Source organism: Pseudomonas sp. stari2, assembly GCF_040760005.1.
Classification (GTDB): domain Bacteria; phylum Pseudomonadota; class Gammaproteobacteria; order Pseudomonadales; family Pseudomonadaceae; genus Aquipseudomonas.
Genome location: NZ_CP099760.1, coordinates 5,301,371 through 5,342,500 on the forward strand (window position 1 = coordinate 5,301,371; position 41,130 = coordinate 5,342,500).

A 41,130-nucleotide genomic window follows, 5' to 3' on the forward strand; every position below is an offset into this window, starting at 1 on the left:
ATCGGCCCACGCCCGACGCTTGCGCCCATCGATCCCGGAGCGACCGCCGAATCGTTCATTGACCGGTCTCTGGAGGAGTTCAATGGACTGGTCATCGGTGAAAGCCATGCCGATACGGGCAGCAAACAATGGCTCATGGAGCAAATGTCGGTACTCGCCCGCAAAGGCGTGAAGACCCTGTACATGGAACATCTACTTACAGACTTCCATCAGGCAGCACTGGACAATTTTGCCAGGACCTCGGTCATGCCACGGGACCTCGAGTTGTACCTGAACACTCTCGACCGTGGACACATGACCGATCCGCTGCGGCGCTACACGTTCCTCAATTTGGTAAAGGAAGCCAACCGCCATGGCGTGCGTATTCAGGCCATCGATTGCATGGCCAGTTACCGACTGGAGGGGATGAGCGGCCTCGAACCGACAACCCGGCAGAAAATGATGAATTTCTACGCCCACACGATCATCGGGGCCGATCAGGCTGCACATGGGCCACACAAATGGGTAGCGCTCATGGGCAATTCCCATTCGAACACCTTCGAAGGCGTCGCCGGTGTCAGTGAGCTGGAAAATGCCCTCGGCCTGCGCATCGAAGATGTCGGTTATGGCGAGTCTCGCGGGTTCGAACCGGATCCCGGCAAGACCTTCCTGGACGAGAGGGGCAAGACTATCGGTCAAGTCAAAGGTGATATGCGCCTGCAAGTGCAGACACCGTGGAAAGCCAAGACCAAACTGGAAATCGAACAGTTGCTGAGTCGTCCGGGAATGTACACCTTGAAGAATGAACCCGGCGCAACCCTGCTGATTCACCGCGGCCGCGACAACCTGATAGCACGTACGTCGATCCGCTTCGAATCAGGACGCTGCTTCATCGAGCGGCCCGGCTGGCCCACCGTCCATGAGAAACGCTTTGACAGCGTCGAAGCCTTGTTCAAGGCCCTGGACGACCGAGGCATGACACTGGCCGGATGGTCCGGCCCTTTGTAAGCGACAACAAAAAAGCCGCGTGAACACTGTTCACGCGGCTTCGGATTGCCTGCACTCACGCCGTCATGGCGTGCGCGGGATCACTCCCACTCAATGGTCGCCGGCGGCTTGCTCGACACGTCGTAGGTGACGCGGGAGATGCCTTCGATTTCATTGATGATGCGGCCGGAAACGGTTTCCAGCAGTTCGTAAGGCAGGTGTGCCCAACGTGCGGTCATGAAGTCGATGGTTTCCACGGCACGCAGGGCCACGACCCAGGCGTAACGGCGGCCATCGCCGACCACGCCAACCGATTTCACTGGCTGGAACACTACGAATGCCTGGCTGACCTTGTGATACCAGTCGGCCTTGCGCAGTTCTTCGATGAAGATGTGGTCGGCGCGACGCAGCAGGTCGGCGTATTCCTTCTTCACTTCACCGAGGATCCGCACGCCCAGGCCCGGGCCCGGGAACGGGTGGCGGTAGACCATGTCGTACGGCAGGCCCAGTTCCAGACCCAGACGACGAACTTCGTCCTTGAACAGTTCGCGCAGTGGTTCGACCAGTTTCAGGTTCATCTCTTCCGGCAGGCCGCCCACGTTGTGGTGCGACTTGATCACGTGAGCCTTTCCGCTTTTCGCGCCAGCCGACTCGATCACGTCCGGGTAGATGGTGCCCTGAGCGAGGTACTTGATGTTGTCCAGCTTGCAGGATTCGGCATCGAACACGTCAATGAAGGTGCGACCGATGATCTTGCGCTTCTTCTCTGGATCGGCTTCGCCAGCCAGGTTGTTCAGGAACTGGTCTTCAGCGTTGGCGCGGATAACCTTGACGCCCATGTTCTCGGCGAACATGGCCATAACCTGCTCGCCTTCGTGCAGACGCAACAGACCGTTGTCGACGAATACGCAAGTCAGTTGATCGCCGATGGCCTTGTGCAGCAGTGCCGCAACCACCGAGGAGTCCACACCGCCGGACAGACCCAGCAGCACGTTGTCGGTACCGACCTGTGCGCGGATGTTGGCGATGGCGTCTTCGGCAATCTTCGACGGAGTCCACAGGGCTTCACAGCCGCAGATGTCGAGAACGAAACGCGACAGGATGCGACCGCCCTGTTTGGTATGGGTCACTTCCGGGTGGAACTGCACGCCGTAGTAAGCGCGCTCGTCGTTGAACATGCCGGCAATCGGGCAGCTCGGGGTGCTGGCCAGGATGTGGAAATCGCTTGGCATTTTGGTGACCTTGTCACCGTGGCTCATCCACACGTCGAGGCCGAACAGGCCGTCGGCGTCGATGTGGTCTTCGATGCCGTCGAGCAGACGGCTCTTGCCGACCACGTCAACACGGGCATAACCGAACTCACGCAGCTCGGAACCTTCCACCTTGCCGCCCAGTTGCTCGGCCATGGTCTGCATGCCGTAGCAGATACCGAAAACCGGTACGCCCAGGTCGAACACCGCTTGCGGGCAACGCGGGCTGTTGGCTTCGTGTACGGACTCGGGACCGCCGGCGAGGATCACGCCTTTTGGAGCGAATTCGCGGATCGCATCTTCGTCCATGTCGAACGGGTGCAGTTCGCAGTACACACCGATCTCGCGCACGCGGCGGGCAATCAGTTGGGTGTATTGCGAACCGAAGTCGAGGATCAGGATGCGGTGAGCGTGAATGTCGAGGGCCATGATTCAGTCTCGTCTAAGTAATTCAGAAACAGTCTTGATTCAGAAACGACTCGGGGCTGAATAAAACAGCCCCGGTCATTTGACGTTTTGCTTGAAGCCTCAACCTACGCGGTAGTTTGGCGCTTCCTTGGTGATCTGCACGTCGTGGACGTGGGATTCGGCCATGCCGGCACCGGTGATCCGCACGAACTCAGGCTTGGTGCGCATCTCTTCGATGTTGGCGCTGCCGGTGTAACCCATCGAGGAACGCAGACCGCCCATCAACTGGTGAATGATCGCGCTCAGGGTGCCCTTGTAAGGAACACGACCTTCGATGCCTTCCGGAACGAGCTTCTCGGCACCTGCCGAGGAATCCTGGAAGTAACGGTCGGAGGAACCTTGAGCCTGGGACATGGCGCCCAGCGAACCCATGCCGCGATAAGCCTTGTAGGAACGGCCCTGGAACAGTTCGATTTCGCCCGGTGCCTCTTCGGTACCGGCGAACATCGAGCCCATCATCACGCAGGAAGCACCGGCCACGATGGCCTTGGACAGGTCACCGGAGAAACGGATGCCGCCGTCGGCGATCAACGGAACGCCAGTGCCTTCGAGGGCAGCGGCGACGTTGGCGATGGCACTGATTTGCGGAACGCCGACACCGGCGACGATACGGGTGGTGCAGATCGAGCCAGGGCCGATACCGACCTTGACGGCGTCGGCGCCGGCTTCGGCCAGGGCCTTGGCGGCTGCGCCGGTGGCGATGTTGCCGCCGATCACCTGCACTTCAGGGAAGTTCTCTTTGACCCAGCGAACGCGGTCGATCACGCCTTTGGAGTGACCGTGAGCGGTGTCGACCACCACGACGTCCACACCGGCATTGACCAGCGCGGCAACACGGTCACCGGTGTCTTTACCGGTACCGACTGCAGCGCCGACACGCAGACGACCTTGGTCGTCCTTGCTGGCCAGCGGGTAAGCCTTGGCTTTTTCGATGTCTTTGACGGTCATCATGCCTTTGAGGGCAAACTTGTCATCGACGATCAGGACTTTTTCCAGGCGGTGCTTGTGCAGCAGCTCGCGGACTTCGTTCTTGTCGGCGCCTTCGCGAACAGTGACCAGACGCTCTTTGGGCGTCATCACTTCACGAACGGTGGCTTCCAGACGGGATTCGAAGCGTACGTCACGGGAAGTGACGATGCCGACCAGGTCGCCATCGTGCAGGACCGGAACGCCGGAAATGTTGTGCATGCGGGTCAGTTCAAACAGATCACGTACCGTGGCGTCAGCCTCGATGGTGATTGGGTCCTTGACCACACCGGCTTCGAACTTCTTGACCTTGCGGACTTCAGCAGCTTGCTGCTCGATGGTCATGTTCTTGTGGATAATGCCGATGCCACCTTCCTGAGCCATGGCGATTGCCAGACGGGCTTCAGTAACGGTGTCCATGGCGGCAGAAACCAGAGGAATATTCAGTTCGATGCCACGGGTGAGGCGGGTCTTGAGACTGACTTCGTTAGGAAGCACCTCGGAATAACCAGGCACTAAAAGAATGTCGTCGAAGGTCAGAGCTTCTTGGCTGATACGCAGCATCGCGGGGGCTCCCGAGCGGGAAAATGGAAGCGCGCCATTATAGTCAGACACCCCTTCGGGTTCAATGTAAAACTTGTCTTATATCAATGTTGCTGATGTACGGAAAAAGCGGCCCCTACAACTCGACCTTGACCCAGCTCACCGGTTGATCCAGCCAGTCGGCGAATTCGTCGATGAAACTCTGCTTGAACCCCGCCTCCAGCCAGTTATTGAAGATGAAGCCGAGGTTGGAAAACCCGCATTCCTGCAAATACAGAAAACCGTTGATGTCGTCTTCATGCCCGCACTCGGGGCAGGTGAAGTTGTCGGTACGGCCCGGCATCCAGTCTTCCAGACTTTCGAATAGCGCTTCGCCGATTTCCTGGCGGCACTCGGCGCAACCGGCCTCTTCGAGAAAACCCTTGGCCGGGGTGTAGATGCAGCGCTTGGTAATGACCTCAAGGCCATTGATCGGCTCACCGAACGGCAGCGCCTCGGGGTGCAGCACCACCGCGCGGGCGCCATCGGCGATGGCGTAGGCCATTCGGTTACCGGTACGCCCGCAGGTACTCAACTCTTCCTTGACGATGTTTTTGCGCACCAGCCAGCGCAGGATCGCCCGGGCCCGGGGCTCGTGCACCGGCAGGTTGGAGATTTTCGGGACGATGATGCTTTGGGAGTTCATGGTGCAAGCCTGCTGCGTCAAAGGATGTTCTGCGACGAACGCGGCCGGCAGCTTAATCCCTGAGACAATCCGGTCAAGTGCTTAAATAGCGTCCGATCAGCGCCAACCCGCTCGCCAGCACCAGCCAGGTCACCAGCCGCACAAAGGCTTCGCGGGACAAACGCATCGTCAGCCGCCGTCCAATCCACAAGCCCAGCGCCATGGCCGGCAACAGACACAGCGCCAGCATCAACAAGGGTAGCTCGGCATACACCCCGGCGATGGCGAACAGACTCAAACGCACCACCGTGCTGCAACTGATCAGCGCACTTTGCGTGGCCCGCGCCGCGTCCTTGGGCAGCCGGCTGTTGAGGTAGATTGCATAAAGAAAGCCGCCACTGCCGAACAACGCCCCGAACAGTCCGCCCACGGTGCCCATCGGCAACGCCCACATCGCGGACAACTGCGCCGGCCGGGCCTTGATCCACAAGCTGTAAACCGCATAGGCGCTGATGAACAGTCCCATCAGCAACAACAGCAGATCGGACTTGAGGTTGAGCAGAAAAATCACCCCCAGCGTGCACCCGACCGCCATGCACGGCAGCAGCCGCAGCAACTCCGGCTTCGCCACATCTCGCCGCGACGGCAGCAGATTGCCGAACGCCGCGACGAAATCCAGCAACACCAGCAACGGCACGATTTTCGACAGCGGCATGAACAGGATCAGAATCGGCCCCGCCACCAGCGCCGTGCCAAAACCGGCAATGCCGAACACAATGTAAGCCAGCGCGACACCCACTCCGAGGGCTGCCCAACCCCCGAAGCCCCACGACCATTCGCTCAACAACCCCGCCACACTCATCCGCTCGCTTCCTTTAATAAGCCTGCGATGACTTTAGCCAGCGCCGAGGGTTGCGACTAATATCATCGAAACCGCCAAGCCATCTCGAAAAGGCATGTCTCGTGCTTTCAACCCGTCAATTGCGCTACTTCGTGGAAATTTCCGAGTGTGGCAGCTTCAGCGCCGCCGCCGAGCGTCTGTTCATCGCCCAATCGGCGCTGAGCCGGCAGATCAAGGACATGGAAACCCGCCTGCAAACACCGCTGTTCGAACGCACGGCACGCCAGCCCCGGCTTACCGCCGCTGGCGAAGCATTCCTGCCCCGGGCGAGAAACCTGCTCAATGAATTGAACAAGGCCAGCACCCTGGCCACGGAAATTGGCCACGGCCGGCGCGGCACCTTGCGCCTGTGTCACTCCAGCACCGTGCCGATCAGTGGCCGATTATTGCGCGACATGAGTACTTACCTGGAGCAGCAACCCGGGGTTTCACTGGACATCGGCACGCTCTCCTCGGAAGCACAGCTCGAAGAACTGGCAGAGGGTCGGCTCGACATCGGCTTGCTGCGTCTGCCGGTGCTGCGTCAGCGCGAAGGTGTTCAGGTTGTGCCGCTCTACAGCGAGCGCTTGCTGCTTGCCGTGCCGGCGGATCATCGACTGGCTTTGACAGAGGCAGTCGATCTGGCGCAATTGAAGGATGAAGCGTTCATCTCCATCCCGCATCCGCAGCGCGGCGGGCTGAGCTATTTGTGCGCCGACCTGTGCATGCGTCACGGCTTTTTCCCTCAGGCTGCGCGGGTGATGTCGCGCAAGACCACACAACTGCAATTGATCCAGGCCGGATTCGGCATCGCCCTGCTACCGGAATCAATGCAGGACATCGCGCCCGCCGGTGTGAGATTTCTGCCGCTGACCGGCGATTGCCAGAGCACCGTCGCCCTCGCCTCTCGGCAAAATCCCACACCTCTGGTGCAACACTTCCTCCAGACATTCACCGGCGAATGCCTTTAAACTGCGCCCCATGATTAAAGATCCCTTTGCAAGACTCGGCCTTGACCGCGAAGTCCTGACCGTCAGCCAGCTCAACGGCCGCGCGCGGGTGTTGCTCGAAGACGTGTTCAGCAACATCTGGGTCGAAGGCGAAATCTCCAACCTCGCCCGCCCGGCGTCCGGCCACGTGTATTTCACCCTCAAGGACAGCGGCGCGCAGGTGCGTTGTGCGTTGTTCCGCCAGAATGCTGCGCGGGTGCGCCAGGCGCTGAAGGATGGCCTGGCGGTCAAGGTGCGCGGCAAGGTCTCGCTGTTCGAAGGGCGTGGCGACTATCAGTTGATCCTCGACACCGTGGAGCCTGCCGGTGACGGTGCGCTGCGTCTGGCCTTCGATGCCTTGAAGGAAAAGCTCAGTGCCGAAGGTTTGTTCAGTGCCGAGCGCAAAGTACCGCTGCCGACCCATCCGCAACACATCGGCATCATCAGTTCGCCGACTGGTGCGGTGATCCGCGACATCATCAGCGTGTTCCGCCGCCGTGCGCCACAGGTCAAGCTGACGCTGATCCCCACCGCCGTTCAAGGTCGCGAAGCCACCGCGCAGATCGTCCGCGCCCTCAAACTGGCGGATGCCCGTGGCTTCGACGCGCTGATACTGGCGCGCGGCGGCGGCTCGCTGGAAGATCTCTGGTGCTTCAACGAAGAGGCTGTGGCCCGGGCGGTGGATGCCTGCGTCACGCCGATTGTCAGCGCAGTCGGCCATGAAACCGACGTGTCGATCAGCGACTTCGTGGCGGACGTTCGCGCACCGACGCCGTCCGCCGCTGCTGAACTGCTTGCCCCGGATTCCAGCCACCTGATCCGTCAGGTCGAAAGCCTGCACCGCCGACTGGTGATGCGCATGCGTGACCGCCTGATGCGCGATCGCCTGCGCCTTGAGGGCATGACCCGCCGCTTGCGCCATCCCGGCGAACGTCTGCGCCAGCAGGCACAGCGTCTTGATGACCTGGACATGCGCATGCGCCGGGCCTTCGAGCGCCAGCTCAATACCCGCCGCGAACGCCTGATTCGTCTGGAAACCCGCCTCGCCGGGCAACACCCCGGACGGCAACTGGCCCTGCTGCGCCAGCGCCTCGACAGCCTCGCCGAACGCCTGCCACGCGCCATGAACGAAGGCCTGAAACGTCGGCGCCTTCAGCTGCAAAGCCAGATGCAGACCCTGCACGTGGTCAGCCCGCTGGCGACCCTCGGTCGCGGCTACAGCATTCTGCTCGACGAGCGTGGCAACGCGATTCGCAACGCTGCGCAAACCCACACTGGCCAACGCCTCAAGGCCAGACTGGGTGAAGGCGAACTGCAAGTGCGCGTCGAGGACAATCACCTGACGCCCGTCACCCTTTCTTTACTGGACTGATCCATGCCGCGTTTTCTTGCTCCGCTGCTGTTGCTGTGCCTGGCCTTCAACGCCCACGCCGACAGTTACATCACACGCTTGCTGAACAAACCGGTGCCGGGCGGCGTAGCTGTCGTCGATCTGGGGAGCTCTGCGCAAGCGCCGAAAGCCACGTATCAGGGCAAACCGGTGCTGGTGGTCAAGGAACAGAACAACTGGCTGGCGATTGTCGGCATTCCGTTGACCGTCAAGCCCGGCACCCAGCAGATCAGCAGTGGCGGCAAGAATTTGAACTTCACCGTAGGCAACAAGAAGTACCCGGAACAGCACATCACGCTGAAGAACACTCAGCAGGTCAATCCGAACCCGGCGAACCTGAAGCGCATCGAGGGTGAGCTGGCCGAGCAGATCAAGGCCTACCGCAGTTTCAGTCCGAATACCCCGAGCAACCTGCTGCTGGACAAACCGGTCAACGGACCGTTGTCGAGCAAGTTTGGCGTGCGCCGTTTCTTCAACGGTGAAGAGCGCAACCCTCACGCAGGCCTCGACTTCGCGGTGCCGGCCGGCACGCCGATCAAGACCCCGGCAGCGGGCAAGGTGATCCTGATCGGCAATTACTTCTTCAATGGCAACACCGTGTTCGTCGACCACGGCCAGGGCTTCATCAGCATGTTCTGCCACATGTCGAAAATTGATGTGCAGAACGGCCAGCAACTGGCTCGCGGCGCGCTGGTGGGCAAGGTTGGCGCCACTGGTCGGGCGACCGGGCCGCACATGCACTGGAACGTCAGCCTGAACGATGCGCGAGTCGATCCGGCGATTTTCATTGGGGCTTTCCAGCCCTGATTTCAGACTGAACACCCTCCTACGGGGATTGCGCACGACGAATGGTCCGCGCAATCTCCGCCAACAATAGCCGCCATATCAAGAATAAAATCTCGGAAAAAACTGCTTTCCGGGTATTCCTCTCAATTTTTTTCGATTGCTTGCCATCCTCATCCCTCGCGGTTAGGGTTGAAGGCATGAAAACCTCTCACACCCTTATTCAGCTTCGCCAGCACCGCAGCCTGTGCCTCGTCAGCGCACGACTGCCGGGCTGAATCGCTGCGCCTCGTCCCAAGCTTCTCCCCGAACATTCGTTCCACCGGCAGGCCGCCTCTTTTCGGCCCAGACAATAAGGAATTTCCCGATGAGCATGCTCAAAGACCCGTCTTCGAAATACCGCGCGTTTCCTGTGATCAACCTGCCGGATCGCACCTGGCCGTCGAAAACCATCGATGCCGCGCCGATCTGGTGCAGCTCCGACCTGCGCGACGGCAACCAGTCGTTGATCGAGCCGATGGACGCGGTGAAAAAGCTGCGCTTCTGGAAAACCCTGGTGCAGGTGGGCGTGAAGGAAATCGAGGCGTCGTTCCCGGCGGCTTCGCAAACCGACTTCGACTTCGTGCGTACCCTGATCGAAGACGGCCACATCCCGGACGACACCACCATTCAGGTGCTGACCCAGGGTCGTGAAGACCTGATCGAGCGTACTTTCGAATCCCTGCGCGGGGCGAAGAAGGCGATTGTTCACCTGTACAACGCCACCTCCCCTTCTTTCCGTCGCATCGTGTTCAATCAGGACAAGGACGGGATCAAGGCCATCGCCGTGAACGCCGCCAAGCTGTTCGTGAAATACGCAGCCATGCAGCCGGACACCGAGTGGACCTTCGAATACTCGCCGGAAACCTTCAGCGCCACCGAGCTGGAGTTCGCCAAGGAAGTCTGTGACGCCGTGATCGAGGTCTGGAACCCGACGCCCGAGCACAAGATCATCCTCAACCTGCCGGCCACCGTTGAATGCGCGACCCCGAACGTCTACGCCGACCAGATCGAGTGGTTCCACCGCAACATCAACCGTCGTGACAGCGTGATCATCAGTCTGCACACCCACAACGACCGTGGCACTGGCGTGGCCGCCACCGAGCTGGGCCTGATGGCAGGCGCCGACCGCGTCGAAGGTTGCCTGTTCGGCAACGGCGAGCGCACCGGCAACGTCGACCTCGTCACCGTGGCACTGAACATGTATACCCAGGGCCTCGACCCGCAGCTGGACTTCTCCGATATCGACGGCGTGCGCAAAGTCGTCGAAGAGTGCAACCAGATTCAGGTTCACCCGCGTCACCCGTACGTCGGCGACCTGGTGCACACCGCGTTCTCCGGCTCCCACCAGGACGCGATCCGCAAGGGCTTCGCCCAGCAGAAACCGGACACCCTGTGGGAAGTGCCATACCTGCCGATCGACCCGGCCGACATCGGCCGCAGCTACGAGGCGGTGATCCGCGTCAACAGCCAGTCGGGCAAGGGCGGTATCGCCTACCTGCTGGAGCAGGAATACGGCATCAGCCTGCCGCGCCGCATGCAGATCGAGTTCAGCCAGGTCGTGCAGCGTGAAACCGATCGTCTGGGCCTGGAAATGACCGCCCAGCAGATCCACTCGCTGCTGCACACCGAGTACCTGCAAGCCAACACCCCTTATGCGCTGGTCAGCCATCGCCTGCAGGAAGAGAACGGCCACAGCGCCGTCGAAGTGGAAGTGGCGAGCAAGGGCCAGGGCGAAACCAACCTGCACTGGCGCGGCAAGGGCAACGGTGCGCTGGAAGCACTGGTGGCCGGCCTGCCGATTCCGGTGGAGATCATGGACTACAACGAACACGCCATCGGCGCGGGCACCAACGCCAAGGCAGCGGCTTACATCGAGCTGCGCGTAAATGGCGAACGTGCCGTGCACGGCGTGGGTATCGATGAAAACATCACCACCGCCAGCTTCAAGGCACTGTTCAGCGCGCTCAATCGCTCGCTGAGCCAGCCGGAAGCGAAAGCGGCGTAAATTCACCGCTCAAATGCGAAAGGCCCCGGGGTTTACGCCTCGGGGCCTTTTTTGTTCTGATCATTCCCACACACTATGTGGGAATGATCAGATTCGGGTATCAGGTGAACTCGAACGTGTCCGCATCCAGATTCGCCGGGAATCGCTCGCGGTAAGCCGCCAGCGGTGCCGCTTCCAGTACGGCCTTGAACACCCCGTCCGCCTCGCCCGCCGCCAGCAAGGTCTCGCCCTGGAAGTCCAGCACCTGACTGTCGCCGGTGTAGGCAAACCCCTTGCCGTCAGTGCCGACACGATTCACGGCTGCCACATAGCACAGGTTTTCAATCGCCCGCGCCGGCAGCAAACGGTTCCAGTGCAGACGCCGCGCGCCCGGCCAGTTGGCGGTGTACAGCAGCAGGTCGGTATCTTGTGCATCACGGCTCCACACAGGGAAACGCAAGTCATAGCAAATCAGCGGCCGGATGCGCCAGCCCTTGAGTTCGAACTGCACCTGACGTTCGCCGGGCGTGTAGTGATTGTGCTCGCCGGCCATGCGGAACAGATGGCGCTTGTCGTAATGCCACACTTCGCCGTCGGGGCGCGCCCATAGCAGGCGATTGCGATGGCTGCCGTCGGCGGCCTGGATGATCACGCTGCCGGTGATCACCGCATTGAGCTTCGCCGCCTGTGCCTTCATCCATTTGCTGGTCGGGCCGTTTTCGGCTTCGGCCAGGGTTTCGGACTCCATGGAGAATCCGGTGGTGAACATTTCCGGCAGGATGATCAGATCCGCACCGCGCGCCTGCTCCAGCAGCGCGTCGAAATGCTCGAGATTGGCCTGACGATCATGCCAGGCCAGGCTGGTCTGGATCAGCGCCAGGTTGAGATCGGGTAATGCACTCAGATCACGCATAGTTTTGCCGCCGCTTCCCGCAGCGTCTCCTCGCGTTTGGCGAAGCACAGGCGCACCAGGCGCTGGCCTTCAGGTGGACTCTGGTAGAACACCGACACTGGAATACTCGCTACACCATGTTCGCGAGTCATCCACATCGCCATCTCGACGTCGTTCAGGTCGGGACGGATCTGCGAGTAATCGACCAGTTGGAAATAGGTGCCGGTGACCCGGGTGAAGCTGAATCGCGACGGCGCCAGCAGATCACAGAACAGATCGCGCTTGGCCTGATAGAAACCCGGCAGCTCTTCGACGTGTTCCGGATACTCGGCCATGTAATCGGCCAGCGCATATTGCAGCGGCGTCACGCCACAGAAGCTGACGTACTGGTGCACTTTGCGCAGCTCGGCAGTCAGCGCTGGTGGCGCCACGACGTAACCGGTTTTCCAACCCGTGACGTGATAGGTCTTGCCGAACGAACTGACCACGAAGGCACGCTGATACAGCTCTTCATGGGCCAGCACACTCACATGCGGAACGCCGTCGTATACCAGGTGTTCGTAGACTTCGTCGCTGATCACATAGATGTCGCGATCACGGATCAGCGCCGCCAACTGGTCCAGCTCTGCGCGGCTGATCAGGGCGCCGCTGGGGTTGTGCGGGGTGTTGAGGATGATCATCCGCGTGCGCGGGCTCAGCGCTGCACTGAGCTTGTCGAAGTCGATGGAGAAATCCTTCAGCCCCAACTGCACATGCACGCAGCGCCCACCGGCCAGTTCTACCGACGGCTCGTAGCTGTCATAGGCTGGGTCGAACACGATGACCTCATCGCCGCTGTGGATAACCGCCTGGATCGCACAGAAGATCGCCTGAGTCGCGCCGGGGGTGACGGTCACTTCATGATCGGCATCGACATTCACGCCATAGCTGCGGGCGATCTTCGCCGCAATCTGTTGGCGCAGGGCCGGCAGGCCGGTCATGGGCGAATACTGGTTATGGCCGCTGGCGATGTGCCTACCGACCGCATCGCGCAGCGACTGCGGGCCGTCGAAATCGGGAAAACCCTGGGACAGGTTGATGGCTCCGGTCTGTGCCGCGAGCTGAGACATCTGCGTAAAAATAGTGATGCCGACATTCGGCAGCTTGCTGTTGATCATCGGGGTTCCCTGCTCTGCCCCGGCACTGACGACGGCGCGGGAGAGCCCGAGGATAGCCCATCCGGCGTCCATAAAAAAAGGGCGCCAGACGGCGCCCTTCTCTCTTGATGACCGGGATCAGCGCTTGTCGCGGCGCTTCTTGCTGGCCTTCTTGTTATGCGACATCAAACGACGCTTCTTGTTGACCTGGCGGTCGGTCAGCGTGTTCTTGTTGCCTTCGTACGGGTTCTCGCCGCCCTTGAACTCGATACGGATCGGCGTACCGACCAGTTTGAGCACACGGCGGTAAGTGTTTTCCAGATAGCGCACGTATGAATTAGGCACTTTCTCGATCTGGTTGCCGTGGATCACGATCAGCGGCGGGTTGGCGCCACCGAGGTGGGCATAGCGCAGCTTGATCCGGCGGCCGTTGACCATCGGTGGCTGGTGCTCGCTGACCGCGTCTTCGAGGATCTGGGTCAGACGGCTGGTCGGCCAGCGGGTGACCGCCGACTTGAACGAGTTCTGCACCGAAGCGTAGAGGTTGCCCACGCCGGTGCCGTGCAGGGCCGAGATGAAGTGGATGTCGGCGAAGTCGACGAAGAACAACCGGCGTTCCAGTTCGGTCTTCACGTAGTCACGCTCGCCCGGAGTCATGCCATCCCACTTGTTCAGCGCGATGACCAGCGCACGGCCGGACTCGAGGGCAAAGCCGAGCAGGTTGAGGTCGTGGTCGACCACACCTTCGCGGGCGTCCATCACAAAGATCACCACGTTGGCGTCTTTGATCGCCTGCAGGGTTTTGACCACGGAGAACTTTTCGACTTCTTCATGGATCTTGCCGCGCTTGCGCACACCGGCAGTGTCGATCAGCGTGTACTTCTCGTCGTTACGCTCGAACGGGATGTAGATACTGTCGCGAGTGGTGCCCGGCTGGTCGTAAACGATCACTCGTTCTTCACCCAGCATGCGGTTGACCAGCGTCGACTTGCCGACGTTCGGCCGGCCGATGATGGCGATCTTGATGCCGTCCTTTTCGCTCGGGCCTGGAATGCGCTTGGCTTCCTCGCCTTCGGCGACTTCTTCCTGCTCTTCGCCTTCCTGCGGCTCGTCCTCATCTTTCGGGAATTCGCTCAGGGCGATTTCCAGCAATTGAGTGATGCCACGACCATGAGCACCGGCAATCGGGATCGCATCGCCCATGCCCATCGGCGCGAATTCGGCGCGAGCCATTTCCGGATCGATGTTGTCGACCTTGTTGGCGACCACGTAGGAACGCTTGTTACGTTTGCGCAGGTGTTCGCCGATCATCTGGTCGGCGGCGGTGAAGCCCGCCTTGGCATCTACCAGGAACAGAACGACATCCGCTTCTTCGATGGCCAGCAGCGACTGCTCGGCCATTTTTTCGTCCATACCATGCTCGTCACCGGAGATACCGCCGGTGTCGATCAGAATGTAGGAACGCCCTTGCCACTTGGCCTCACCGTACTGGCGATCACGGGTCAGACCGGACAAGTCGCCGACGATGGCGTCGCGAGTCCTGGTCAGGCGGTTGAACAAGGTGGACTTGCCGACGTTCGGTCGGCCCACCAGGGCGATTACGGGAACCATGCGGCTCTCCACTTCGTTATTTCAGAAAATACAAAAGCCGCTGCGAGGCAGCGGCTGGTGCTCGGGGCAACACCCATGGGTGTTGCAAACCCTGCCGGAGCAGGGCCGCTTGGGGATCAACCCCAAGCATAGTCAAACCATTACTTGATGGTCAGGGCTTCCAGTTTGCCGCTGTTGCCATACACGTAAATCGTGTCACCCACCACCAGCGGACGGGCACGCAGGCCGTCGCTGTCGATGCGCTCACGGCCGACGAAACGACCGTCCACCTGACTCAGCAGATGCAGGTAACCTTCCAGGTCACCGACTGCAACGTAGCTGGAGAACACTTCCGGAGCCGACAGTTGACGGCGTGCCAGCGAGTCGTTGGTCCACAGTGCAGTGGTCGAACGCTCGTCGACGCCTTCAACGGTGCCCGAAGACAGACTCACGTAGACGTTGCCGAAACCCTGAGCGATACCGGCGTAGCTCGACGCATCGCGCTGCCACAGTTGACGGCCGCTTTCCAGGTCCAGTGCCGCAACGCGACCCTGATAGCTGGCAACGTACAGTGTGCCGCCGGACAGCAGCAGACCGCCGTCGATGTCGACCACGCGCTCCAGTTCCGAACGACCTTGTGGAATCGCGATCCGTTGTTCCCAGACCGGCACGCCGTTGGAAATGTCCAGAGCGACCACTTTACCGGTCGACAGACCAGCCACCGCGAGGCGGTTGGTCGCGAGCGGCGCACTGGTGCCACGCAGGGTCAGTACGGCCGGAGTGCTGTCATACACCCAGCGCTGTTGACCGGTGGATGCATCCAGACCGATCAGACGATCGTCCTGGGTTTGCACGACCACGATGTCGCCGTTGCTGGCTGGAGGCGCCAACACTTCACTGGTCACGCGAGCGCGCCACTTTTCTTCACCGTTGATGGTGTCGAGAGCGATGACGTCGCCACGCAGCGTGCCGACCAGAACCAGACCGTAACCCACGCCGACGGCGCCGGAAACTGGCACATCCAGTTCTTTCTTCCACTTCACGTCGCCGTTGCTGCGATCCATGGCCATCACGATGCCAGTCACGTCGGCTGCATAGATGGTGTCACCATCGATCGCCGGCACCAGCATGTTGTAGGTTTCGCCCTGACCGTCACCGATCGAACGACTCCACACTTTGTGCAGAACCACTTCTTCCTTGAAGGAAGTCAGTTCGGCCGGTGGCAGTTCCTTGGTGCTGTTGCTGCTGCAACCCGTGGCCAGAATGGCCAGAGCCAGCAATGCTGCATGCTTCCAACCGATCACGTCACGCATCCCCTTTGGCCAGGTCGTCCAGCTTGATTTGAAGGCCACCGACTGCCGCTTCATCCGACAGTGCCGCCTTGGCTTTTTGATACGCCGCGTTCGCTTCGTCAGTGCGGCCCAGCTGTACCAGCAGGTCGCCCTTGAGTTCTTCGCGAGTGGCCAGGAACGACTTGTCGGCATCGCCTTCAAGCAGTTTCAGGGCTTCATCCGCCTTGTTCTGTGCGCCCAGCACCTGCGCCAGACGCTGACGGGCGATTTCGCCCAGCGCCGCGTTGGCCGGTTTGGCAACGATGGCTTTCAGTTCGGTCGCCGCGTCGTCCAGCTTGCCGCTGTCGACCGCAACCTTGGCCACGAACAGACTGCCGTACTGCGCATAGGCCGTACCGCCGAACTCGCTGTTGAGCTTGCCGGCCAGATCCGCGACGCGCGCGGCGTCAGGCTTGCCGTCCGGAGTCAGCGTGGTTTCCAGCAATTGCTGATAGAGCACCGAGGCGCCTTGCGACTGGTTGCTCTGATACTTGTGAAATGCCTGCCAGCCGAACACGATGACCAGCGCCAACAGGCCGCCAGTGACCAGAGGTTTGCCGTTGCGTGTCCACCAGTCCTTCAAATCCGCCAACTGTTCGTCTTCGGTACTCGACACCCCAATACTCCTTAATCGCTAAATCGGCTGTTTAAACAGCTTCAACCCTGCACGACGCAGGTGGCCAGGTGAGCGGCAAGCGCATCCCAGGCAATGCTTTGTTGTTCGCCCTGGCCACGCAGGGGTTTGAAACCTACCACTTGCTGGGCCATTTCGTCGTCACCGAGGATCAGTGCATACAGCGCACCGCTCTTGTCGGCTTTCTTGAACTGGCTCTTGAAGCTGCCGGCACCGGCATTGACCTGCAGGCGCAGGTTCGGCAACTGGTCGCGTACACGCTCGGCCAGGGCCAGACCGGCCAGCTCCGCCTCTTCGCCAAAGGCGCAGAGGTAGACGTCGACTTGACGGGAAAGCTCTTGCGGGATCTGCTCCAGGGTTTCCAGCATCAGCACCAGGCGCTCGATGCCCATGGCGAAACCGACGCCCGGAGTCGGCTTGCCGCCCATCTGCTCGACCAGACCGTCGTAACGGCCGCCCGCGCACACAGTGCCTTGGGCGCCGAGCTTGTCGGTGACCCATTCGAATACGGTTTTGCTGTAGTAATCGAGGCCGCGCACCAGTTTCGGGTTGAGCACGTAAGGAATGCCGACAGCATCCAGACGGGCCTTCAGACCTTCGAAGTGGGCACGGGACTCTTCATCCAGGTAATCCGCCATCTTTGGCGCATCGACCAGCACCGCCTGGGTGTCGGCGTTCTTGGTGTCGAGCACGCGCAGCGGGTTGGACTTCAGGCGACGCTGGCTGTCTTCGTCCAGTTTGTCGTGGTGCGCCGAGAGGTACTCGACCAGCGCTTCACGATAACGGCCGCGGGACTCGCTGGTGCCAAGGCTGTTGAGTTCGAGCTTGACGGCATCACGGATGCCCAGCTCGCCCCAAAGGCGCCAGGTCATGATGATCAGCTCGGCGTCGATGTCCGGACCGTCGAGGTTGAAGACTTCCAGACCGATCTGGTGGAACTGGCGATAACGGCCTTTCTGCGGACGCTCGTGACGGAACATCGGACCGATGTACCAGAGTTTCTGCACCTGGCCACCGCCGGTGATGCCATGCTCGAGCACGGCACGCACGCACGCAGCGGTGCCTTCCGGACGCAGGGTCAGGGAGTCGCCGTTGCGGTCGTCGAAGGTGTACATCTCTTTTTCGACGATATCGGTCACTTCACCGATCGAGCGCTTGAACAGCTCGGTGAACTCGACGATCGGCATGCGGATCTGCTTGTAACCGTAGTTATCCAGCAAACGCGAAACGGTGCCTTCGAAGTAGCGCCATACCGGAGTCTGTTCCGGCAGGATGTCGTTCATGCCACGAATGGCTTGCAGGGACTTGCTCACAGAAATTCCTTAATTCGTTCGATCAGCCGCGCGCGATGACCGCTGCGTCGGCTTCGACCTTCTCGGCCGCCTTCTCGCGGATCAGCTTTTCCAGCTCGTCCACCAGATTGTCATTCGTCAGTTTCTGCGACGGCTTGCCGTCGATATAAATCAGGTTCGGCGTACCGCCGGTCAACCCGATATGGGCTTCCTTGGCTTCGCCGGGACCGTTGACCACGCAACCGATCACCGCAACATCCAGCGGCACCAGCAGGTCTTCAAGGCGCCCTTCCAGCTCGTTCATGGTCTTGACCACATCGAAATTCTGCCGCGAGCAGCTCGGGCAGGCGATGAAGTTGATGCCACGGGAACGCAGATGCAAAGACTTGAGGATGTCGTAACCGACCTTCACTTCCTCGACCGGATCGGCCGCCAGCGAGATGCGGATGGTATCGCCAATTCCCTCGGCGAGCAGCATACCTAGGCCCACGGCGGATTTCACTGTACCGGAGCGCAATCCACCGGCTTCGGTGATGCCCAGGTGCAGTGGCTGGACGATTTCTTTCGCCAGCAGGCGGTAGGCCTCGACGGCCATGAACACGTCGGAGGCCTTCACGCTGACCTTGAAGTCCTGGAAATTCAGGCGTTCGAGGTGTTCGACATGACGCAGCGCGGACTCGACCAGCGCGGCCGGGGTCGGCTCACCGTATTTCTTCTGCAGGTCTTTTTCCAGGGAACCGGCGTTGACGCCGATACGGATCGGAATCCCGCGGTCACGGGCAGCATCGACCACCGCACGCACGCGGTCTTCGCGACCGATGTTGCCCGGGTTGATGCGCAGGCAGTCCACACCCAGTTCGGCCACGCGCAAAGCGATCTTGTAGTCGAAGTGGATGTCGGCAACCAATGGCACCTTGACCAGTTGCTTGATCTTGCCGAACGCCTCGGCGGCGTCCATGTCCGGCACCGATACGCGAACGATGTCGACGCCAGCGGCTTCCAGACGGTTGATCTGGGCCACGGTGGCCGCAACATCGTTGGTGTCGCTGTTGGTCATGCTTTGCACCGCGATAGGTGCATCGCCGCCCACAGGCACGTTACCGACCCAGATCTTGCGCGATTCGCGACGTTTGATTGGAGATTCGCCGTGCATGACTTATTGACCCAACTTCAGGCGAGCAGTCTCGCCACTGGTGAACGGAGCGATATCGACCGGCTGGCCGTTGTAGCTGACCTGCGCGGCCCGGGCAACACCCAGACGAACAGCCAGCGGTGGCTTGCCTGCCACGGAGACGCTGTCGCCTTTATGTTTCAGACCGCTGAACAGAACCTTGCCGCGACCATCGGTGACCTGTGCCCAGCAATCGCCGGTGAACTGCAGCTGCACCTGACCTTCGCCTGCTACCGGCGCAGCGGTTTCTGCGGTGGGTGCCGGAGTGGCCGGGACTACGGGTGCGGTGACAGTCGGTGCCGGAGTCGCCGGAACATTAGTGGCAGGTGCAACTGGAGTGGCGACAACCGGGGCCGGGGCATGAGCCGGAGCAGCCGGCGTCGCCGCCGGGGCAGCAGGTACGGCCGGTGCGGCTGCCGGAACAACTGGCTCGGCACCGGTCGACTCAGCAGCGGTTTCCGATTGGGGCAGTGCCAGCGCTGTCGCGCCCTCGGTCTGACCTTCGGTAACGGCCTGGTCTTCCGGCTCGTCGATCGGATGAATCTGCGTGGTGCCATCGGCGCCTTCGACTTCAACGTGCTCCGGGGCCAGGCTGGTCAGATCCTTGGTGCGCAGCGAGGTCTGATCCTGCCACCAGACAAAACCGCCGCCGATGACTGCGATCAGCAGCAACAGGCTGACGATCCGCAAAATGGTGTGGGAAACCCGGACCGGCTCTTCAATCCTGCCCAAGGCATGGACATTGCTGCCCTGGGAGTCGGTGCCGGTGGACTGGTCGAACTGCTGGACCAGGACCGCCTGATCCATGCCGAGCAATTTGGCATAGGCGCGGATATAGCCGCGAGCGAAGGTATGCCCGGGCAGCTTGTCGAACGCACCGGCTTCGAGGTTGGTCAGGGAAGTCACGGTGAGGTTGAGCTTGAGGGCCACTTCGGCCAGCGACCAGCCATTGCTTTCGCGGGCCTGGCGCAAGGTCTCACCGGGGTTAACGCGATTCGCTGCTACAACTTCGGGATGCGCCGCTTTCATCATTGCTCCGACAGGTATTGCTGATATTCCGGCGTACCGGGATAGAGTCGTTTTAATTGCAGGCCCGCACTGGCGGCCTTGTCGCGATCTTCAAACACTTTTGCCAACCGAACCGCGAGCAACAGACTACGTGCATTTTGCTCGGACAGCTGGCTGAAACGGTCGTAATAGTCACGCGCGGGCACATAATGCCTGTCTTCGAATGACAACTCAGCCATTTCCAGCAACGCCCGTGGTTGCTGACGGTTCAAACGCAATGCTTTTTCCAGTTGCTGCCGGGCCAAGTCACGCTGGCCAAGCTTGGACGCCGTCATGCCGAGGTTCTCGAACACACGCGAACGCTCAGGATACAGGGTATCGGCGGCGGCCTGTTCAAAACGCTCGTAGGCTTCCTTGTAACGCTGCTCTTCGTAGAGAAAACTGCCGTAATTGTTCAGGATGCGGGCATCGGCGGGACGGGAGGACAGTGCCTTGCGAAAGTGTTCGTCGGCCAGCTTAGGCTCCATCTCGGACTGAAAGACCAGCCCAAGGGCGGCGTTGGCGTCGGGATCGGAACCGTCAAGCTCAAGGGCCTTTTTCAAGGGTATCTTGGCCCGTTCGGTCATGCCTTGCTGCAAGTATCCCAGCCCCAGCTGCACGTAGGCAGCCCGCGCTTCGTCGCGGCCCTTGCTGGTCTTCATCGGGTTGTAATCACCCGACAGGACACAGCCAGCACACAGGCTGGCCAACAGCAACAGCAGCGCAAAGCGCAGGGACATAGAGATCCTCTCTTAGTTAGTGTTCGCGGCGTTTTGTGCCAGATCGCTGTCGGCGCTCAATTCGCGCACGGCGATGTAACGTTCACTGCGACGGGTGCGATCCAGCACCTGCCCTACCAATTGACCGCAAGCTGCGTCGATGTCTTCACCACGGGTGGTGCGCACAGTGACGTTGTAACCTGCCTGATGCAGCTGATCCTGGAACCGGCGAATCGCGTTGTTGCTTGGTCGCTCGTAACCGGAATGCGGGAACGGGTTGAACGGAATCAGGTTGATCTTGCAGGGAATATCCTTGAGCAGCTCGATCATTTCCACCGCGTGTTCAAGCTTGTCGTTGACGTCCTTGAGCAAGGTGTACTCGATGGTCAGCACACGTTTCTCGCCCAGGGCGGACATGTAGCGAACGCACGAATCGAGGAGCATCTTAAGCGGATATTTCTTGTTGATCGGCACCAATTGGTTACGCAATGCGTCATTCGGTGCGTGCAGGGACAACGCCAGGGACACATCGATGTGCTTAGCCAGCTCATCGATCATCGGCACCACACCCGACGTGGACAGGGTCACGCGGCGCTTGGAGATCCCGTAGCCCAGGTCATCCATCATCAGATGCATGGCGGCCACGACGTTGTCGAAGTTCAGCAGCGGTTCGCCCATGCCCATCATCACCACGTTGGTGATGGCGCGGTCGATGGTAGCCGGAACACTGCCGAAGGATTTGTTGGCAATCCACACCTGGCCGATGACTTCGGCGGCGGTGAGGTTGCTGTTGAAGCCTTGCTTGCCGGTGGAGCAGAAACTGCAGTCCAGGGCACAGCCTGCCTGGGACGAAACGCACAGAGTGCCGCGCTTGCCCTGGGGAATGTAAACGGTCTCGACACAGCTGCCGGACGCCACGCGCACCACCCACTTGCGGGTGCCGTCGCTGGAAATGTCCTCGCTGACCACTTCGGGACCACGAACTTCAGCAACAGCCTTGAGCTTTTCGCGCAAGGCCTTGCTGACGTTCGTCATGGCGTCGAAATCATCGACGCCAAAGTGGTGAATCCATTTCATTACCTGACCGGCACGGAAACGCTTCTCCCCGATTGAGTCGAAGAATTTTTCCATTTCCGGCTGGGTCAGACCCAGCAGGTTGGTTTTAACAGTCGATGTAGTCATGGATTCACCTTCACTCTTAAGCCAATGCTTAGCGAGTGGTTACTTCAGTAGCTGCGAAGAAGTACGAGATTTCGCGAGCGGCAGCGGCTTCGGAGTCCGAACCGTGAACGGCGTTGGCGTCGATCGACTCAGCGAAGTCAGCACGGATGGTGCCGGCAGCAGCTTCTTTAGGGTTGGTAGCGCCCATCAGCTCACGGTTGCGAGCGATGGCGTTTTCGCCTTCCAGAACCTGAACAACAACCGGACCGGAGATCATGAAAGCAACCAGGTCACCGAAGAAGCCGCGCTCTTTGTGCTCAGCGTAGAAGCCTTCAGCTTCGGCTTTGGACAGTTGCTTCATTTTCGAGGCAACCACTTTCAGACCAGCCTTTTCGAAACGGGTAACGATTTCGCCGGCAGCGCCTTTTGCAACAGCGTCAGGCTTGATGATGGAGAAAGTACGTTGAACAGCCATGGTGTAACTCCAGAAACGGTAATTTGCGAAAAATTAAACCCGCGAATTATACGCGGGTTCTTGGGTATTGCCTAACCTGCAAGGATGATCAGTCTACTTCTTCGATCCAGAGCGCCTGAACCGCTTCCAACACTTTCTCGCCGACCCGGCCAGAGGTGTTGTCGAAATCGGGCAGCTCCATGATCCATCGCTGCAAGTCGACGAAATTGACAGAGAGCGGATCGACGTCCGGCTTGGCTTCGGCCAGCTCTTCTGCAATACGTTGAACATCATTCCAACCGTAGCTCATGACAGTCTTACCAGTCAGTGCGGCGCCTCGGCCGCATGGTTAAGCGAATATTTCGGAATCTCGACGGTGAGGTCTTCCTCGCCGACGATGGCCTGACAGGCCAGGCGCGACTGCGCCTCCAGACCCCAGGCACGATCAAGGAAATCTTCCTCCAACTCGTCAGCTTCTTCCAGCGAGTCGAACCCCTCGCGGATGATGCAGTGACAGGTGGTGCAAGCGCAGACGCCGCCACAGGCGCTTTCCATCTCGATATGGTGTTCGTGGGCCAGCTCGAGAATCGAAGTGCCGGGCTCAGCCTCGACCACCATGCCTTCAGGGCAGAACTTCTCGTGTGGCAGAAAAATGACCTGCGGCATCAGATATCCTCGATTTCATTCAGATTGCGCCCCGACAGAGCGGCTTTCACCGTCTGATCCATACGACGGGCTGCAAAAGCATCGGTCACTTGCGACAGACGCTTCGTCTGCTGCTCGATGGCATAACCATCGGTACCTTTCATCAGTTCGGTCAGTTCCTGCACCTGCAGATCGATGACCATGCGCTCTTCGGCGTCGAGCAAACGCTCGCCATCCGCCTCCAGAGCGCCCTGCACCGCTTCGATCAGGCGCTGGGCATCGACTTGCTGCTCACGCAGAACACGAGCGACCTTGTCGTCATTGGCGTGCTGGAACGAATCCTTGAGCATTTTGGCGATTTCGCCATCGGTCAGGCCGTAGGACGGCTTGACCTGAATGCTGGCTTCAACGCCCGAACCCAGTTCACGGGCAGAAACGCTGAGCAGACCGTCGGCATCGACCTGGAAGGTCACGCGAATCTTGGCTGCACCGGCGACCATTGCCGGAATGCCGCGCAATTCGAAACGCGCCAGAGAGCGGCAGTCGCTGATCAGCTCGCGCTCGCCCTGCAACACATGGATCGCCATGGCCGACTGGCCGTCTTTATAAGTGGTGAAGTCCTGAGCGCGGGCAACCGGGATGGTGGTGTTGCGCGGAATCACCTTCTCCATCAGGCCGCCCATGGTTTCCAGCCCCAGGGACAGCGGAATCACGTCGAGCAGCAGCAGTTCGCCGCCATCGCGCTTGTTGCCGGCCAGTGTATCGGCCTGGATCGCGGCACCAATGGCCACCACCTGATCCGGGTCGATTTCGGTCAATGGTTGACGACCGAAGGCTTCGGCGACAGCTTCGCGAACACGTGGAACGCGGGTCGAACCACCCACCATGACCACGGCATGCACGTCTTCCAGCTCGATACCGGAGTCACGAACGGCACGGCGGCAGGCTTTCAGGCTGCGGGCGACCATTGGCTCGATCAATGCATCGAAGGCCTCGCGGGTCAGCTGTGCTTTCCAGTCACCATAAGCAACTTCAACACTGTCGGCATTCGTCAGGGCTTCCTTGGCCGCACAAGCGGTTTGCAGCAGATTGCGCTGCGCACCCGGATCGAGATCGGCGGACAGGCCCGCGCTCTCAATGATCCAGCCGGCAATCGCGTGATCGAAATCGTCACCGCCCAGGGCACTGTCGCCACCGGTGGCCAGAACTTCGAAGACGCCGCCGGTCAGGCGCAGAATGGAAATATCAAAAGTACCGCCGCCCAGATCATAAATGGCGACCAGGCCTTCGGCATGCTGATCCAGACCATAAGCCACCGCAGCGGCGGTCGGTTCGTTGAGCAGGCGCAGCACGTTCAGACCGGCAAGCTTCGCCGCATCCTTCGTAGCTTGCCGCTGAGCGTCGTCGAAATAGGCCGGAACGGTGATCACCGCACCCACCAGCTCACCGCCCAAGGTCGCTTCCGCGCGCTGGCGCAGCACTTTGAGGATATCAGCGGAGACTTCAACCGGGCTTTTCGGCCCCTGCACGGTGTCGATGAACGGCATGTGGGATTCGCCGCCGACAAAGCGGTACGGCAGCTGATCGCCCAATTGTTTGACGTCGGACAAGCCACGGCCCATCAGGCGCTTGACCGACAGCACGGTATTCAGGGGGTCGGAGGACGCGGCCAGCTTGGCCGACTCGCCGACTTCGACGCGATCGGCGTGATAACGCACGGCGGAAGGAAGGATGACCCGCCCTTCGGCATCGGCCAGCGACTCGGAAAGACCACTGCGCAACGCAGCGACCAGCGAATTGGTAGTGCCCAAGTCGATCCCCACAGCCAGACGACGCTGGTGCGGTTGAGGACTTTGGCCGGGTTCGGCGATCTGCAGTAGGGCCATCGTGATCAGGACTTATCTGTATATCAGGCGTGCGACCGGAGCGGCACTGGGTTAATCGTCGAGGCGCTCTTCTAACTGGCGCACTTCGTAGGTGAGTTTGTCGAGGAACTGCATGCGCCGCATCAGGCGCTCGGCCTGCTCGCGCTGCGCTACATCATCCCAACAGGCTGCGAAGCTTTCGTTCAGCGTTTCCTGGGCGGTTTTCAGGCGACGCTTGAAGGCCGCGACACCGTCCAGATCGGCACTGTCCTGCAGATCTTCGAGTTCTTCGCGCCACTGCATCTGCTGCAACAGAAACTCGGGATCGTGGACCGTGACCTCCATCGGCACTTCATGCCCGCTGATGGTCAGCAGGTAGCGCGCACGCTGGGCCGGACTCTTGAGCGTCTGATAAGCATCATTGAGCCGTGCAGACTGCTCGAGCGCCGAACGCTGCTCGCGCTCGGAAGCGTCGGCGAAGCGGTCAGGATGAACGCCGCGCGCCAACTCGCGATAGCGCGTGGCCAACTGTTCAAGATCCAGACGAAAGCCCGGTTGCAGCTCGAACAAAGCGAAATGACAAGGAATACCCACGACAAGCCTCAGATGTTGAAGCTTTCGCCGCAGCCACATTCACCGCGCACGTTGGGGTTGTTGAACTTGAAGCCTTCGTTCAACCCTTCCTTGACGAAATCGAGCTCGGTGCCGTCGAGGTAAGCCAGGCTTTTCGGGTCGATAATCACTTTTTCGCCGTGACTTTCGAACACCTGATCTTCTGCAACCACCTCATCGACAAACTCCAGCACGTAGGCAAGGCCGGAACAGCCCGTGGTGCGAACACCCAGACGAATCCCTTCACCCTTGCCGCGCCCGTCGAGGGAGCGTCGCACGTGTCGAGCAGCCGCTTCTGTCATGCTGATAGCCATCGTTGACTCCTTACTCGTCGCCCAATGCTTAGATCAAGCCTTTCTTCTGCTTGTAATCGCGAACGGCCGCCTTGATGGCGTCTTCAGCGAGAACCGAGCAGTGAATTTTCACTGGAGGCAGGGCCAGTTCTTCGGCCAGCTGGGTGTTCTTGATGGTTTCAGCTTCGTCCAGGGTCTTGCCCTTCATCCACTCGGTGGCGAGGGAACTGGAGGCGATAGCCGAGCCGCAGCCGTAGGTCTTGAACTTGGCGTCTTCGATAACGCCCTGATCGTTGACCTTGATCTGCAGACGCATCACGTCGCCGCACGCCGGAGCGCCGACCATTCCGGTGCCGACATCAGGATCTTCCGCGTTCATCTTGCCGACGTTACGCGGGTTTTCGTAGTGGTCGATGACCTTTTCGCTGTAAGCCATGATTCTCAATCCTCACTCATCAGGGCCGCTCTTGAGACCCTGCAACTGCGCTGCGCAAATCGCCGCGTCGCTACAGGATCCGTATCCGGCGGCTTCTATGTTTAGTGTGCCGCCCACTCGATCTTCGAGATATCGACGCCGTCTTTGTACATGTCCCACAGCGGCGACAGAGCGCGCAGCTTGGTAACGGCCTCGCAGACTTTCTGCGCGGCGTAATCGATTTCCTCTTCGGTGGTGAAACGACCGAAGGTGAAGCGGATCGAGCTGTGTGCCAGTTCGTCGTTGCGGCCCAGGGCGCGCAACACGTACGAAGGCTCCAGGGACGCCGAGGTGCACGCGGAACCGGAAGAAACCGCCAGATCCTTGAGCGCCATGATCAGCGACTCGCCTTCAACGTAGTTGAAGCTCAGGTTCAGGTTGTGCGGAACGCGGGCGGTCAGGCTGCCGTTGACGTACAGCTCTTCCAGATGTTCGACCTGCTTGTAGAAGCGATCGCTCAGGGCCTTGATGCGCACGTTTTCGGCAGCCATGTCTTCCTTGGCCACACGGAACGCTTCGCCCATGCCGACGATCTGGTGGGTCGCCAGGGTGCCGGAACGCATGCCACGTTCGTGACCGCCACCGTGCATGGTCGCCTCGATGCGCACACGCGGCTTGCGGCTGACGTACAGCGCGCCGATGCCCTTAGGACCGTAGGTCTTGTGGGCAGAGAACGACATCATGTCGACTTTCAGCTTTTGCAGGTCAATGTCGACCTTGCCGGTGGACTGAGCGGCGTCGACGTGGAACAAAATGCCCTTGGAACGGGTCAGTTCACCGATGGCGGCGATGTCGTTGACCGTGCCGATTTCGTTGTTCACGTGCATCACCGACACCAGGATGGTGTCTTCGCGCAGCGCCGCTTCGATCATGGCCGGTGTGATCAGACCGTCTTCGGTCGGCTCGAGGTAGGTGACTTCGAAACCTTCGCGCTCCAGTTGGCGCATGGTGTCGAGGACAGCCTTGTGCTCGATCTTGGAGGTGATCAGGTGTTTGCCCTTGGAGGCGTAGAAATGTGCCGCACCCTTGATTGCCAGATTGTCGGACTCGGTGGCACCGGAGGTCCAGACGATTTCGCGCGGGTCGGCGTTGACCAGATCGGCCACCTGACGACGGGCGTTTTCGACGGACTCTTCGGCCTTCCAGCCGAACACGTGGGAACGGGACGCCGGGTTACCGAAGTTTCCGTCGACCAGCAGGCATTCACTCATTTTTTGCGCAACGCGCGGATCGACCGGGGTGGTCGCAGAGTAATCAAGGTAAATCGGCAATTTCATGGACTATCTCCTAAATCAGGCTGGCTGGCGTGCCGCTAGCTCTCTGGCTGTCATTCGACGGCGGACGCTTCAATCTTGTCCAGGCGCGGCGCCTTGCCATTGCAACGACGCTGATCCTGACGCTGGGCCACTTCCTGCACCTCACGGCGAGTTACGAGGTCGGCCAAGCTGATACCGCTGAGAAATTCGTGAATCTGCAGGCTCAGGTCGCACCACAGGTGATGGGTCAGGCAGGTGTCGCCGGAATGGCAATCGCCCTGGCCCTGGCATTTTGTTGCATCGACCGATTCGTTCACCGCATCGATCACCTGAGCGACCTGGATGCCCTGCATGTCGCGGGACAACTGGTAGCCACCGCCCGGACCGCGAACACTGGAAACCAGGTTGCTGCGGCGCAGCTTGGCGAAAAGCTGTTCGAGATAGGACAGGGAGATGCCTTGGCGCTCGGAGATATCGGCCAGGGACACCGGCCCGTGCTGCGCGTGCAACGCCAGATCAAGCATGGCGGTCACGGCGTATCGGCCTTTTGTAGTCAGTCGCATGGACAATTACCACGGAGTTCGGAATGGACGGGAGTATGCAATTCCCGAGCATTTAAGTCAACTATAAGACCTAGTGCTTTAGTCGGGTTTACCCGCAAAAGAGCGCGCGAATGATAGCAGGGTCTGCGGCCCAATGGCACACCAGTCGACAGCAGCCCCTGCCGGGGCGTCAGTGGAGCTTGGATTCGTCCTTGCCCTTGACGCAGGCGAAGTCTTCTTCACGCAGCTCGGGCAGATCTTTCGCACAGTAATTACTGCCCAGATCCTTCAGCGCGCCGCACATCCCTTCCAGACGGCCATCGACCGCCTGCAGGTGATCGAGCAGTTGACCAATGGCACGCGCCACAGGGTCCGGCATATCTTCGCTCACGCCGTAAGCATCAAAGCCGATTTTCTCGGCCATCGCCTTGCGCTTGGCATCGGCTTCATCATCGGATTTGACGATGATCCGCCCCGGAATGCCTACCACCGTGGCGCCCGGCGGCACCGCTTTGGTCACCACGGCATTGGAGCCGACCTTGGCGCCAGCGCCGACCGTGAACGGCCCTAGCACCTTCGCGCCAGCCCCCACCACAACGCCATCACCTAGCGTCGGGTGGCGCTTGCCTTTGTTCCAGCTGGTGCCGCCAAGGGTCACGCCTTGATAGATGGTGACGTCATCGCCGATTTCTGCGGTTTCGCCAATGACGATGCCCATGCCATGGTCGATAAAGAAGCGCCGCCCGACCTTGGCGCCCGGATGAATCTCGATACCGGTCAGCCAGCGACCGAAGTTCGACACCAGCCGCGCCAGCCATTTCAGATCGTTGCGCCAGAGCATGCCGGCCAGTCGATGAATCCAGATTGCATGCATGCCGGGGTAGCAGGTCAGGACTTCAAAAGCGTTACGCGCCGCCGGGTCTCGGTGGAATACGCTCTGGATATCTTCACGCAAACGCTCGAACATCATTAATCCTTCCGCTTAAGGAGCTCGCCACGGGCCGCTTTCTGGGTTTCCGTGAGGATGCCACGCAAAATATTCATTTCCGCCCGGCTGACCGAGCTACGTCCGTACAACCGGCGCAGGCGTGCCATCAAGTGCCGAGGCTTTTCCGGATCGAGGAATTCGATGGCCACCAGGGTCTGCTCCAGGTGCTCATAGAATCGTTCCAGCTCATCCATGGTCGCCAGCTCGGCGCTTTTCACGGAGGCCACTTCTTCCTTCTCGATCTTGGTCGGCTGCCCTTGGGCAGCCAGCCAGGCCATGCGCACTTCATAGCTCAACACCTGCACCGCCGCCCCGAGATTCAGCGAACTGAATTCAGGATCGGACGGGATGTGCACGTGAAAGTGACATCGTTGCAGCTCGTCATTGGTCAGGCCGGAGTCTTCACGCCCGAACACCAGCGCGATTTCCGCGCCCTGCCCGGCCTCCTCGACCACTTTGGTCCCGCATTCGCGCGGATCCAGCAGCGGCCAGGGAATGCGCCGGTCGCGAGCACTGGTGCCAAGTACCAGATTGCAACCGACCAGGGCGTCTTCCAAGGTGGCGACGACTTGCGCATTTTCAAGGATGTCACCAGCACCCGAGGCGCGGGCATCGGCTTCGTGATGCGGAAAGACTCGCGGGTCGACCAGCACCAGCCGCGACAAACCCATGTTTTTCATGGCGCGCGCGGTCCCGCCGATATTTCCCGGGTGGCTGGTATTGACCAGGACGACACGAATGTTTTGCAGCACGGCGGGCGCTCTCGGACTGGGGAAAGGGGTGCAAATCTTACAGAACAGCCTACCGTTAAGCTATGAAAGCGAACAGCGACCTTCACCTGAAGAAAAGTTCTGATAGAATGCGCGGCTTTCTTTAACAACCTTAGGTGACACATCCATGCAGCCCATGCTGAATATCGCGCTGCGCGCCGCCCGCAGCGCCAGTGAACTGATCTTCCGCTCCATCGAGCGCCTGGATACCATCAAGGTCGACGAAAAAGACGCCAAGGATTACGTATCCGAGGTCGATCGCGCCGCCGAACAGAAAATCATCGACGCCCTGCGCAAGGCTTACCCGAATCACTCGATCATGGGTGAAGAGACCGGCATGCACGCCGGCAGCGGCATCGAAGGCGAAGAATACCTGTGGATCATCGATCCGCTGGACGGCACCACCAATTTCCTGCGCGGCATTCCTCACTTCGCTGTCAGCATTGCCTGCAAATACCGTGGTCGCCTGGAACACGCCGTTGTTCTGGATCCGGTTCGCCAGGAAGAATTCACCGCCAGCCGTGGTCGTGGCGCTCAACTGAACGGTCGTCGCCTGCGTGTCAGCGGTCGTACCAGCCTGGACGGCGCTCTGCTCGGTACCGGTTTCCCGTTCCGTGACGACCAGATGGACAACCTCGACAACTACCTGGGCATGTTCCGCGCCCTGGTTGGTCAGACTGCCGGCATCCGCCGCGCCGGTTCGGCGAGCCTGGACCTGGCCTACGTGGCCGCCGGTCGTTTTGACGCCTTCTGGGAGTCGGGTCTGTCCGAATGGGACATGGCTGCAGGCGCGCTGCTGATTCAGGAAGCAGGCGGCCTGGTGAGCGACTTCACCGGCGGTCACGACTTCCTTGAAAAAGGCCACGTCGTTGCCGGCAACACAAAATGCTTCAAGGCAGTTCTGACGGCGATCCAGCCGCACCTGCCGGCCTCGCTGAAGCGCTAAGCCTCTCGCGAAACCGGAAAAGCACCCTTCCTGGGTGCTTTTTTTTTATGCCTGTCATCACATAAATCCCGAGCACAAAAAAGCACCCCGAAGGGTGCTTCTTTTTTACTACAACCGCTTATTGCCCAGGCTGCGCCTGCGACAGGATCAGCTTGCCTTCCTTGTCGACCGGAATCTGGTTGCCCGGATCACGGTCCATCCGCACTTTGCCTTCCTTGCCGTCCAGCGAGTAGCGGACGTCATAGCCTACGACCTTGTCGCTGATGTCATTAACCGTATTACAGCGAGTCTGGGTGGTGGTGTAGGTATCGCGATTCTGCATGCCCTCCTGCACCTTGTTGCCGGCATAACCGCCACCGACCGCGCCAGCTACCGTGGCAATCTTCTTGCCAGTGCCGCCACCGATCTGGTTACCCAGCAAACCACCCGCCACGGCACCGATGGCGGTACCGAGAATCTGGTGTTGATCCTTGACCGGCGCCTGCCGGGTCACAGCGACATCCTTGCATACTTCACGTGGCGTCTTGATCTGTGTCTTGACCGGTTCAACGGCCAGAACCTGCGCATACTCAGGGCCGCTTTTAACCAGGCTGTAGGTGGCAACAGCGCCCCCGGCAGTCACACCGACAGCACCCAGTACCGCACCAACCAGCAACGACTTGTTCACATGAACCTCCTGACCATCACATGCGGGACGCGCCCGCGCTTCTCCCAGCCTTGGAGCAATAAAAAAGGCGCGAGTTCAACTCGCGCCTTTTTTGACTGACAACCGGGGAAGCGATGACCGTTATGGACGGTCGTCGACTTCCTTCTCGGTATTGGCCGGCGGAATCAGGTCTTCCGAAGACAGATTCAGCCAGATCAGCACCACGTTGGCGATGTAGATCGACGAGTAGGTACCCGCCAGAACACCCACTAGCAGCGCCAGCGAGAAACCGTACAGATTGTCACCACCGAAGAACAGCAGTGCCGCGATCGCCAGCAAGGTGGAAACCGAAGTTGCAATGGTCCGCAACAGGGTCTGGGTGGTCGAGATGTTGATGTTCTCGATCAGCGAAGCCTTGCGCAGCACACGGAAGTTCTCACGCACCCGGTCGAACACGACGATGGTGTCGTTGAGCGAGTAACCAATGATCGCCAGTACCGCCGCCAGCACCGTAAGGTCGAAGGTGATCTGGAAGAACGACAGGATACCCACGGTCACGATCACGTCGTGAATCAGCGAAACGATGGCACCGACCGCGAATTTCCACTGAAAGCGGAAAGCCAGGTAGATCAGGATGCCGCCGAGCGCCAGCAGCATGCCGAGGCCGCCCTGATCGCGCAGCTCTTCACCGACCTGCGGGCCGACGAACTCGACGCGCTTGACCGTCGCCGGGTTTTCACCGCCGACCTTCTGCAGCGCTTCCGCGACCTGATGGCCCAGCTGTGGATCTTCCCCCGGCATGCGCACCAGCAGATCGGTGGTCGCACCGAAGTTCTGCACGACCGCTTCGTGATAACCGGCAGTATTCAGCTGCTCACGCACCTTGGTGACGTCGGCCGGACGCTCGTAGGTCAGCTCGATGAGCGTACCGCCGGTGAAGTCCAGCCCCCAGTTCATGCCCTTGTGGAATACGCTGAAAACAGCCAGCAAGGTCAGGAACACTGTGACGCCGAACGCGAAGTTGCGGACGCCCATGAAGTTGATTGTACGTAACATGGCAGCCCCTTAAATCCACAACTTCTTGAAGTCACGACCGCCGAAGATCAGGTTGACCATCGCGCGGGTGACCATGATGGCCGTGAACATCGAAGTCAGAACCCCGAGGGACATGGTTACTGCGAAGCCCTTCACCGGGCCGGTGCCCATGGCGAAGAGGATGCCGCCGACCAGCAAGGTGGTCAGGTTGGCATCGAGAATCGCGGTGAATGCCCGGCCGAAGCCCTCGTTGATCGCACGCTGCACGGTCATGCCGGCGGCGATCTCTTCACGGATACGCGAGAAGATCAGCACGTTGGCGTCGACCGCCATACCCATGGTCAACACGATACCGGCAATACCCGGCAGGGTCAGGGTTGCCCCCAGCAGCGACATCAGCGCCAGCAGCAGCACCATGTTCACCGCAAGTGCGACGGTGGCGATCAGGCCGAAGAAGCGGTAGATGGCGATGATGAACAGGGAGACGAACAGCATGCCCCACAACGATGCATCGATACCCTTGGTGATGTTGTCCGCACCCAGGCTCGGGCCAATGGTACGTTCTTCAGCGAAGTACATCGGAGCCGCCAGACCACCGGCACGCAGCAGCAGCGCCAGTTCGGAAGACTCGCCCTGGCCGTTCAGGCCGGTGATACGGAATTGCGCACCCAACGGCGACTGAATGGTCGCCAGGCTGATGATCTTCTTCTCTTCCTTGAAGGTCTGCACGGCAACATCTTTCTCGACGCCGTCGACCATCTGCTTGACGTAGGTGGTCACCGGACGCTGCTCGATGAAGATCACCGCCATGCTGCGACCGACGTTGCTGCGGGTCGCGCGACTCATCAGCTCGCCACCGTGGCCATCCAGGCGGATGTTCACTTCAGGTGTGCCGTGCTCGCCGAAACCGGCCTTGGCATCGGTCACCTGGTCACCGGTGATGATCAGGCTACGCTCGATCTGTGCCGGAGGACGCTTGCCTTCGCGGAACTCGAAAGTCTCGGAAGTGGCTTTCGAAGCACCCGGTTCGGCGGCCAGACGGAACTCGAGGTTGGCGGTCTTGCCGAGGATACGCTTGGCTTCGGCAGTGTCCTGCACGCCCGGCAGCTCAACCACGATGCGGTTGGCGCCCTGACGCTGAACGATCGGCTCGGCAACACCCAGCTCGTTAACGCGGTTACGTACCGTGGTCAGGTTCTGCTTGATGGAGTATTCACGGATTTCCGCCAGCTTGGCCGGGGTCATCGCCAGACGCAGCACCGGTTGACCGTTGAGGTCGGCCGGAACAATGTCGAAATCGTTGAAATTCTTGCGGATCAGCGCACGGGCCTGCTCGCGGGAGTCAGCATCGCTGAAACCCAACTGAATGGCACCGCCCAGTTGCGGCAGGCTGCGATAGCGCAGTTTTTCTTTGCGCAGCAGGCTCTTGACGTCGCCTTCATAAACTTTCAGGCGTGCATCGAGGGCTTTTTCCATGTCCACTTCCAGCAGGAAGTGCACACCACCGGACAAGTCCAGACCGAGCTTCATCGGGTGCGCGGCCACACTGCGCAGCCATTGCGGGGTGGTCTGTGCCAAGTTAAGTGCGACGACGTAGTCATCACCCAATGCCTTGCGTACAACGTCCTTGGCCGGTAGCTGGTCTTCAGCCTTGGTCAGACGGATCAGACCGCCCTTGCCGTTCGCAGCCAGGCTCGATGCCTTGACGTTGATCCCGGATTCCTTGAGCGCCGTGCTCACGCGATCCAGATCGGACTGATTGACCTGCAGGGCCGTGCTGGCGCCGCTGATCTGAATGGCCGGGTCATCGGGGTATAGATTGGGAGCGGAATAAATCAGACCGATCGCCAGCACCGCCAGGATCAGAATGTATTTCCACAGAGGATATTTGTTCAGCATCACGCCGCCCGTTATGAACGCGGGGCGCCTTGCGCGCCCCGTCGATTGAGTAGAAGTTGGAACCTTAGATCGCTTTCAGCGTGCCTTTTGGCAGCGTGGCGGCGATGGCGCCCTTCTGGAACTTCATTTCCACGGTATCGGAAACTTCCAGAACCACGAAGTCGTCGGCCACTTTGGTGATCTTGCCGGCGATGCCGCCGGTGGTAACCACTTCGTCACCCTTCGCCAGGCTGCTCAGCAGGTTCTTCTGCTCTTTGGCGCGCTTGGCCTGTGGACGCCAGATCATCAGGTAAAAGATGACCAGGAAGCCAACCAGGAAAATCCACTCGAAGCCGCCACCCATTGGGCCGGCTGCTGCCGGTGCAGCCGCGTCAGCCATGGCATTAGAGATAAAAAAGCTCATTTAGCACTCCAGTTGCAAATGTTGAATCTTGGGGTCAGAAAACTCAGTCCAAAGGCGGAACGGGAAGCCCGCGTTTGGCGTAGAAGGCATCGACAAAGGCGGCCAATGTACCCTGTTGAATAGCCTCGCGCAAACCAGCCATCAGCACCTGATAATGGCGCAAATTGTGGATGGTATTGAGCATGCTGCCGAGCATTTCGCCGCACTTGTCCAGATGATGCAAATAAGCACGCGAGAAGTTCTGGCAGGTATAGCAATCGCAGGTCGGATCCAGCGGCGAATCATCATGGCGATGGAACGCGTTACGGATCTTCAGCACGCCTGTATCAATGAACAGATGCCCATTGCGGGCATTACGGGTTGGCATCACGCAATCGAACATGTCCACACCGCGGCGCACACCCTCAACCAGATCTTCCGGTTTGCCAACGCCCATAAGGTAACGAGGTTTGTCAGCCGGCATCATGCCTGGCAGATAATCCAGCACCTTTATCATTTCGTGCTTGGGCTCGCCCACCGACAGGCCGCCGATGGCCAGACCGTCGAAGCCGATCTTGTCCAGGCCTTCCAGAGAACGCATGCGCAGGTCCTGGTGCATGCCGCCCTGAACGATACCGAACAGCGCAGCGGTGTTGTCGCCATGGGCATTCTTCGAACGCTGAGCCCAGCGCAACGACAGCTCCATGGAAACACGGGCAACGTCTTCGTCGGCCGGATACGGGGTGCATTCGTCGAAGATCATTACGATGTCCGAGCCCAGGTCACGCTGGACCTGCATCGATTCTTCAGGGCCCATGAACACTTTCGAGCCGTCGACCGGGGAGGCGAAGGTCACGCCCTCCTCCTTGATCTTTCGCATGGCGCCGAGGCTAAACACCTGGAAGCCGCCGGAGTCGGTGAGGATCGGGCCTTTCCACTGCATGAAGTCGTGCAGGTCGCCGTGAGCCTTGATCACTTCGGTGCCCGGGCGCAGCCACAGGTGGAAGGTATTGCCCAGAATGATTTCCGCGCCAATCGCCTCGATATCACGCGGCAACATTCCTTTGACCGTGCCGTAAGTGCCCACCGGCATGAAGGCCGGGGTCTCGACGGTGCCACGGGGGAAGGTCAGGCGACCACGACGGGCCTTGCCATCGGTGGCCAGGAGTTCAAAGGACATGCGACATTCGCGACTCATTCTGTTTCCTCTGGGCCTGTCTGTTCAGGGGCAGTCGGTGCGGGATTACGGGTGATGAACATCGCATCACCGTAGCTGAAAAAGCGGTAACCGTTGTCCACGGCGGCCTTATAGGCGGCCATGGTTTCCGGGTAACCGGCAAACGCCGAAACCAGCATCAACAGCGTGGATTCGGGCAAATGGAAATTGGTCACCAAGGCATCGACCACATGGAACGGCCGGCCCGGGTAGATAAAGATGTCGGTATCGCCGCTGAACGGCTTGAGCACGCCATCGCGGGCGGCGCTTTCCAGCGAACGCACGCTGGTGGTGCCCACGGCAATTACCCGACCACCACGGGCGCGGCAGGCGGCAACGGCATCGACCACATCCTGGCCGACTTCCAGCCACTCGGTGTGCATGTGGTGATCTTCGATCTTCTCGACCCGCACTGGCTGGAAAGTACCAGCGCCAACGTGCAGCGTGACGAATGCAGTCTCGACGCCCTTGGCGGCAATCGCCTCCATCAGCGTCTGGTCGAAGTGCAGCCCGGCGGTCGGCGCAGCCACCGCGCCCAGCCTCTCGGCGTAAACGGTCTGATAACGCTCGCGATCCGAACCTTCGTCCGGGCGATCTATATAAGGAGGCAGCGGCATGTGCCCGACGCGGTCGAGCAGCGGCAGCACTTCCTCAGAGAAACCCAGCTCGAACAGCGCATCGTGACGCGTCAGCATCTCGGCCTCGCCACCACCGTCGATAAGGATCCTTGAACCCGGTTTCGGCGACTTGCTGGAACGCACATGGGCCAGCACGCGGTGCGTGTCGAGCACGCGCTCGATGAGGATTTCCAGCTTGCCGCCGGACGCCTTCTGGCCGAACAGCCGTGCCGGAATCACCCGGGTATTGTTGAACACCATCAGATCGCCCGGGCGCAGATGCTCAAGCAGATCAGTGAATTGACGGTGTGCCAGGGCGCCGCTGACCCCATCCAGGGTCAACAGGCGGCTACCGCGACGCTCGGCCAAAGGGTGGCGGGCGATCAGCGAATCAGGAAGCTCGAAGGTAAAGTCAGCAACGCGCATGATGGAGTTCGTCTAGCAGGGCCGGAAAGTCTAGCGGAAATATCGAAAATTGACCATGAAACGTGATTGACCAACGGTAGGGACCTCTCTATACTTCGCCGCCATTGAGCCCTGATGGCGGAATTGGTAGACGCGGCGGATTCAAAATCCGTTTTCGAAAGGAGTGGGAGTTCGAGTCTCCCTCGGGGCACCACACAAGCAGTAGATAGACGACTACCAGCGTCTATGAAGCATCCCTAAAGCCCGTTAACTGCGGGCTTTTTGCTGTCTGGGATAATATCCCCATCTCTACGCGACAACTTCGCCCCCTCCCCAAAGCAGCCCGTCGGGACAGACTCAGGGACAGCCTGTTAATCACTGACACCTCGACCTGAGCCGCTCGATGACGCCCGCATTGCCTGCAAAAACTATTGCAATGCATCCCGGCACAGAAAAGGCTGGTAGAACCCAGTGACTGGCCCTTCCCACGCGACGCCATCCAAACAGCACCACAAGGCTGCCAGCCCTCTCAGAGGCGCCCTGGAGAGCCGATCATTAAATTCCACTACCCAAGCGTAAATAGCTGCCAATCGCGCGCTGACGAAAAGCTTTAAGGTCGTAGAAGCCTTGACTTAACTTGGAGGCAGCCGCAAGGCGTCCGAGAATGCTGTACGAACTTTCCTGCGGGCAAAACAAAACCCCAACTGCTTTCGCAATTGGGGTTTCGGAATTTAATCTTGACGATGACCTACTCTCACATGGGGAAACCCCACACTACCATCGGCGATGCATCGTTTCACTTCTGAGTTCGGGATGGGATCAGGTGGTTCCAACGCTCTATGGTCGTCAAGAAATTCGGGTACTGACTCGTGGCCGGCTGGCCTCGCTTCAGCAAATTGGGTATGGGATAGTTTTCGGTGTTTTGTGAGCATCGAACTTTCGGTTCATTGCGTCTTCACACACCGCAATCTGATGCTCTTTCGAGTAGTCAAATTGCTTGGGTGTTATATGGTCAAGCCTCACGGGCAATTAGTATTGGTTAGCTCAACGCCTCACAGCGCTTACACACCCAACCTATCAACGTCGTAGTCTTCGACGGCCCTTCAGGGAACTCAAGGTTCCAGTGAGATCTCATCTTGAGGCAAGTTTCCCGCTTAGATGCTTTCAGCGGTTATCTTTTCCGAACATAGCTACCCGGCAATGCCACTGGCGTGACAACCGGAACACCAGAGGTTCGTCCACTCCGGTCCTCTCGTACTAGGAGCAGCCCCTCTCAAATCTCAAACGTCCACGGCAGATAGGGACCGAACTGTCTCACGACGTTCTAAACCCAGCTCGCGTACCACTTTAAATGGCGAACAGCCATACCCTTGGGACCGGCTTCAGCCCCAGGATGTGATGAGCCGACATCGAGGTGCCAAACACCGCCGTCGATATGAACTCTTGGGCGGTATCAGCCTGTTATCCCCGGAGTACCTTTTATCCGTTGAGCGATGGCCCTTCCATACAGAACCACCGGATCACTAAGACCTACTTTCGTACCTGCTCGACGTGTCTGTCTCGCAGTCAAGCGCGCTTTTGCCTTTATACTCTACGACCGATTTCCGACCGGTCTGAGCGCACCTTCGTACTCCTCCGTTACTCTTTAGGAGGAGACCGCCCCAGTCAAACTACCCACCATACACTGTCCTCGATCCGGATAACGGACCTGAGTTAGAACCTCAAAGTTGCCAGGGTGGTATTTCAAGGATGGCTCCACGCGAACTGGCGTCCACGCTTCAAAGCCTCCCACCTATCCTACACAAGCAAATTCAAAGTCCAGTGCAAAGCTATAGTAAAGGTTCACGGGGTCTTTCCGTCTAGCCGCGGATACACTGCATCTTCACAGCGATTTCAATTTCACTGAGTCTCGGGTGGAGACAGCGCCGCCATCGTTACGCCATTCGTGCAGGTCGGAACTTACCCGACAAGGAATTTCGCTACCTTAGGACCGTTATAGTTACGGCCGCCGTTTACCGGGGCTTCGATCAAGAGCTTCGCGTTAGCTAACCCCATCAATTAACCTTCCGGCACCGGGCAGGCGTCACACCCTATACGTCCACTTTCGTGTTTGCAGAGTGCTGTGTTTTTAATAAACAGTCGCAGCGGCCTGGTATCTTCGACCGGCATGGGCTTACGGAGCAAGTCCTTCACCCTCACCGGCGCACCTTCTCCCGAAGTTACGGTGCCATTTTGCCTAGTTCCTTCACCCGAGTTCTCTCAAGCGCCTTGGTATTCTCTACCCAACCACCTGTGTCGGTTTGGGGTACGGTTCCTGGTTATCTGAAGCTTAGAAGCTTTTCTTGGAAGCATGGCATCAACCACTTCGTCGCCTAAAGGCAACTCGTCATCAGCTCTCGGCCTTAAGATCCCGGATTTACCTAAGATCTCAGCCTACCACCTTAAACTTGGACAACCAACGCCAAGCTGGCCTAGCCTTCTCCGTCCCTCCATCGCAATAACCAGAAGTACAGGAATATTAACCTGTTTTCCATCGACTACGCTTTTCAGCCTCGCCTTAGGGACCGACTAACCCTGCGTCGATTAACGTTGCGCAGGAAACCTTGGTCTTTCGGCGTGGGTGTTTTTCACACCCATTGTCGTTACTCATGTCAGCATTCGCACTTCTGATACCTCCAGCAAGCTTCTCAACTCACCTTCACAGGCTTACAGAACGCTCCTCTACCGCATCACTTGCGTGATACCCGTAGCTTCGGTGTATGGTTTGAGCCCCGTTACATCTTCCGCGCAGGCCGACTCGACTAGTGAGCTATTACGCTTTCTTTAAAGGGTGGCTGCTTCTAAGCCAACCTCCTAGCTGTCTAAGCCTTCCCACATCGTTTCCCACTTAACCATAACTTTGGGACCTTAGCTGACGGTCTGGGTTGTTTCCCTTTTCACGACGGACGTTAGCACCCGCCGTGTGTCTCCCATGCTCGGCACTTGTAGGTATTCGGAGTTTGCATCGGTTTGGTAAGTCGGGATGACCCCCTAGCCGAAACAGTGCTCTACCCCCTACAGTGATACATGAGGCGCTACCTAAATAGCTTTCGAGGAGAACCAGCTATCTCCGAGCTTGATTAGCCTTTCACTCCGATCCACAGGTCATCCGCTAACTTTTCAACGGTAGTCGGTTCGGTCCTCCAGTCAGTGTTACCTAACCTTCAACCTGCCCATGGATAGATCGCCCGGTTTCGGGTCTATTCCCAGCGACTAGACGCCCTATTAAGACTCGCTTTCGCTACGCCTCCCCTATTCGGTTAAGCTCGCCACTGAAAATAAGTCGCTGACCCATTATACAAAAGGTACGCAGTCACAGAACAAAGTCTGCTCCCACTGCTTGTACGCATACGGTTTCAGGATCTATTTCACTCCCCTCTCCGGGGTTCTTTTCGCCTTTCCCTCACGGTACTAGTTCACTATCGGTCAGTCAGTAGTATTTAGCCTTGGAGGATGGTCCCCCCATATTCAGACAAAGTTTCTCGTGCTCCGTCCTACTCGATTTCATGACTAAGAGACTTTCGCGTACAGGGCTATCACCCACTATGGCCGCACTTTCCAGAGCGTTCCGCTAATCTCAAAGCCACTTAAGGGCTAGTCCCCGTTCGCTCGCCACTACTAAGGGAATCTCGGTTGATTTCTTTTCCTCAGGGTACTTAGATGTTTCAGTTCCCCTGGTTCGCCTCTTGCACCTATGTATTCAGTGCAAGATAACCATCTTGTGATGGCTGGGTTCCCCCATTCAGACATCTCCGGATCAAAGTCTGTTTGCCGACTCCCCGAAGCTTTTCGCAGGCTACCACGTCTTTCATCGCCTCTGACTGCCAAGGCATCCACCGTATGCGCTTCTTCACTTGACCATATAACCCCAAGCAATCTGGTTATACTGTGAAGACGACATTCGCCGAAAATTCGAATTTCTCAACTAAGAGAACTCACAAATTTTACCTTAGCCTGATCACCACCAGTGAAAGTGGATCTCAGTCTATCTTTCTATCACATACCCAAATTTTTAAAGAACGATCTAGTCAAAGACTAGAAATCAACATTCATCATCATCTGATGGAATGCTCATTTCTAAGCTTTCAAACTTCAGAAGCAGTAGTGGTGGAGCCAAGCGGGATCGAACCGCTGACCTCCTGCGTGC

General features: G+C 59.3%; 37 protein-coding genes, 2 tRNA genes and 2 rRNA genes (2 of these 41 only partly in view). 7 read left to right on the plus strand and 34 right to left on the minus strand.

From position 1 onward, the window contains the following. A protein-coding gene (locus NH234_RS24215) for a membrane-targeted effector domain-containing toxin (protein WP_367254494.1) crosses the window boundary here: on the plus strand, nucleotides 1–987 show its 3' portion. Its footprint begins 3,348 nt before the window's first position; the window shows 987 of its 4,335 coding nt (coding positions 3,349–4,335); its start codon lies beyond the left edge, outside the window; it ends in the stop codon at nucleotides 985–987. 80 nt (nucleotides 988–1,067) lie between these two features. Here the strand turns inward: NH234_RS24215 and guaA are convergent, their stop codons facing one another. The 4 genes from guaA to NH234_RS24235 all read right to left on the minus strand — a co-directional run bounded on the left by guaA (nucleotide 1,068) and on the right by NH234_RS24235 (nucleotide 5,719). Continuing rightward, a complete protein-coding gene (gene guaA, locus NH234_RS24220; protein ID WP_011335797.1) occupies nucleotides 1,068–2,645 on the minus strand; it encodes a glutamine-hydrolyzing GMP synthase in 1,578 nt (525 codons plus the stop codon). 99 nt (nucleotides 2,646–2,744) lie between these two features. Beyond that, complete coding sequence (guaB, locus tag NH234_RS24225; protein ID WP_085734111.1) at nucleotides 2,745–4,214, minus strand: IMP dehydrogenase; 1,470 nt, start codon at nucleotides 4,212–4,214, stop codon at nucleotides 2,745–2,747. Between the two features lie 115 nt (nucleotides 4,215–4,329). Further along, nucleotides 4,330–4,878 (minus strand): hypothetical protein, encoded by a 549-nt coding sequence (locus tag NH234_RS24230; RefSeq protein WP_011335799.1) that lies wholly within the window; start codon nucleotides 4,876–4,878, stop codon nucleotides 4,330–4,332. 73 nt (nucleotides 4,879–4,951) lie between these two features. Further along, the gene (locus NH234_RS24235; RefSeq protein WP_085734110.1) at nucleotides 4,952–5,719 is read right to left on the minus strand and encodes a sulfite exporter TauE/SafE family protein; all 768 of its coding nucleotides are present in this window, start codon (nucleotides 5,717–5,719) and stop codon (nucleotides 4,952–4,954) included. Between the two features lie 101 nt (nucleotides 5,720–5,820). On the opposite strand from NH234_RS24235, the gene NH234_RS24240 reads away from it, so the two are divergent. The 4 genes from NH234_RS24240 to leuA all read left to right on the plus strand — a co-directional run bounded on the left by NH234_RS24240 (nucleotide 5,821) and on the right by leuA (nucleotide 10,946). Further along, entirely contained in the window at nucleotides 5,821–6,708 is an 888-nt protein-coding gene (locus tag NH234_RS24240; RefSeq protein WP_085734109.1) for a LysR family transcriptional regulator, read from the plus strand. Between the two features lie 10 nt (nucleotides 6,709–6,718). Then, the gene (gene xseA, locus NH234_RS24245) at nucleotides 6,719–8,098 is read left to right on the plus strand and encodes an exodeoxyribonuclease VII large subunit (protein ID WP_085734108.1); all 1,380 of its coding nucleotides are present in this window, start codon (nucleotides 6,719–6,721) and stop codon (nucleotides 8,096–8,098) included. Nucleotides 8,099–8,101: 3 nt separating this feature from the next. Then, the gene (locus NH234_RS24250; protein ID WP_367254497.1) at nucleotides 8,102–8,923 is read left to right on the plus strand and encodes a peptidoglycan DD-metalloendopeptidase family protein; all 822 of its coding nucleotides are present in this window, start codon (nucleotides 8,102–8,104) and stop codon (nucleotides 8,921–8,923) included. 343 nt (nucleotides 8,924–9,266) lie between these two features. Continuing rightward, nucleotides 9,267–10,946 (plus strand): 2-isopropylmalate synthase, encoded by a 1,680-nt coding sequence (leuA, locus tag NH234_RS24255; protein ID WP_085709408.1) that lies wholly within the window; start codon nucleotides 9,267–9,269, stop codon nucleotides 10,944–10,946. 100 nt (nucleotides 10,947–11,046) lie between these two features. Here leuA and NH234_RS24260 read toward each other — a convergent pair whose 3' ends face one another. The 21 genes from NH234_RS24260 to trmJ all read right to left on the minus strand — a co-directional run bounded on the left by NH234_RS24260 (nucleotide 11,047) and on the right by trmJ (nucleotide 29,780). Next, entirely contained in the window at nucleotides 11,047–11,838 is a 792-nt protein-coding gene (locus NH234_RS24260; RefSeq protein WP_085734105.1) for an amidohydrolase, read from the minus strand. Next, nucleotides 11,826–12,974: a pyridoxal phosphate-dependent aminotransferase gene (locus NH234_RS24265; protein ID WP_367254498.1), complete on the minus strand. Its 1,149-nt coding sequence runs from the start codon at nucleotides 12,972–12,974 to the stop codon at nucleotides 11,826–11,828. Before NH234_RS24265 ends, NH234_RS24260 begins: the two co-directional genes overlap by 13 nt. 117 nt (nucleotides 12,975–13,091) lie before the next feature. Further along, complete coding sequence (gene der, locus NH234_RS24270) at nucleotides 13,092–14,564, minus strand: ribosome biogenesis GTPase Der (protein WP_085699823.1); 1,473 nt, start codon at nucleotides 14,562–14,564, stop codon at nucleotides 13,092–13,094. 140 nt (nucleotides 14,565–14,704) lie between these two features. Next, the gene (bamB, locus tag NH234_RS24275; RefSeq protein ID WP_085734103.1) at nucleotides 14,705–15,856 is read right to left on the minus strand and encodes an outer membrane protein assembly factor BamB; all 1,152 of its coding nucleotides are present in this window, start codon (nucleotides 15,854–15,856) and stop codon (nucleotides 14,705–14,707) included. Then, nucleotides 15,849–16,490: a tetratricopeptide repeat protein gene (locus NH234_RS24280; RefSeq protein ID WP_085734102.1), complete on the minus strand. Its 642-nt coding sequence runs from the start codon at nucleotides 16,488–16,490 to the stop codon at nucleotides 15,849–15,851. Before NH234_RS24280 ends, bamB begins: the two co-directional genes overlap by 8 nt. Before the next feature lie 41 nt (nucleotides 16,491–16,531). Further along, complete coding sequence (gene hisS / locus NH234_RS24285; protein WP_085734101.1) at nucleotides 16,532–17,821, minus strand: histidine--tRNA ligase; 1,290 nt, start codon at nucleotides 17,819–17,821, stop codon at nucleotides 16,532–16,534. A gap of 22 nt (nucleotides 17,822–17,843) precedes the next feature. Beyond that, nucleotides 17,844–18,953, minus strand: a complete 1,110-nt coding sequence (ispG, locus tag NH234_RS24290; RefSeq protein ID WP_007956680.1) for a flavodoxin-dependent (E)-4-hydroxy-3-methylbut-2-enyl-diphosphate synthase — start codon at nucleotides 18,951–18,953, stop codon at nucleotides 17,844–17,846. Nucleotides 18,954–18,956: 3 nt separating this feature from the next. Then, nucleotides 18,957–20,000, minus strand: coding sequence for a RodZ domain-containing protein (locus tag NH234_RS24295; protein ID WP_367254499.1), 1,044 nt, complete (start codon nucleotides 19,998–20,000; stop codon nucleotides 18,957–18,959). After that, entirely contained in the window at nucleotides 20,000–20,758 is a 759-nt protein-coding gene (gene pilW, locus NH234_RS24300) for a type IV pilus biogenesis/stability protein PilW (RefSeq protein ID WP_367254500.1), read from the minus strand. Before pilW ends, NH234_RS24295 begins: the two co-directional genes overlap by 1 nt. 12 nt (nucleotides 20,759–20,770) lie before the next feature. Next, nucleotides 20,771–21,919, minus strand: coding sequence for a 23S rRNA (adenine(2503)-C(2))-methyltransferase RlmN (gene rlmN / locus NH234_RS24305; RefSeq protein WP_085709400.1), 1,149 nt, complete (start codon nucleotides 21,917–21,919; stop codon nucleotides 20,771–20,773). A gap of 28 nt (nucleotides 21,920–21,947) precedes the next feature. Continuing rightward, the gene (ndk, locus tag NH234_RS24310) at nucleotides 21,948–22,373 is read right to left on the minus strand and encodes a nucleoside-diphosphate kinase (RefSeq protein WP_003227894.1); all 426 of its coding nucleotides are present in this window, start codon (nucleotides 22,371–22,373) and stop codon (nucleotides 21,948–21,950) included. 88 nt (nucleotides 22,374–22,461) lie between these two features. After that, entirely contained in the window at nucleotides 22,462–22,662 is a 201-nt protein-coding gene (gene iscX, locus NH234_RS24315; RefSeq protein WP_027619659.1) for a Fe-S cluster assembly protein IscX, read from the minus strand. Between the two features lie 14 nt (nucleotides 22,663–22,676). Next, nucleotides 22,677–23,018, minus strand: a complete 342-nt coding sequence (gene fdx, locus NH234_RS24320) for an ISC system 2Fe-2S type ferredoxin (RefSeq protein ID WP_041071821.1) — start codon at nucleotides 23,016–23,018, stop codon at nucleotides 22,677–22,679. Next, on the minus strand, nucleotides 23,018–24,883 hold the full coding sequence (hscA, locus tag NH234_RS24325) for a Fe-S protein assembly chaperone HscA (protein WP_367254502.1): 1,866 nt from the start codon (nucleotides 24,881–24,883) through the stop codon (nucleotides 23,018–23,020). The genes fdx and hscA overlap by 1 nt, the downstream gene beginning before the upstream one ends. A gap of 51 nt (nucleotides 24,884–24,934) precedes the next feature. Then, nucleotides 24,935–25,456, minus strand: coding sequence for a co-chaperone HscB (gene hscB / locus NH234_RS24330; protein ID WP_085734096.1), 522 nt, complete (start codon nucleotides 25,454–25,456; stop codon nucleotides 24,935–24,937). An 8-nt stretch (nucleotides 25,457–25,464) separates the two neighbouring features. Continuing rightward, entirely contained in the window at nucleotides 25,465–25,788 is a 324-nt protein-coding gene (gene iscA / locus NH234_RS24335; protein WP_003227904.1) for an iron-sulfur cluster assembly protein IscA, read from the minus strand. Between the two features lie 28 nt (nucleotides 25,789–25,816). Beyond that, on the minus strand, nucleotides 25,817–26,203 hold the full coding sequence (gene iscU, locus NH234_RS24340) for a Fe-S cluster assembly scaffold IscU (RefSeq protein ID WP_003227907.1): 387 nt from the start codon (nucleotides 26,201–26,203) through the stop codon (nucleotides 25,817–25,819). 101 nt (nucleotides 26,204–26,304) lie between these two features. Beyond that, the gene (locus NH234_RS24345; protein WP_169431785.1) at nucleotides 26,305–27,519 is read right to left on the minus strand and encodes an IscS subfamily cysteine desulfurase; all 1,215 of its coding nucleotides are present in this window, start codon (nucleotides 27,517–27,519) and stop codon (nucleotides 26,305–26,307) included. A 50-nt stretch (nucleotides 27,520–27,569) separates the two neighbouring features. After that, nucleotides 27,570–28,061 (minus strand): Fe-S cluster assembly transcriptional regulator IscR, encoded by a 492-nt coding sequence (iscR, locus tag NH234_RS24350; RefSeq protein ID WP_007956690.1) that lies wholly within the window; start codon nucleotides 28,059–28,061, stop codon nucleotides 27,570–27,572. Between the two features lie 169 nt (nucleotides 28,062–28,230). Then, nucleotides 28,231–29,007, minus strand: coding sequence for a serine O-acetyltransferase (gene cysE / locus NH234_RS24355; protein ID WP_085734095.1), 777 nt, complete (start codon nucleotides 29,005–29,007; stop codon nucleotides 28,231–28,233). A 2-nt stretch (nucleotides 29,008–29,009) separates the two neighbouring features. After that, nucleotides 29,010–29,780 carry a tRNA (cytosine(32)/uridine(32)-2'-O)-methyltransferase TrmJ gene (gene trmJ / locus NH234_RS24360; protein WP_085734094.1) on the minus strand — a complete coding sequence of 257 codons (771 nt, stop codon included), beginning with the start codon at nucleotides 29,778–29,780 and terminating at the stop codon, nucleotides 29,010–29,012. A gap of 145 nt (nucleotides 29,781–29,925) precedes the next feature. Here trmJ and suhB point away from each other — a divergent pair, with 145 nt between their 5' ends. Then, nucleotides 29,926–30,744: an inositol-phosphate phosphatase gene (suhB, locus tag NH234_RS24365; RefSeq protein WP_085709393.1), complete on the plus strand. Its 819-nt coding sequence runs from the start codon at nucleotides 29,926–29,928 to the stop codon at nucleotides 30,742–30,744. Between the two features lie 118 nt (nucleotides 30,745–30,862). On the opposite strand, the gene NH234_RS24370 is transcribed toward suhB, so the two are convergent. From NH234_RS24370 to queA, 6 genes are all read right to left on the minus strand, one after another. After that, a complete protein-coding gene (locus NH234_RS24370) occupies nucleotides 30,863–31,411 on the minus strand; it encodes a glycine zipper 2TM domain-containing protein (RefSeq protein WP_085709392.1) in 549 nt (182 codons plus the stop codon). A gap of 120 nt (nucleotides 31,412–31,531) precedes the next feature. Continuing rightward, complete coding sequence (gene secF, locus NH234_RS24375; protein WP_085734093.1) at nucleotides 31,532–32,446, minus strand: protein translocase subunit SecF; 915 nt, start codon at nucleotides 32,444–32,446, stop codon at nucleotides 31,532–31,534. Between the two features lie 9 nt (nucleotides 32,447–32,455). Continuing rightward, complete coding sequence (gene secD / locus NH234_RS24380; RefSeq protein WP_085734092.1) at nucleotides 32,456–34,324, minus strand: protein translocase subunit SecD; 1,869 nt, start codon at nucleotides 34,322–34,324, stop codon at nucleotides 32,456–32,458. Nucleotides 34,325–34,388: 64 nt separating this feature from the next. Continuing rightward, a complete protein-coding gene (yajC, locus tag NH234_RS24385; RefSeq protein WP_003227923.1) occupies nucleotides 34,389–34,727 on the minus strand; it encodes a preprotein translocase subunit YajC in 339 nt (112 codons plus the stop codon). Nucleotides 34,728–34,770: 43 nt separating this feature from the next. Beyond that, nucleotides 34,771–35,886, minus strand: coding sequence for a tRNA guanosine(34) transglycosylase Tgt (gene tgt, locus NH234_RS24390; protein WP_162803510.1), 1,116 nt, complete (start codon nucleotides 35,884–35,886; stop codon nucleotides 34,771–34,773). 14 nt (nucleotides 35,887–35,900) lie between these two features. Continuing rightward, nucleotides 35,901–36,965 (minus strand): tRNA preQ1(34) S-adenosylmethionine ribosyltransferase-isomerase QueA, encoded by a 1,065-nt coding sequence (queA, locus tag NH234_RS24395; RefSeq protein ID WP_085734090.1) that lies wholly within the window; start codon nucleotides 36,963–36,965, stop codon nucleotides 35,901–35,903. Nucleotides 36,966–37,073: 108 nt separating this feature from the next. Here queA and NH234_RS24400 point away from each other — a divergent pair. Next, nucleotides 37,074–37,158, plus strand: a tRNA-Leu gene (locus tag NH234_RS24400). Nucleotides 37,159–37,679: 521 nt separating this feature from the next. Here the strand turns inward: NH234_RS24400 and rrf are convergent. The 3 genes from rrf to NH234_RS24415 form a co-directional block, all read right to left on the minus strand. After that, nucleotides 37,680–37,795, minus strand: a 5S ribosomal RNA gene (rrf, locus tag NH234_RS24405). Between the two features lie 157 nt (nucleotides 37,796–37,952). Further along, nucleotides 37,953–40,843 (minus strand): 23S ribosomal RNA (locus NH234_RS24410). Nucleotides 40,844–41,088: 245 nt separating this feature from the next. After that, nucleotides 41,089–41,130 (minus strand) — tRNA-Ala (locus NH234_RS24415); it runs 34 nt beyond the window's last position.

Coding starts and splice junctions, on each gene's coding strand:
- guaB (WP_085734111.1), bottom strand. CDS start 4,214: ATGCTGCGTATCAGCCAAGAAGCTCTGACCTTCGACGACATTCTTTTA.
- xseA (WP_085734108.1), top strand. CDS start 6,719: ATGATTAAAGATCCCTTTGCAAGACTCGGCCTTGACCGCGAAGTCCTG.
- NH234_RS24250 (WP_367254497.1), top strand. CDS start 8,102: ATGCCGCGTTTTCTTGCTCCGCTGCTGTTGCTGTGCCTGGCCTTCAAC.
- ispG (WP_007956680.1), bottom strand. CDS start 18,953: ATGCACGGCGAATCTCCAATCAAACGTCGCGAATCGCGCAAGATCTGG.
- NH234_RS24345 (WP_169431785.1), bottom strand. CDS start 27,519: ATGAAATTGCCGATTTACCTTGATTACTCTGCGACCACCCCGGTCGAT.
- hscA (WP_367254502.1), bottom strand. CDS start 24,883: ATGGCCCTACTGCAGATCGCCGAACCCGGCCAAAGTCCTCAACCGCAC.
- suhB (WP_085709393.1), top strand. CDS start 29,926: ATGCAGCCCATGCTGAATATCGCGCTGCGCGCCGCCCGCAGCGCCAGT.
- ndk (WP_003227894.1), bottom strand. CDS start 22,373: ATGGCTGTTCAACGTACTTTCTCCATCATCAAGCCTGACGCTGTTGCA.
- iscA (WP_003227904.1), bottom strand. CDS start 25,788: ATGGCTATCAGCATGACAGAAGCGGCTGCTCGACACGTGCGACGCTCC.
- cysE (WP_085734095.1), bottom strand. CDS start 29,007: ATGTTCGAGCGTTTGCGTGAAGATATCCAGAGCGTATTCCACCGAGAC.
- secD (WP_085734092.1), bottom strand. CDS start 34,324: ATGCTGAACAAATATCCTCTGTGGAAATACATTCTGATCCTGGCGGTG.
- bamB (WP_085734103.1), bottom strand. CDS start 15,856: ATGCGTGACGTGATCGGTTGGAAGCATGCAGCATTGCTGGCTCTGGCC.
- tgt (WP_162803510.1), bottom strand. CDS start 35,886: ATGTCCTTTGAACTCCTGGCCACCGATGGCAAGGCCCGTCGTGGTCGC.
- yajC (WP_003227923.1), bottom strand. CDS start 34,727: ATGAGCTTTTTTATCTCTAATGCCATGGCTGACGCGGCTGCACCGGCA.
- NH234_RS24295 (WP_367254499.1), bottom strand. CDS start 20,000: ATGAAAGCGGCGCATCCCGAAGTTGTAGCAGCGAATCGCGTTAACCCC.
- leuA (WP_085709408.1), top strand. CDS start 9,267: ATGAGCATGCTCAAAGACCCGTCTTCGAAATACCGCGCGTTTCCTGTG.
- fdx (WP_041071821.1), bottom strand. CDS start 23,018: ATGCCGCAGGTCATTTTTCTGCCACACGAGAAGTTCTGCCCTGAAGGC.
- NH234_RS24235 (WP_085734110.1), bottom strand. CDS start 5,719: ATGAGTGTGGCGGGGTTGTTGAGCGAATGGTCGTGGGGCTTCGGGGGT.
- iscX (WP_027619659.1), bottom strand. CDS start 22,662: ATGAGCTACGGTTGGAATGATGTTCAACGTATTGCAGAAGAGCTGGCC.
- rlmN (WP_085709400.1), bottom strand. CDS start 21,919: ATGACTACATCGACTGTTAAAACCAACCTGCTGGGTCTGACCCAGCCG.
- pilW (WP_367254500.1), bottom strand. CDS start 20,758: ATGTCCCTGCGCTTTGCGCTGCTGTTGCTGTTGGCCAGCCTGTGTGCT.
- NH234_RS24265 (WP_367254498.1), bottom strand. CDS start 12,974: ATGATCAACAGCAAGCTGCCGAATGTCGGCATCACTATTTTTACGCAG.
- iscR (WP_007956690.1), bottom strand. CDS start 28,061: ATGCGACTGACTACAAAAGGCCGATACGCCGTGACCGCCATGCTTGAT.
- queA (WP_085734090.1), bottom strand. CDS start 36,965: ATGCGCGTTGCTGACTTTACCTTCGAGCTTCCTGATTCGCTGATCGCC.
- der (WP_085699823.1), bottom strand. CDS start 14,564: ATGGTTCCCGTAATCGCCCTGGTGGGCCGACCGAACGTCGGCAAGTCC.
- guaA (WP_011335797.1), bottom strand. CDS start 2,645: ATGGCCCTCGACATTCACGCTCACCGCATCCTGATCCTCGACTTCGGT.
- secF (WP_085734093.1), bottom strand. CDS start 32,446: ATGTTACGTACAATCAACTTCATGGGCGTCCGCAACTTCGCGTTCGGC.
- iscU (WP_003227907.1), bottom strand. CDS start 26,203: ATGGCTTACAGCGAAAAGGTCATCGACCACTACGAAAACCCGCGTAAC.
- NH234_RS24260 (WP_085734105.1), bottom strand. CDS start 11,838: ATGCGTGATCTGAGTGCATTACCCGATCTCAACCTGGCGCTGATCCAG.
- NH234_RS24230 (WP_011335799.1), bottom strand. CDS start 4,878: ATGAACTCCCAAAGCATCATCGTCCCGAAAATCTCCAACCTGCCGGTG.